At 54.3% G+C, this 56801-nt stretch carries 57 protein-coding genes (1 of these 57 running past the window's edge); 35 read left to right on the top strand and 22 right to left on the bottom strand.

Annotated elements, in window-relative coordinates; genetic code table 11:
- The 3 genes in view from IEW12_RS00285 to IEW12_RS00275 are tightly spaced (at most 9 nt apart) and all read right to left on the bottom strand, a layout consistent with a single transcriptional unit that may run on beyond the window.
- On the bottom strand, positions 1–632 hold the 5' end (the start) of the coding sequence (locus IEW12_RS00285; RefSeq protein ID WP_308789100.1) for an efflux transporter outer membrane subunit. 883 nt of this gene lie to the left of the window's left edge; the window shows 632 of its 1515 coding nt (coding positions 1–632); the start codon lies at positions 630–632; its stop codon lies off the left edge, out of view.
- Positions 632–2245 (bottom strand): DHA2 family efflux MFS transporter permease subunit, encoded by a 1614-nt coding sequence (locus IEW12_RS00280; RefSeq protein WP_188564012.1) that lies wholly within the window; start codon positions 2243–2245, stop codon positions 632–634. The genes IEW12_RS00285 and IEW12_RS00280 overlap by 1 nt, the downstream gene beginning before the upstream one ends.
- 9 nt (positions 2246–2254) lie before the next feature.
- The gene (locus tag IEW12_RS00275) at positions 2255–3469 is read right to left on the bottom strand and encodes an HlyD family secretion protein (protein WP_188564011.1); all 1215 of its coding nucleotides are present in this window, start codon (positions 3467–3469) and stop codon (positions 2255–2257) included.
- 157 nt (positions 3470–3626) lie between these two features.
- Between IEW12_RS00275 and IEW12_RS00270 the strand changes: the two genes are divergently transcribed.
- Both IEW12_RS00270 and IEW12_RS00265 read left to right on the top strand, forming a co-directional pair.
- A complete protein-coding gene (locus tag IEW12_RS00270; RefSeq protein ID WP_188564010.1) occupies positions 3627–4328 on the top strand; it encodes a TetR/AcrR family transcriptional regulator in 702 nt (233 codons plus the stop codon).
- Positions 4329–4438: 110 nt separating this feature from the next.
- Positions 4439–5305, top strand: a complete 867-nt coding sequence (locus IEW12_RS00265) for an NAD-dependent protein deacetylase (RefSeq protein WP_188564009.1) — start codon at positions 4439–4441, stop codon at positions 5303–5305.
- A gap of 97 nt (positions 5306–5402) precedes the next feature.
- On the opposite strand, the gene lpxO is transcribed toward IEW12_RS00265, so the two are convergent.
- Both lpxO and IEW12_RS00255 read right to left on the bottom strand, forming a co-directional pair.
- On the bottom strand, positions 5403–6302 hold the full coding sequence (gene lpxO / locus IEW12_RS00260) for a lipid A hydroxylase LpxO (protein ID WP_188564008.1): 900 nt from the start codon (positions 6300–6302) through the stop codon (positions 5403–5405).
- A 374-nt stretch (positions 6303–6676) separates the two neighbouring features.
- Positions 6677–7387, bottom strand: a complete 711-nt coding sequence (locus tag IEW12_RS00255) for an SDR family oxidoreductase (protein WP_188564007.1) — start codon at positions 7385–7387, stop codon at positions 6677–6679.
- Positions 7388–7521: 134 nt separating this feature from the next.
- Between IEW12_RS00255 and IEW12_RS00250 the strand changes: the two genes are divergently transcribed.
- Complete coding sequence (locus IEW12_RS00250; RefSeq protein ID WP_188564006.1) at positions 7522–8109, top strand: TetR/AcrR family transcriptional regulator; 588 nt, start codon at positions 7522–7524, stop codon at positions 8107–8109.
- Between the two features lie 26 nt (positions 8110–8135).
- Here IEW12_RS00250 and IEW12_RS00245 read toward each other — a convergent pair whose 3' ends face one another.
- Positions 8136–9131, bottom strand: coding sequence for a VirK/YbjX family protein (locus IEW12_RS00245; RefSeq protein WP_268237216.1), 996 nt, complete (start codon positions 9129–9131; stop codon positions 8136–8138).
- Positions 9132–9357: 226 nt separating this feature from the next.
- On the opposite strand from IEW12_RS00245, the gene IEW12_RS00240 reads away from it, so the two are divergent.
- Both IEW12_RS00240 and IEW12_RS00235 read left to right on the top strand, forming a co-directional pair.
- Positions 9358–11361: a bifunctional diguanylate cyclase/phosphodiesterase gene (locus IEW12_RS00240; protein ID WP_188564004.1), complete on the top strand. Its 2004-nt coding sequence runs from the start codon at positions 9358–9360 to the stop codon at positions 11359–11361.
- A 334-nt stretch (positions 11362–11695) separates the two neighbouring features.
- Entirely contained in the window at positions 11696–12136 is a 441-nt protein-coding gene (locus tag IEW12_RS00235; protein WP_188564003.1) for a carboxymuconolactone decarboxylase family protein, read from the top strand.
- A gap of 96 nt (positions 12137–12232) precedes the next feature.
- Here IEW12_RS00235 and IEW12_RS00230 read toward each other — a convergent pair whose 3' ends face one another.
- Positions 12233–12691, bottom strand: coding sequence for an RrF2 family transcriptional regulator (locus IEW12_RS00230; protein WP_188564002.1), 459 nt, complete (start codon positions 12689–12691; stop codon positions 12233–12235).
- Positions 12692–12851: 160 nt separating this feature from the next.
- Between IEW12_RS00230 and IEW12_RS00225 the strand changes: the two genes are divergently transcribed.
- The 9 genes from IEW12_RS00225 to IEW12_RS00185 are packed head-to-tail and all read left to right on the top strand — an operon-like array spanning position 12852 to position 19456.
- Entirely contained in the window at positions 12852–13991 is a 1140-nt protein-coding gene (locus IEW12_RS00225) for an NnrS family protein (RefSeq protein ID WP_229750832.1), read from the top strand.
- Between the two features lie 11 nt (positions 13992–14002).
- A complete protein-coding gene (locus IEW12_RS00220; protein ID WP_188564000.1) occupies positions 14003–14440 on the top strand; it encodes a DUF4149 domain-containing protein in 438 nt (145 codons plus the stop codon).
- Positions 14441–14442: 2 nt separating this feature from the next.
- Positions 14443–16107: a cbb3-type cytochrome c oxidase subunit I gene (locus IEW12_RS00215; protein ID WP_188563999.1), complete on the top strand. Its 1665-nt coding sequence runs from the start codon at positions 14443–14445 to the stop codon at positions 16105–16107.
- A 3-nt stretch (positions 16108–16110) separates the two neighbouring features.
- Positions 16111–16719, top strand: coding sequence for a cbb3-type cytochrome c oxidase subunit II (locus tag IEW12_RS00210; protein WP_188563998.1), 609 nt, complete (start codon positions 16111–16113; stop codon positions 16717–16719).
- A gap of 9 nt (positions 16720–16728) precedes the next feature.
- Positions 16729–17052: a ferredoxin FdxA gene (gene fdxA / locus IEW12_RS00205; RefSeq protein WP_188563997.1), complete on the top strand. Its 324-nt coding sequence runs from the start codon at positions 16729–16731 to the stop codon at positions 17050–17052.
- 23 nt (positions 17053–17075) lie between these two features.
- Positions 17076–17678: a c-type cytochrome gene (locus IEW12_RS00200; protein ID WP_188563996.1), complete on the top strand. Its 603-nt coding sequence runs from the start codon at positions 17076–17078 to the stop codon at positions 17676–17678.
- Positions 17650–18396, top strand: coding sequence for an SCO family protein (locus IEW12_RS00195; RefSeq protein ID WP_229750831.1), 747 nt, complete (start codon positions 17650–17652; stop codon positions 18394–18396). The genes IEW12_RS00200 and IEW12_RS00195 overlap by 29 nt, the downstream gene beginning before the upstream one ends.
- On the top strand, positions 18393–19031 hold the full coding sequence (locus IEW12_RS00190) for a hypothetical protein (RefSeq protein ID WP_188563995.1): 639 nt from the start codon (positions 18393–18395) through the stop codon (positions 19029–19031). The genes IEW12_RS00195 and IEW12_RS00190 overlap by 4 nt, the downstream gene beginning before the upstream one ends.
- An 11-nt stretch (positions 19032–19042) precedes the next feature.
- Positions 19043–19456: a group III truncated hemoglobin gene (locus IEW12_RS00185; protein ID WP_229750830.1), complete on the top strand. Its 414-nt coding sequence runs from the start codon at positions 19043–19045 to the stop codon at positions 19454–19456.
- 107 nt (positions 19457–19563) lie between these two features.
- On the opposite strand, the gene IEW12_RS00180 is transcribed toward IEW12_RS00185, so the two are convergent.
- A complete protein-coding gene (locus IEW12_RS00180; protein WP_188563994.1) occupies positions 19564–19824 on the bottom strand; it encodes a CCGSCS motif protein in 261 nt (86 codons plus the stop codon).
- Between the two features lie 179 nt (positions 19825–20003).
- On the opposite strand from IEW12_RS00180, the gene IEW12_RS00175 reads away from it, so the two are divergent.
- The gene (locus IEW12_RS00175) at positions 20004–20279 is read left to right on the top strand and encodes a TehB family protein (RefSeq protein WP_188563993.1); all 276 of its coding nucleotides are present in this window, start codon (positions 20004–20006) and stop codon (positions 20277–20279) included.
- A gap of 119 nt (positions 20280–20398) precedes the next feature.
- Here IEW12_RS00175 and tehA read toward each other — a convergent pair whose 3' ends face one another.
- From tehA to IEW12_RS00155, 4 genes are read right to left on the bottom strand one after another with little or no spacing between them, the layout of a single operon-like run.
- A complete protein-coding gene (gene tehA / locus IEW12_RS00170; RefSeq protein ID WP_188563992.1) occupies positions 20399–21337 on the bottom strand; it encodes a dicarboxylate transporter/tellurite-resistance protein TehA in 939 nt (312 codons plus the stop codon).
- Positions 21334–21540, bottom strand: coding sequence for a zf-HC2 domain-containing protein (locus IEW12_RS00165; RefSeq protein WP_188563991.1), 207 nt, complete (start codon positions 21538–21540; stop codon positions 21334–21336). The genes tehA and IEW12_RS00165 overlap by 4 nt, the downstream gene beginning before the upstream one ends.
- On the bottom strand, positions 21530–22192 hold the full coding sequence (locus tag IEW12_RS00160) for a sigma-70 family RNA polymerase sigma factor (RefSeq protein WP_188563990.1): 663 nt from the start codon (positions 22190–22192) through the stop codon (positions 21530–21532). The genes IEW12_RS00165 and IEW12_RS00160 overlap by 11 nt, the downstream gene beginning before the upstream one ends.
- On the bottom strand, positions 22161–23117 hold the full coding sequence (locus tag IEW12_RS00155) for a catalase (RefSeq protein WP_188563989.1): 957 nt from the start codon (positions 23115–23117) through the stop codon (positions 22161–22163). The genes IEW12_RS00160 and IEW12_RS00155 overlap by 32 nt, the downstream gene beginning before the upstream one ends.
- 420 nt (positions 23118–23537) lie before the next feature.
- Here IEW12_RS00155 and IEW12_RS00150 point away from each other — a divergent pair, with 420 nt between their 5' ends.
- The 8 genes from IEW12_RS00150 to IEW12_RS00115 all read left to right on the top strand — a co-directional run bounded on the left by IEW12_RS00150 (position 23538) and on the right by IEW12_RS00115 (position 33664).
- Positions 23538–23756, top strand: a complete 219-nt coding sequence (locus tag IEW12_RS00150) for a hypothetical protein (RefSeq protein ID WP_188563988.1) — start codon at positions 23538–23540, stop codon at positions 23754–23756.
- Positions 23757–24032: 276 nt separating this feature from the next.
- Positions 24033–24875 carry a ferritin-like domain-containing protein gene (locus IEW12_RS00145; RefSeq protein WP_188563987.1) on the top strand — a complete coding sequence of 281 codons (843 nt, stop codon included), beginning with the start codon at positions 24033–24035 and terminating at the stop codon, positions 24873–24875.
- Between the two features lie 193 nt (positions 24876–25068).
- The gene (locus IEW12_RS00140; RefSeq protein WP_188563986.1) at positions 25069–25395 is read left to right on the top strand and encodes a CzcE family metal-binding protein; all 327 of its coding nucleotides are present in this window, start codon (positions 25069–25071) and stop codon (positions 25393–25395) included.
- A gap of 230 nt (positions 25396–25625) precedes the next feature.
- A complete protein-coding gene (locus IEW12_RS00135) occupies positions 25626–26804 on the top strand; it encodes an efflux RND transporter periplasmic adaptor subunit (RefSeq protein WP_188563985.1) in 1179 nt (392 codons plus the stop codon).
- An 11-nt stretch (positions 26805–26815) separates the two neighbouring features.
- A complete protein-coding gene (locus IEW12_RS00130; protein ID WP_188563984.1) occupies positions 26816–29977 on the top strand; it encodes an efflux RND transporter permease subunit in 3162 nt (1053 codons plus the stop codon).
- Between the two features lies 1 nt (position 29978).
- Positions 29979–31481: an efflux transporter outer membrane subunit gene (locus IEW12_RS00125; protein ID WP_188563983.1), complete on the top strand. Its 1503-nt coding sequence runs from the start codon at positions 29979–29981 to the stop codon at positions 31479–31481.
- A gap of 118 nt (positions 31482–31599) precedes the next feature.
- Entirely contained in the window at positions 31600–32280 is a 681-nt protein-coding gene (locus IEW12_RS00120; RefSeq protein WP_188563982.1) for a winged helix-turn-helix domain-containing protein, read from the top strand.
- Positions 32273–33664, top strand: a complete 1392-nt coding sequence (locus IEW12_RS00115) for a sensor histidine kinase (RefSeq protein WP_188563981.1) — start codon at positions 32273–32275, stop codon at positions 33662–33664. Before IEW12_RS00120 ends, IEW12_RS00115 begins: the two co-directional genes overlap by 8 nt.
- A 48-nt stretch (positions 33665–33712) precedes the next feature.
- Here IEW12_RS00115 and IEW12_RS00110 read toward each other — a convergent pair whose 3' ends face one another.
- The 4 genes from IEW12_RS00110 to msrP form a co-directional block, all read right to left on the bottom strand.
- Positions 33713–34078 carry a copper resistance CopC family protein gene (locus IEW12_RS00110; RefSeq protein WP_188563980.1) on the bottom strand — a complete coding sequence of 122 codons (366 nt, stop codon included), beginning with the start codon at positions 34076–34078 and terminating at the stop codon, positions 33713–33715.
- Between the two features lie 56 nt (positions 34079–34134).
- Positions 34135–35520, bottom strand: a complete 1386-nt coding sequence (locus tag IEW12_RS00105) for a YncE family protein (RefSeq protein ID WP_188563979.1) — start codon at positions 35518–35520, stop codon at positions 34135–34137.
- A gap of 37 nt (positions 35521–35557) precedes the next feature.
- Complete coding sequence (locus IEW12_RS00100) at positions 35558–35914, bottom strand: DUF305 domain-containing protein (RefSeq protein WP_229751001.1); 357 nt, start codon at positions 35912–35914, stop codon at positions 35558–35560.
- A 296-nt stretch (positions 35915–36210) separates the two neighbouring features.
- Entirely contained in the window at positions 36211–37185 is a 975-nt protein-coding gene (gene msrP, locus IEW12_RS00095) for a protein-methionine-sulfoxide reductase catalytic subunit MsrP (protein ID WP_188563978.1), read from the bottom strand.
- A gap of 177 nt (positions 37186–37362) precedes the next feature.
- On the opposite strand from msrP, the gene IEW12_RS00090 reads away from it, so the two are divergent.
- The 10 genes from IEW12_RS00090 (at position 37363) to IEW12_RS00045 (ending at position 47449) form a co-directional block, all read left to right on the top strand.
- Complete coding sequence (locus IEW12_RS00090) at positions 37363–38034, top strand: heavy metal response regulator transcription factor (RefSeq protein WP_188563977.1); 672 nt, start codon at positions 37363–37365, stop codon at positions 38032–38034.
- A complete protein-coding gene (locus tag IEW12_RS00085; RefSeq protein WP_188563976.1) occupies positions 38031–39443 on the top strand; it encodes a heavy metal sensor histidine kinase in 1413 nt (470 codons plus the stop codon). Before IEW12_RS00090 ends, IEW12_RS00085 begins: the two co-directional genes overlap by 4 nt.
- A gap of 381 nt (positions 39444–39824) precedes the next feature.
- Complete coding sequence (locus IEW12_RS00080) at positions 39825–41036, top strand: acyl-CoA dehydrogenase family protein (RefSeq protein ID WP_188563975.1); 1212 nt, start codon at positions 39825–39827, stop codon at positions 41034–41036.
- A gap of 6 nt (positions 41037–41042) precedes the next feature.
- A complete protein-coding gene (locus IEW12_RS00075; RefSeq protein WP_188563974.1) occupies positions 41043–41852 on the top strand; it encodes a methionine ABC transporter ATP-binding protein in 810 nt (269 codons plus the stop codon).
- Entirely contained in the window at positions 41845–42507 is a 663-nt protein-coding gene (locus tag IEW12_RS00070; RefSeq protein WP_188563973.1) for a methionine ABC transporter permease, read from the top strand. Before IEW12_RS00075 ends, IEW12_RS00070 begins: the two co-directional genes overlap by 8 nt.
- A gap of 80 nt (positions 42508–42587) precedes the next feature.
- Positions 42588–43433, top strand: coding sequence for a MetQ/NlpA family ABC transporter substrate-binding protein (locus IEW12_RS00065; protein ID WP_188563972.1), 846 nt, complete (start codon positions 42588–42590; stop codon positions 43431–43433).
- 9 nt (positions 43434–43442) lie between these two features.
- Positions 43443–44828 carry an LLM class flavin-dependent oxidoreductase gene (locus IEW12_RS00060; RefSeq protein ID WP_188563971.1) on the top strand — a complete coding sequence of 462 codons (1386 nt, stop codon included), beginning with the start codon at positions 43443–43445 and terminating at the stop codon, positions 44826–44828.
- Positions 44829–44866: 38 nt separating this feature from the next.
- Positions 44867–45850: an aliphatic sulfonate ABC transporter substrate-binding protein gene (locus IEW12_RS00055; protein ID WP_188563970.1), complete on the top strand. Its 984-nt coding sequence runs from the start codon at positions 44867–44869 to the stop codon at positions 45848–45850.
- 31 nt (positions 45851–45881) lie between these two features.
- Positions 45882–46718, top strand: a complete 837-nt coding sequence (locus IEW12_RS00050; protein WP_188563969.1) for an ABC transporter permease — start codon at positions 45882–45884, stop codon at positions 46716–46718.
- Positions 46715–47449, top strand: coding sequence for an ABC transporter ATP-binding protein (locus tag IEW12_RS00045; protein WP_188563968.1), 735 nt, complete (start codon positions 46715–46717; stop codon positions 47447–47449). Before IEW12_RS00050 ends, IEW12_RS00045 begins: the two co-directional genes overlap by 4 nt.
- Positions 47450–47514: 65 nt before the next feature.
- Here IEW12_RS00045 and IEW12_RS00040 read toward each other — a convergent pair whose 3' ends face one another.
- From IEW12_RS00040 to IEW12_RS00025, 4 genes are all read right to left on the bottom strand, one after another.
- Positions 47515–48177 carry a hypothetical protein gene (locus IEW12_RS00040; protein WP_188563967.1) on the bottom strand — a complete coding sequence of 221 codons (663 nt, stop codon included), beginning with the start codon at positions 48175–48177 and terminating at the stop codon, positions 47515–47517.
- Positions 48178–48275: 98 nt separating this feature from the next.
- On the bottom strand, positions 48276–49064 hold the full coding sequence (locus tag IEW12_RS00035; RefSeq protein ID WP_188563966.1) for a MipA/OmpV family protein: 789 nt from the start codon (positions 49062–49064) through the stop codon (positions 48276–48278).
- Between the two features lie 213 nt (positions 49065–49277).
- Entirely contained in the window at positions 49278–50606 is a 1329-nt protein-coding gene (locus tag IEW12_RS00030) for an ATP-binding protein (protein ID WP_188563965.1), read from the bottom strand.
- 12 nt (positions 50607–50618) lie between these two features.
- Positions 50619–51305 (bottom strand): response regulator, encoded by a 687-nt coding sequence (locus tag IEW12_RS00025; protein WP_229750829.1) that lies wholly within the window; start codon positions 51303–51305, stop codon positions 50619–50621.
- A 332-nt stretch (positions 51306–51637) separates the two neighbouring features.
- Between IEW12_RS00025 and IEW12_RS00020 the strand changes: the two genes are divergently transcribed.
- Positions 51638–53143 carry a mannose-1-phosphate guanylyltransferase/mannose-6-phosphate isomerase gene (locus tag IEW12_RS00020; RefSeq protein WP_188563964.1) on the top strand — a complete coding sequence of 502 codons (1506 nt, stop codon included), beginning with the start codon at positions 51638–51640 and terminating at the stop codon, positions 53141–53143.
- A gap of 112 nt (positions 53144–53255) precedes the next feature.
- Here IEW12_RS00020 and IEW12_RS00015 read toward each other — a convergent pair whose 3' ends face one another.
- Together IEW12_RS00015 and IEW12_RS00010 are read right to left on the bottom strand one after the other, a co-directional pair.
- On the bottom strand, positions 53256–54401 hold the full coding sequence (locus IEW12_RS00015; protein WP_188563963.1) for a glycosyltransferase family 4 protein: 1146 nt from the start codon (positions 54399–54401) through the stop codon (positions 53256–53258).
- 318 nt (positions 54402–54719) lie between these two features.
- Positions 54720–55511, bottom strand: a complete 792-nt coding sequence (locus IEW12_RS00010) for a helix-turn-helix domain-containing protein (protein ID WP_188563962.1) — start codon at positions 55509–55511, stop codon at positions 54720–54722.
- A gap of 244 nt (positions 55512–55755) precedes the next feature.
- Here IEW12_RS00010 and IEW12_RS00005 point away from each other — a divergent pair, with 244 nt between their 5' ends.
- Positions 55756–56367 carry an outer membrane beta-barrel protein gene (locus tag IEW12_RS00005; RefSeq protein WP_188563961.1) on the top strand — a complete coding sequence of 204 codons (612 nt, stop codon included), beginning with the start codon at positions 55756–55758 and terminating at the stop codon, positions 56365–56367.
- Positions 56368–56801: the final 434 nt, after the last annotated feature.

Below are 56801 nucleotides of genomic sequence, written 5' to 3'. Positions count from 1 at the left end.
GTCGTTGCTACCTGCGAACTCAGCAGCAGCAATACACCGTCGCGGTCATAGCTGGCGGCCAGCGCTTGCGCATCGGCGGCTTCTACCGCACGGTGTAGTTTGCCCCACAAATCCAGTTCATAGGACAAACCAAGGCCCGTCTGGTACTGGTTGCCGCTAATCGCGCGGCCACCCATCATCAATGCCTGAGAGGTATTGGCCGACGTACGTGAATTGGAAACACCGGCATTGGCTGTAAGTTGCGGGGCGCGATTGGCGCGGGCGCTACCCAGTTGCGCCTCGGCCTGCAACAGGCGGGCTGCTGCTGCCTTCACATTATAGTTGTCGCTCAGCGCAGTTTCTTCCAGGCGATTGAGGCTGGGGTCACGGAAAATTTCCCACCAGTGTTGCGGCAGATGTGCGGCATCCGTAGCGAGCGATCCGGCAACAGATCCTGAGTGGCGGAAAGCAGCGGGCATTTGCGCCGCCGGCTCATGAAAATCCGGGCCCACAGCGGCGCAGCCGGCAGTAACGGCCATCACGGCAACCATCATGCCTGTCATTGCAAAACGTTTAAACATAGTAATAACCTCGGTATAAATTTGATTCAGGAAGGGTTTCATTGCCACGACTATCGTCAGCAAGTCATTCATCAATGCCCCCCTCCTCCGCCAACAGCCGTTACGCGGTCAAACATCCAGACCAGCGGCACACAGCCAATCAGCACTACACCCATGATCCAGAAACAGTCGTTGAAGGCCATTACCGATGCCTCGCGGGTAATCAGATTGTTGATCATTTGCGTAGCCTGCTGGGCTGCCATGGAAGGCTCGATGCCGCTGGAGACAAAACTCTGCGTCAATTGGTCCAGCCTTTCCTGAGTGGCAAGCGCATAGGAAGAAGCAGCTTCCCCTATGCGTGACCAGTGGAACTGCGTGCGTTGCGTCAGCATTGTGGCCAGCATCGCAATCCCTATCGAGCCGCCCAGGTTACGGGTCATGTTGAACAGGCTGGACGCTGAGCCGACATCGCGCGGTGCCACGCCCTGCATGACGAAGGTCTGCAAAGTCAGCATCAGGAAGGGCTGGCCTATCGCGCGTACAACCTGCGGCAATATCAATTGCGTATAGCCGACATTGGCATCCATATAGGCGTTGATCAGGCAAGAGATGCCGAACATCGTCAGGCCAAAAGAAGCCATGATGCGGTTATCCAGCCTGGTGCTTAGCCTGGCGACTATCGGCGTCACCAGCAATTGCGGCAGCCCCATCAGCATGATGACCTCGCCAATTTGCATAGGGCTATAACCGGCGATCTGCGCCAGATAGATAGGCAGCACAAATGTAGAGCCATACAAACCCATGCCCGTCACCAGCGCCATTACAGTAGAGATGCGGAAATTGCGTGTGGCAAACAGGCGCAGATTGACGAAGGTGCTAGGACGCAGCAACGCCGACAATACCCAGCCGAGCAGGCCCGCAATCGCAAGAGCGGCGCACACCAGGATATAGCTGGAGTCAAACCAGTCTTTGGAGTTGCCTTCCTCCAGCATCACCGTCAATCCGCCCAGACCTATTGCCATGCAAAAAATGCCGGTCCAGTCGGCTTCACGGAACAGCTTCAACTGCCCGCCTTCATCACGCAGGCCGTAAGCAATACCGGACAACATCAGCAAACCGGGAGCCATATTGACGTAGAAAATCGAGGGCCAGCCATAGATTTCGCTCAGATAACCGCCCACCGTCGGTCCCAGCGATGGCGCCAGCGTGGCAGTCAGGCCAAACAAGGCCATGCCTATCGTGCGCTTGGATACCGGCAACCGGGTCAGCACCAGCGTCATCGCCATCGGGATCAGCGCACCGCCGCTAAAACCCTGTATGACGCGGAAGGCGATCATGCTGTTCAGGCTCCACGCATTGCCGCACAAGGCAGACGCAGTCAGGAAAACAGCCGTAGTACCCAGCATGTAGCGGCGCAGGCCAAAGCCGCGGCTCAGCAAACCCGTCAAAGGAATCACGATAATTTCCGCTACCAGATAAGCGGTAGAAACCCAGGAGCCTTCCTCCTGCGTTGCAGACAAGCTACCGAGAATATCTTTCAGCGACGAATTGGTGATCTGGATATCCAGAATCGCCATGAATGCGCCGAGCATCCCTGCGCACATCGCAATCCAGTCACGGGTGCTCATTTCAGTCGGCGGCGCAGGAAAGGCGGCTGGCGCCGCTTTAGGCGGAACCGGCAGCGCTGCAGTAGATGTGGCGCTCATTTTTCGTTCCTAGCGTGCGGCAACTTGCGCGGTGTGGCCGGCATCGGCAGCAGAGGCTTGCTTCGCAGCCGGTTTGCCCTGCCCCAGTTCAACCTCTACGATGACTGACATGCCTGGCACCAGGTGATCGCTGTGCGCGTTGATGTCTTCCTGTGACAGCAGAATCTTGACCGGTACCCTTTGCACGATCTTGGTAAAGTTGCCGGTTGCATTGTCTGCCGGCAGCAACGCAAACTGCGCGCCGGAGGCAGGAGCGATGCTGTCTATCTGTCCATGCAATACCTGGCCGGGAATTGCATCAACGCTGATGTCGGCGACCTGGCCCGCATGCAAGCCGTGCAGTTGTGTTTCCTTGAAGTTGGCAGTCACCCAGACTTTTTCTTCCACGATTGCCAGCAATTGCTGGCCGGCCTGTATCCGCGCACCGACTTCCAGCGAACGCTTGCCGATCCGACCCGCCACGGGAGCCAGGATCTGGTTATACGCCAATTGTTGCTGCGCATCTTTCAGTTGGGTTTCTAATACCTTCACCTGGGCGCGCGCTACGTCACGCGCAGTGTTGGACGCTGCAGCCTGGGCCTTTGCTGCGGCAACCGAGCTATGCTTGGCAGCCACATCAGCCAGCGCACCGGACAGACCGGCATTGGTAGCATCCAGTTCCGCCTTGGATACGGCTTTCATCTGCGCGTTATACAACTGGGAATAACGTTCGGCATCCTGTTTTGCACGCAAGGCTTGCGCGTCAGACTGGGCCAGTTGGGCTGTCGCTGCACCTGTTTGTGCCTGGGCCTGTGCGAATTGTGCATCCGCCTGCAATACCTGTTGCTGGGTCGACGCGATTTGCGCCTGTATCTGCTCTATGCGCAGACGCTGGTCGGTAGGATCCAGCTCGGCAATCACCTGCCCTGCTTTCACCAACTGGTTATCGTCCACCAGCACCTTTGTCACCACGCCGGCCACCCTTGCCGATACCGGATGCACATGGCCGGTCAGGTAGGCATTGTCCGTTTCTACCAGATGCATGCTGCGCCACCAGATACGGCCACCCGCGCCCAATGCCAGCAAAACGATGGTCGCAGCAATGATCAGCACGCGGCGATTAGAGGCCGGTTTGGCCGGCTTAACTGCCGGAGGCGCAACTTGCGCCGCAATGGGGCTAACCGGTGCCAGTGCAGCATGTGCTTGCGCTGTTTGTGGCTCTTGAGAATTTTGTGAATTTGACATCAGGCACTCCTTGGATAATCTGGACTAATCGCAATTTAATGAAACGAATGATGTTCATTATTAATGAGGCGAACCCTAAAGTCAAGGAATGAAACGATTTCATTTCATTATTTTGCGCTATACTATGAAAATGCTATTCAAGCCGGAGCTTCAAGCCATGAGTGATGTAACAATAAAAAATGAAGAAGTTGAAAAACCAGCAACTACTACCAAGAAAGTTTCGAAAGCCAAACCCCGCAGCGCAGGCCGCCCTCGCCAGGATGACGTAGAAGAACGCGCACAGGAATTGCTGGACGCCGCGGTCAAGCTATTCCTGAAAAAGGGATATGGCGACGTCAGCCTGGAAGCGATCGCAAAAACGGCGCATGTGGCTGTGCGCACCATCTATGTGAAGTTTGGCGGCAAGGTAGGCCTGTTCCAGGCCGCCATCTGCGCCGAACGTGATCGCCTGTTTGGCGAAGTAGACCAGATGGAATTCGATATGCGCCCCATGCACGATGTGCTGATGGATTTTGGTAAACGCTTTGTGAATACTGCAATGAGCGAGCGCTCGGCGATGATACAGCGTATCGTCATCGCAGAATCAGGACGCAACCCTGATCTGGGCAGGATATTTTTTGAAGCAGGCCCGGCGCTGACCAGGGCAGCCCTGGGTCGCTATTTCGCCCGCCCAGACATACGCGCCAAGTTCCGCGACGATGCGCATCTTGAGGTAATCATCTCCCACTTCCTCAATAGCATTAGCGGCGACTACTGGGTACGCCTGATCAGCGGCAGCACCCGCGGCCTGACAGACGAAGAATCCCGGCAGCGCGTAGAACAGGGCATATCGCTGTTTTTAACAGGCATGCAAAAATAGGCATACGCAAGCCCTCCTCTATTGATGAGCCCAGCAGACTCGCATTTTGTCATGCACAATGTGCTCAATACAATGACAAAAGACTCAGGCATGCCTGCTCGCCATAACTCATGAATAACAGCATAAATGATGATCTCCATGCCGGCGCCAGCGTGGAAGATCTGGTCGCTTTCCTGCATCGTCATCCCAAAGTGCTGGCACTGACCGGTGCGGGTATCAGCACTGCATCGGGCATTCCAGATTACCGCGACAAGGATGGCGTGCGGCGCGGGAACGCCCCCATACAGGGGCCGGATTTCCGTAGCAAAGAGCCGGTACGTAAACGTTACTGGGCGCGTAGCATGGTGGGCTGGCCTGCCATGGCTAGAACGCTGCCGAATGCCGGCCACCACGCGATCGCGTCTATGGAAAAAGCCGGCTACCTGTCTGCGGTGCTGACACAAAACGTGGATGGCCTGCACCAGCAGGCCGGCAGCAGCAAGCTGATCGAGCTGCACGGCAATATCCACAGGGTGGTTTGTCTGAATTGCAGAACAGAATTTTCACGTGCCGGCATCCAGGTTCTGCTGGAGCAGGCCAACCCTGCACTGGCTCAAACCACGGCAAAAGCCCTGCCGGACGGCGATGCCCAACTGGAGCCGGATGCACTGGAAGACTTTCATATACCGGCATGCAGGCACTGCGGCGGCATGCTGCAACCGGACGTGGTCTTCTTTGGCGACAATGTGCCGCGCGCCTGGTCTGATGCAGCAAGGCAGGCACTGGCAGAAGCGGACGCCCTGCTCGTTATCGGCTCTTCGTTGATGGTATTTTCCGGCTACCGTTTCTGCCGCATGGCCGCAGAAGCCGGAAAGCCCATTGCCGCCATTAACCGCGGCATCACACGCGCAGACGATCTCCTGTCCTTAAAGCTGGAAGCGGCATCTGAAATCGCACTGCCGGAATTGCTACAGCAAATGTCGATACAAACATCTTGATTTCAACCTGACATGAGCTGCGTGCTCTCATCCTGCAGGCAGCAGATATGACAAGGGCCGGGGATCACCCGGCCCTTGTCATATCTGGAAATACAGATCACACGAAAATAATCAGCGCTGCCACTGCCAGTATCAAGCCAAACTTGGTCAGCTTGTATACGTTCTTGTTCCAGGCCTTGAAGCGGCGGCGGTATTGCCCCATCACGTGGGACACATAGAATATCTTGCTGACACCACCGGTCTGGTCGCCGGTTTCATTCGGCGATGCAGCCGCCGTCATCATCGTGCGGCCCAGCCAGCGGTTGATCGCTTGTGCCCAGCGGAAGCGCATCGGCCGCTCGATATCGCAAAACAGGATGATGCGGTCGCCGTCGCTGCCATTGATCGCCCAATGGATAAAGGTTTCGTCAAAGATCACGCCCTGGCCGTCGCGCCAGCTATAACGCTGGCCATCAACTTCGATAAAGCAACGGTCATCATTCGGCGTCGCCAGACCCAGGTGGTAGCGCAGCGAGCCGGCAAACGGGTCACGATGGGGATTGAGCTTGCCGCCCGGTGGCAACTCGGCAAACATCGCTGCCTTGACCGAAGGGATATTACGCAGCAAGGCATAGGTCTTTGGGCAAAAACGCTCGGCCGACGGATGGCTGGCGTTGTACCACTTCAGGTAAAAACGTTTCCACCCATTTTTGAAGAAAGAATTGAAACCGGCATCATCATGGTTTTCTGCTGCCTTGATCTTTTGCAGCTTCAACAGGTTTTCAGCTTCCTCGCGTATCACTTGCCAATTCTGTTGCAATGGCTCCAGATCCTTGAACTGACTCACATCAAAATAAGGCGTTGACGGCACCCGGGAAAACACGTGCATGAACAGGTTGATCGGCGCCATGAAGGACGAATGATCGAACAGTTGGCGCATGAAAGGCAGACGTACCTTGCCACGGAAGTGGATATGAAGAATTGACAAAAAGTAAAAGGTAACTACAGCCCATTTCATGGAGCGCCCCAGTATAAAAATTTTCTCGTCTTGCAGAGATTGCAGATAACGGCGCCAAGACGGGAAACTCCCGCAATACAATTGGCGCAAAGACGTGCATTGTAGCGCAGCCTTCAGCGATCGGCAGAACACCGAAGCGTAAAATGTTACCCTTCAGTCATGAGAAAGCAAGCCTCAATCGCTTTTCGTCCTTCCGCCAAGGTCCTCATAAGAATTATAGATACCGGCCACGCAAACAACATGGCAAAAAAGACAAGCAAAATAACTTGTAAAAGATAGGCTTTCAAAAAAACTAAGAGCGGCTGCAAATGCAGTCGCCCCTGGCTTAACTGTTAGCACGAATTACCGCGATAATTCGCGCGCAAGCAAAGAAATTATTTGGCAGCCTCACCCAGGTATATCGGGCGCGCGGCAGTCAATTGGCTCTTCACATGCTGGGCAACGCCATCGGCCAGCAACTCTTCGTCGCCGTTTTCAACCGCTTTCAAAATTGCTGCAGCGATGTCAGCCGGATCAGATTTTGGCGCATCTACTCCGCTAGTCATATCGGTATCTACATAACCAAAATGTACACCCAGCACTGTCGTTCCCTGCGCGCGCAAGTCATTGCGCAAACCATTGGTGATCGCCCATGCAGCAGCCTTGGATGCAGAATAGACGCCCGAATTGCCAACCACTGCCCAGCTCAATGCCGACAGGATATTAACCAGGCCGCCACCGCCATTGGCTTTCAGCACAGGAGCGAACGCGGCGCTCACAGCCAGCGTACCCAATGCATTGGTTTCAAACTGGGCACGGGCCGCCGCAGCAGCGCCGGCATCCAGCAAGGCCGCAGTCGGGGTTGAAATGCCTGCGTTGTTGATCACCAGATTGACATCGCCAGCGATCTTGGCAGCCGCTATTGCGTGGTCTGGATTAGTAACATCCAGCTGTATCGCGGTAACGCCTTCAATCTTGATGGACTCCGGATTACGCGCGGTGGCGTAAATCTTGCGCACGCCGGCCTTCTGGAATGCGTTGACGAGAGCTGCGCCTATGCCACGGTTAGCGCCGGTAATCAGTACGGTAGTGTCTTGAAGTTTCATGGTAAGTCCTTTAAATACAGTGTCGGGTTGAAAAACGCTTTGCAATTTCTGCCTGCGGATTTATTATATTACGACCTTAATATTAAAGTCATCATATAAAATGCAATCTAACGAAAATATTTTTTGGAAGCCTTATGCGTTACAAAGAAGACCATAAAGAACAGATACGTCAAAAGATACTGGAATCGGCAGCGGTGCGCTTGCGCTCCAAAGGCATTGCGGCCTCTGGCGTAGTGGGATTGATGGCGGACGTGGGATTGACCCAGGGCGGCTTTTACTCGCACTTCAAGTCCAAGGACGCGCTGGTCAGGGAATCGCTGCAAAGTGGCATGCAGCATCTCTACGATACGATATCCGAGATCATGGAGACTTCCAACGGCAAGCCGCTGGAAGCCTTTCTGGATAGCTATTTGTCTCAAGCCCACAGGGATATGCCAGGCAAGGGCTGCGTGGCGTCTGCGCTGTCGGGAGAAATACGGGAAGCATCTGAGGAAATCCGGAATATGTTTACCCAGGAAGTCGCCGGAATGACCACCCTGCTCTCTCAAGCCTTGCCGGAAAGCTGGCGGGAAGAAGAAAGGCAGACTTATGCTGAAATGATCTATGCCACGCTGGTAGGGGCAATGAGCCTGGCCCGCGCGGTCAATGACAAAGCGACATCAGATCGCCTGCTTATCAATGCGAAAAAGCAGATATTGGAGATGGTGAAGAGCAAATCTTAATAGACTTGCTCTTTATGAAATAGATCTCAGGCAGCTTTTGCGTAAATGCCTGTACCCGGCATTGCCGCAGGAATCTGCTGGCGCATGGTTTCCAGCAAGGCTGAGCGCCGACGGTATTCGTTACGTTTCTTTGAAGGCCGTTCTTCGATCGGTTTTTCTTCTACGAAACTGGGGATATCGAAATTACCCTGCGCATTTTCCTTGCCACCCGCCAGTAACCAGAGCTGGTTGTACTCGGCATTGATATTCTTCTTGGACCGGTATCTCCACGAACGGTAGATATGGTTCTCTTTACTGATGCATTCAATTTTGCTGCAATGAATCTGATTGGCGATGCTCCTCAGCGCCTCTATCAGCAACAGGCGGGGCTGGATGCCGTGCAAGGCATGCGTTGCATCACGCACCATCTCCCTGCAGTCTCCTACTTTGGATTGTATGCCGCCTACCTTGATCTGGATCTCGTGACCGGAGCGCACCAGGCTAAAAGTCAGCCACTGGAATGCGATGTTGTTCATGCTTAACTCTAGCGTGACGCCGCCTTCACGCTTAAAGGTTTCGCTGCGAAATAGTTTTATTTCAAAACTTTCGTCTGACTTGCCTTCGAAACGGCATACGGAAACACCTTGTCCGGCCATCACATCGGCAGTCTGCTGAGCGCCAAAGGTCGTATGAAACAGTTCAAAATGCCCTTTCATCAGGGCAGCTCTATTGAATGCGGTGATATTCCTGTCAAAAAAAGGCCGGTGCACAGCCTCTACCAGACTAGGCTCCTTCTTCGCAATATCATTCAGATAACTATCTTTGAGGAAGCGAAACCAGCATGCGCTTGATTGCAGATTCATCAGGGTCCGCAATACAAACCGGCTACGGCGGTCATAACTGACCGCGTTACAAGGGAATGCAGTGCGATAAGCCCAGCCGAAATCAGAGGCGAAGCGGCTGATGCCAAAAGAAGCGTCCCTCAGACGACCAAATGGATTCAGGTATGTAGCCAGCGGATTTTTTTGCTCAAGAGTATTCACTTCACTCACCAGTCAAATGTAACCAAATATGACCGATTGTATCGTACTGTTTCAAACTTTATACAAAAGAAATCTGTTAAACATCGTCAACATTTCAAATATGAACAATTTTTTGTTGCAAAAAAAGAAATTATTGCTATATTTAAGCAAAATGTAAGATTGTCTAGATATGCCCGGCGGCGCTGATTATACTTAAGGCGTTATTCCGCACACTGGAGCCGTATTCATGGCGTACCTTGCTGATACCCCTAAAAATAAACTGGCCGACATTGTGTCGAATGTTGTTTCGGATATCACACAAGATATTGCGCCTGATGTCATTCCGGCCGCTCCCGAGGCCGAAAGACCCGAGGAACAAGGTTGCATCAATCGTGCGCTGCGAACTCTGAGCGCGGTCAATCGTGCCTTGCTGCGGGCCACCTCGGAGCCTGAATTTCTCAAGGAAATGTGCCAGGTCATCGTCGAACATGGCGGCTACCGGCAGGCATGTGTCGGCTATGCCCGGCACGACGAGAACAAGAGCATATGCTGGATGGAATGTGTAGGCGTCGACAAGGCCTTGCTGAATGCGATGCACTCAAGCTGGGCCGATTCAGAATTGGGCCGTACCGGCAGCGGTGCAGCAATCCATAGCGGCAAGCCCAGCATAGGCAGAAATATCCTCACCGACCCTTCCTACTCCGGTCCAAACTTTGCCGCCTTTCGCCAAGAAGCGATAGACAAGGATTTTGCATCCTTGAGCGCTTTTCCCCTCAGCAGCGATGGAGAGGTGTTTGGCGTGCTTGCGCTGGCAGCATCGGAACCTGATGCATTTAACCAGAACGAAGTGCGCCTGCTGAACGAGCTTGCCGCCGACCTCGCCTACGGCATCACCAACCTGCGCGTACGCAGCAAGCACAGAGAAGCAGAAGCCACCATAGCGCGGCTGGCCTATTACGACAGCCTCACCGGACTGCCCAACCGCACCTTCCTGCTGGAACTATTGGATGCAGCAATACAAGTTGCCAAGCAACTGCGCCAGCCTCTGGCCTTGCTGCATCTGGAAGTTGGCCGCTTTCATGAAATCAATAAAGTCCTGGGTTACCGCTCCGGGGAAGAGTTACTGCAGGAAATTGCCCGCCGGCTGACCAATACCGTCAAGGAAAATGAGACCCTGACCCGGGTAGGCGAGGCTGAATTCGCCCTGGTGCTGCCGACCGGCGGGGCCGATTATGCGATCCAGACAGCGCAAAGACTGGCAACGATGCTGCATCTTCCGGTCAATGTATCCGGCCTCAGCGTGGACGCCAGCGTCACCATCGGCATTGCGCTGTTCCCCGACAACGCCACGACACCCGAGACCCTGCTACGCCGCTCAAATGCAGCGATGCGCAGCGCAAAGCTGATCTGGGGCGGCTATGCAATGTATACCGGAGGACAGGAAGAAAGGCATACACGGCAGCTTTCCCTGATGGGCGACCTGCGACGCGCCATACAGCAAAATGAGCTGCAATTGTATTGCCAGCCCAAGCTAACCATGTCCTCACGCAAAGTATGCGGTGCCGAAGCCCTGGTGCGCTGGAAACACCCCGTCTACGGCATGATCCCCACCACTGAATTTATCAAACTGGCAGAACATGCAGGCCTGATCACGCCTATCACCAATTGGGTACTGGAAGCGGCATTCAAGCAAAGCCTTGCCTGGCATGAGGATGGAATAGAGTGTGCGTTATCCGTCAATCTGTCCGCCCACGACCTGAGGGATCCGGAACTGATCAGCCGCATACGCGAGCTATTCTCAAGATTCCCCATTCCGCCGAAAACAATGCAGTTTGAGCTGACTGAAAGCGCACTGATGGAAGATCCGGCCAGCGCGCTGGAAACATTGAGCCAGCTAAAATCTCTGGGCTGCAAATTGTTTATCGATGATTTCGGAACCGGTTATTCCAGCCTGAGCTATCTGCAAAAACTACCGGTGGACTCGGTCAAGATTGACCAGTCCTTTGTCATTCCCATGGCAGAAAGCAATGATTCATCAGTGATTGTCCATTCCACCATAGAGCTGGGACATAACCTGGGGCTGGAGGTCGTGGCAGAAGGCGTCGAAAGTAAGTCCGCATGGAATCTTCTGGCACGCCAGGGGTGCGACGTCGCCCAGGGATACCTGATCAGCGCGCCTTTCCCAATTGGCCAGTTCAAAACCTGGGAAACCAGTTGGACCCACAGCCTGGCAAAAATGGGCGGTAACTAAATGGGCGGCAACTAGACGCCCTTATCCAGGCTAAGCGATACCTGGCCTGGATATTTTTTGCTGAGAAATAAATACAACAAAAATTGCAGCCGTGCTCTCGCATTCTGTGTTTGTGCGACCATTCCACTCATCCCAAATTTGCCAGTAATGGTTTGCCAGCACTGCTTGCAGCTTTGCAGTGGACACCTTCCATCAGCGAATTTATCCGGGATTGGCCTCCCGAAATCCTTGCTCGCGGTTATATCATTTCTTCATGCCTTCTGACTTGCAGCATCGATACAGCGGATGCCGGGGCAACAAACCAATTTCTCAACGACCAACGACGGAGAATCTCATGAACCAACGTACCGATTTTTATAAAGCCTCCCCCGACGCATTGAAAGCAATGATTGCGCTGGATGGCGCCAGCAGCAAACTGGGCCTGGAAACCTCGCTGCTGGATTTGATCAAGCTGCGCGCATCGCAAATCAATGGCTGCGCATTTTGTGTGGACCTGCACAGCACCGACTTGCGCAAGGCAGGCGAAAGCGAACGCAAGGTATATGCGGTGTCCGTCTGGCGCGAAGCCCCATTCTTTACTGAACGCGAGCGCGCCGCGCTGGCCTGGACAGAGGCCATCACATTGATATCGCAAACCCATGCTCCGGATGCCGACTATGAAGCCCTGCGCTCACAGTTCACCGAAGCCGAGCAAGTCAACCTGACCGTAGCGATCGCGACGATCAATAGCTGGAATCGCCTGGCGATAGGTTTCCGCAAATCGCCGGCAAAATAGAAGCAAACAGGCAACTCGCGCCGATACAAAAGCGAAGTATGAAAAGGAAACAACCGGACTGTCGTTTCCCGGGCAATCACCAGGCAGCTGGGAGGACTAACGTTGAAAACGAATTTTTACAGCGCCGGCTGGATCTTTCTTTCCTCGCCCACCGCTTTTTTGTACCAGTTGTTCCAGGGTCACTTTGTCCAGCACTGCAAGGTAGGCACTGGTCGCATCCGACAATACGCCCTTCAGCATACAGGCAGGGCTATAAATACAGGTATCGTTTTCTTCATCAAAACATTCCGCCATAAAAAAATCGGATTCGCTGCTGCGCACCACTTCACCGATATTGATATCGGCCGGTTCTTTATTAAGCCTGAAGCCGCCATTACGCCCCCTCACGGTTTCTATCACCCCGGTCAAACCCAGTTGATGGACGACCTTGGTCAGGTGATTTTGCGAAATATGATGTAGTTCAGCGATATCGTGCACCGTCGCCAGCTTGTCCCTATGAATAGCAAGGTACATCAGCGTGCGCAGAGTGTAATCGGTAAATGCAGTGAGTCTCATGGATGCCCATTTCAATTAAAGCTGTATTTAAAATATTGATTTTATAGATATCTTAATGTAGTATTTATTATATAGGTTATTTAATTCCAGGTCCGCAATGAGAAATTCCCGCCTGCTACACATCAACGAGCCCGAAACCGGTAAATTTCAATTTGGGAACATGCCTCTTTTTCGCCTGGGATTTCGTCCGTTCTACCTGCTCGCCGCCTTATTTGCCGCCATCAGCATCCCTTTATGGCTGGTCAGCTATACAGGCCACCTGCCCTACGTGCAATCGCTTGATCTGAACTGGCATATGCACGAGATGGTATTCGGCTTTGCCCTGGCGGTGATTATCGGTTTTTTGATGACGGCGGTGCGCAACTGGACCGGCCTGTGGACACTCCGAGGCTGGCCACTCGCGGGCCTTGCTTTGCTGTGGCTGGCGGGCAGGCTGGCGATGATCTGCTTGCCGGCGCCGGCAGCGGCCGTCATAGACCTCGCCTTCATCCCCTTAGCGGCCTGGCCCTTGTATGCGGTCATCAAAAAATCCGGCAATACGCGCAACATGCCGCTACTTGGATTGCTGGCCTTGTTGTTTCTTGCCAACGTTTTTTTTCATGCGTCCAGGCTTGAATATCTGCCCTTGTCACCTTTCGCCAGCATCCAGGCCGCCATCCTGTTGATCGTCATACTTGAAACAGTCATGGCGGGCCGTGTCATTCCGGGCTTTGCAGCCAATGCCATACCGGGTGTCGCACCTCGCACCTCCCCTCTCCTCAACAAATTGGCGTTGATCCTGCTCGTGCTGGCAGCCCTGGGCTGGGTGTTGCAACTGCCTGCATCCGTCGCAGCCGTTTTTTCTTTTTCTGCCACAATAGCCCAGGCATTGCGCTTGTGGAGATGGAGGTCGTGGAAAACCGGCAGGCATCCATTGCTGTGGATACTGCACCTGTCCTATGGCTGGATCGTGATCGGCCTCTTTCTTTTGGGCATGGCTGAGCTTGGATTCATCGCTGCCAGTACCGCGTTTCACGCACTGGCTGTCGGTTCAATGTCAGGCCTCATCCTCGGCATGATCACGCGCACCGCCCTGGGCCATACCGGACGATTATTAAAAGTTGACTACCGAGAAATTACTATGTATTTACTTCTTCAAGTCGGCATCCTGGCCCGAATCTGTGCGAATATCCGATTTGCCCAGAATAGGAACATGGCCCTGTTCCTGGCAATGATCTGCTGGTCATCGGCCTTCCTGCTTTACCTTGCTGTATATGTTCCTTATTTGTGTCATGCCCGGCTTGATGGCCGGGAAGGTTAAAGGAGAAACATATGTACCTCAATGCAGCCAGCTATCTGGGCAGTATCCTGTGGGCAGGCGTCGTCATCGGCATTTCCTTCGTCGCACAGCCGGCCAAATTCAAAACCCCGCAATTGACGCGCACTGCCGCCTTGGCGACCGGTAGGCAAATCTTCCGCAGCATGCACGCAGTAGAAGCAGCGCTCGCGACGATCTGCATCCTGCTGTCCGTATTCACCGCCAACCAGGGCATCCAGAGACTGATGCCATTGTATGCGGCAACGCTGATACTGCTGGCCCAGGTATTCATCCTGATGCCTCCTTTATCGCGCCGGGTTGACCTGTTACTGTCGGGCCAGGAATTACAAGGCAGCTCGCACCATCTTCTGTTTGCAGTGCTGGAAGTTATCAAGCTGGTTTTGCTGCTCACTTTTTCCCTCTCTTTATTCACCCTCACCTACCACGGCTGATCATGGATACCGTCACCATACTTCTGTCCTCGTTTATATTGTCGATTACCGGTTTGTTTGTCTTCATCTGGTCTTTGCGTAAGCGCCTGTTCGACAACAATGTCGCGGCAGCAACCGTCATTTTTTCCGAGGGAGAAATAGGCCAGGTTGAAGAACCTTCGGCCAGCCCCAAACAAATGGAAGGCTTGCAAAAATCTTCCGGACCGGATGAGCGACAGCCGCTGGACGCTGCACAGAAGGCCCACCTGCAGGAAGAGTTACTGGAGCGCCTGCAGGCCGACCGCTCTACCGCCTTCGTCTCTTTTGTGTTCCTGAGTTGCGCGGTGGTGTGGCTGATTGTCGCATCCCTGGCCGGACTGACCAGCTCCATCAAGCTGCATGAGCCGGACTGGCTGACGCAGCAAGCCTGGATGACCTTCGGTCGCCTGCGCACGATACATTTGAATGCGGTCGCCTACGGGTGGGCGCCAATGGCGGCGCTGGGAACCGCCATCTGGATGCTGCCGCGCCTGCTCAAGACGGAATTAATAGGCGGCAGGTTCGCTGTACTGGGTGCGATGATCTGGAACGCAGGCCTGATCGCCGGTCTCGGCTGCATTGCGGTGGGTCTGAATGACGGGCTGGAATGGCTGGAAATTCCCTGGCAGGTAGACATCCTGATTGTCATCGGCGGCTCCCTGGTGGGCCTGCCCCTGGTATTTACCTTGCAGAACAGGCGCGTGGATCATCTGTATGTGTCCATCTGGTACATGGGTGCGGCGTTGTTCTGGTTCCCTATCCTGTTCTTGATCGGCAATGTTCCCGGCCTGCATATCGGCGTAGAGCAAGCCACCATGAACTGGTGGTTCGGCCACAACGTACTTGGTCTGTTCTATACACCGATGGCCCTGGCTTCCGTCTACTATTTCCTGCCCAAAATCATAGGCCGCCCGGTGCAGTCATATAACCTGTCACTGCTGGGCTTCTGGACGCTGGCATTCTTTTATGGCCAGGTAGGCGGCCATCACCTGATAGGCGGGCCGGTTCCCGGCTGGCTGGTCACACTGTCCATCGTACAAAGCATGATGATGCTGGTGCCGGTCATTTCCTTCTCGGTCAACCAGCATCTGACAATGCGCGGAAAATTCGCAACACTGATCTACTCTCCAACGCTGCGCTTCATTGTGCTGGGCGGCATGATGTACACCCTCAGCTCCATTCAAGGTTCTTTCGAAGCCTTGCGTGCCGTGAACACGGTGACCCACTTCACCCACTTTACCGTTGCCCACGCCCATCTGGGTCTGTATGGCTTCTTTACGATGGTAATGTTCGGCGCGATCTATTTCGTCATGCCACGCGTCATGTCCTGGGAATGGCCTTATCCCAAGCTGATTGCCGCCCATTTCTGGCTGGTTGTCCTCGGCTTTTCCATCTATTTCATTGGCCTGACCACCGGCGGCTGGCTGCAAGGCATGGCAATGCTGGATGCCTCCAAGCCTTTCATGGATTCGGTGAGCGTCACCATCCCTTACCTGAAGAGCCGTTCGGTAGGCGGCGCAATCATGACGCTGGGCCATCTGGTCTTTGCCTATCACTTTGTCGCGATGGCCTTGCGTTACGGCCCGCGCCGTACCGGAGCCGCCCTGCTACACACAAAACCTGCAGCCAGCGTACTGGTTGGAGCATAACAAATGGAAAATGAAATCAAACTACTGACCGGCGCCATGGTCACCCTGGCTCTGGCGACATCCACACTGGTTGTCGTTCCCTATCTGCAACTGAGCCATGTAAAACCCGCTGCCGGCTTGAAACCCTACACATCGGCCCAATTGCGTGGACGCGAGCAGTACATCAGGAACGGTTGCGTATACTGCCACTCGCAGCAGCCGCGCGACAAGGCGCAGGCACCCGATGACAAGCGTGGCTGGGGCCGCGCCTCGGTCGCTGCCGATTACTATTACGACAGCCCGCACCTGCTGGGCACCATGCGTACCGGCCCGGATCTGTTCAATATCGGCGCGCGCCAGCCGAGTGCCGACTGGCACCTCGGCCATTTGTATCAACCGCGCGCCTATACGCCGGGCAGCATCATGCCCTCTTACCCCTATCTGTTCGAAATCAAGAAAGAAGCAGAAACCGGTGACCGAGTGGTGAACCTGCCGCCCGGCTACGCGCCACCAGGAAAAATCGTGGTCGCCACACCGGAAGCATTGGATCTGGTGCAGTACCTGCAAGGCCTGGACCACACTTATCCGGTATTTGATGCTCCGGCAACAAAATCCGCAACGTCAGGAAAATAGTGTGCTGCGATGACTCATGTTGTAACCGAAAGCTGCATCCGCTGCAAATACACTGATTGCGTCGATGTCTGTCCAGTGGATGCATTTTGCGAAGGCCCAAACATGCTGGCCATTGCGCCGGACATTTGTATCGATTGCGCGCTGTGCGTCGCAGAGTGTCCGGTACTCGCCATCTTTGAAGAAAGCGATGTGCCGGCGGCACAGCTTGCATTTACGCCGCTGAACGCCGAGCTGGCGACAAAATGGCCCGTGATCTCCCGTACCAAGCTGCCGCCGGCAGACGCAGACGAATGGGCAAAAGTAGAACACAAGCTACATTTCCTGGAACGCTAGAACATAACGATTTGGAGTAAAAAATGATACAGGACCTGAGGAAAGACGGGGCGCAGCGCAGGGAAAATCCCGACCCGCATGAAAAAAACCGCCCCGTCCCCCGCATCATACTGGCGATGGTTTCGCTACTGCTGATCTGGGCAGTCAGCTATATCTTCATGTCGCATCCGAATGACGATGCATCCCTGGGGGACTCACGCACCATGGCCACGCTGGAAGGCAAGCCCGGTGCCAAAGCGGGTGGCGCAGTGGATGGCGCACAGATCTACGCGGCACAATGTATTGCCTGCCACCAGGCCACCGGCGCCGGCCTGCCTGGAGTATTTCCACCGCTGGCCGGTTCCGAGTGGGTGCTTGCAAAAGAAAGCCTGCCCCCTAGCATAGTGTTGCACGGGATTACTGGAAAACTGACGGTGAAAGGCACTGCCTATGATGGCTCCATGCCCTCCTTCAAGGATAAGCTCAGCGATGCGGAAATCGCTGCAGTGCTGAGTTATGTACGCTCCAATTTCGGCAATAGTGCGGCCAAGATCACGCCTGAAACAGTGAAGACCGTCAGGGATGGCAGCAAGGATCGCGCACAGCCATGGAATGGCGATGATGAGCTCGCAAAACTCAAGGAATAATTCACTGCAGCAAACCAGGCCGGACACGAAGCCCGATGCGGGCTTCCTGTCGGCGCCGACTTTGGCAGCGCTGCTGTTGATTTTTGTATTGGGGACGGCAGCCATTTATCATGCGACCGACAGTTTTCGTGTCGTCAGCACGGAAGATGGCCGCCGCCTGGCTATTGCAGAACATCCCAGGCAAATCCCAGAGGCTGCGGTCAGCTACGCAAATGGCCAGCAATTGCAGTTATCGCAAGCCTTGCACAGCGACAGCAGGGTCGCCATCGTGACCTTTATCTACACCCGCTGCAACACAATATGTTCGATCCTGGGGACAGAATTGCAGCAGATGCAGGGCCATCTGCAACAACGCGGCCTGCAGCAGCAATTGCGTCTGCTGAGCATCAGCTTTGACGATAGCGACGGGCCGGCAGAACTCAGCGCGTACGCAAAACGCATGCAGGCAAACCCAAAAGAATGGCAGTTCATGCGCGTCAACAATGCCGTCCAGCGCCAGGCGCTGCTGGACAGTTTCGGCATCGTCGTCGTTCCGGCGCCGCTGGGAGAGTTTCAGCACAATGCAGCCTTTCATGTCGTCACTCCAGATGGCAAGCTGGCTCGCATCTTTGACTATGATGAGCCGGATGCCGCGCTGGAATATGCCGCCGCGCTTTCTCAGCAACAAACGCCGCTGGCACAAAAGCAGCACACTACGGCACACCAGGCAGCACTATGAAATTCGCCAGATTCTTGCCCATACGCGGCACAACATTCCCTCTCATAACAGCCTGCCTGTTGCTGGCTGGCCTGCTGATCAGCCGGGAATGGCTGGAACGTTCCATGTTGCGGCATATGCTGGTTCAGTTGCCGCTGCTGGCACTATGCGGATATCTGTTTGCGGCAGCATTCAGGCGGTCGGCGATGCCGCAGCGCCCTTTTGCAAGCACTGTCCTGCGCCGCCTGCTCGCTTGCGACCAGAATGGCGTAAGCGGCCTGTTTGCCCTGCTCTTCATCAGTGCTTACTGGATGATTCCAAAAGCCTTGGAGGAATGCCTGCGCTTGCCAATGGCGGAATTATTGAAATTTTCTTCCTTGATCTTGCTGGGCACAATACTGCGCGGCTCTCTCTCACGCTCCAACTGGATTATCCAGATTTTTTTCCTTGGGAATTTTTGCTCGATGATGGCCATCGCCGGAATGCTTTATCAGGATGCCCCACAAAGGCTGTGCAATGCCTATCTGCTGGATGACCAATCCTATACGGGAATCGGGCTGGTAAGCGCCTCACTGGTAATTGCGGCCTGCTGGTGCCTGGCCCAGCTACCGGCCAATTCGGACAAAGCATCATCTCGGCTTTCCGCCTCATCTTAAATTTATTGTCTATGTCACTTCACGAACAGCAACAACAGAAACATCACACTTCCTATCAGGAGCTGAATCGCAATTCGGTTGCCATGCTGGTGCATCAATTCTATGACACTGTCCGCGAGGACCCTGACCTGCAACCCGTTTTCGAAAAAGCCATCGGTGGCAACTGGGGACCTCATCTAGAACGCATGGTGGACTTCTGGTCCACCGTCATGCTGGGGACCCGCGATTTTCAGGGAAACGTTTACGGCAAACACATGTTGTTTGGCGGTGTAGAACCTGAGCACTTCCGCCGCTGGCTGCAATTGTTTGAAGCGGCAGCGTACCGCCTGTTTGAAAAAGAAATCGCCGACGAGTTCAGCGTTGTTGCCCACAGGATCGCCAACAGCCTTCAGTTCGGCTTCTTCGGCAAAGTGGTGGTCGCCTGATCCAGACCCAGACTCTGGCACCGGTCAGGCGGCTGGTATAGCCGCCGCCAGTGCAGGCAGCATAGTTTATGCCGCCCTGTGTCTTTTGATACTAGCTGCCGCCAATATCACCCTCCACATGAGCCGCAGCAAACGCCGTTCTGTCCATGCTTGGGTTTTGCCTTCTGGCTGGCATATCCCGCGTGGGACAGGATTGTCTGCAACTGCTGGAGGGTAACTGTAGTTTCATCGAACAGGATGCTGCATTCCTGTTTTGGTTCAACGACCAGCACATCGCGCACACCGCTGGTTTGTTTGAGCAAGCTTTCTATCGCCAGCGTATAGTTGCTATGGCCTGCCGCGTCGAGTTTCAATGTTTCGGTTTGCATCGCTTTCCTCTCAGGATTAAAGAAATTTTTAATATATATTTAAAATACACATTAAATTGAATTGTGCCATAATATGCATATTAAATCCAAGTTAAATACGCGAAAGCCTGGCTCCGGCCTTTTATGAACGGATTTAAACCAAGCCTGACTGGCAGACTTTTCCTTAATGAAAGAGCAAGATGAAAACCTTACCTGACACTGTTAAGCACTATAAAAGCACACCGGAATTCAATGAAACCAGCATCCCCGCAGGCCTGCTGCGCAGGCATACGACTGCGGATGCGGTATGGGGGCATATCCATATACTGGAAGGCCAGCTCCTGTATCGCATACTGGAGCCGGTAGAAGAAGTAATTATCTTGTCACCAGAACGCTTTGGCGTCGTGGAGCCCCAGGTTCCGCACGAAGTGGAAGTTATCGGACCAGTACGTTTTTGCGTTGACTTTTTGCGGTAACAGCTTATGAGTCCAGCAGGAGCCGCTACCGGCTCCCCGGACGAGGCGATGAAGAATGCGTAGCTGCCCGAGGCTGGCATCTACTTGCCTCAGACCATAAGGTATTTCAATAAGTTATTTCATCTGGACCGCAGCCACTGCCAGGCAGTAAAGCTAGTACGCAGAAATAATGTACCAATGACCAGGTTGGCGCCGGCAAAAATGGGGATAGCAAGTATTTTTGCAGCATCGACACCAGACAAGGCAAGCTTTAAAGCACATACCGTCGTCGAAGCAATACCGAAAGTATACGACCAGTATGAATTCGAAAAAGGCTGCATACCCAGCCAGGCTTGCAACCTCATGCCGACCAGCAGTTGGAACAAGCCGTAACCCCACAACATCAGCAACCAATGGTCCGTGGAACCCGGGGCCAGCAACAGCCAGGCCGTCGCGCAAACTACAGGCGGTGCAAACTGGATACCCAGCAGTGCTCGCTGTCCCACCGGCAAAGCTTCACCATGCCACAAGCGCTGAATGATCAGCGACTCTATCGCCACCCAGGAAAACACGCCGGCACCAAGGAATAGCCAGCCGAAATCAGCATGGCCCAGGGCGCCCAGCGCACCCGCGCTGGTGAAGTTGCCGGCGACACTGGGAAGATAAAGGCTGGGGACAGTATCGAGGGGATTGCGGCCGCCCTGCCACAGGGTTCCGGTATGCCATATAGAAAACAGCAGATGCCAGCTTAACCCCAGTGCTGCAAGTACCCAGGCGAACCTTAGCGAATAAGGCAGCACCGCCAGAACGATCAACAGTGTAGAGACACCTATCAGGGCTGCTGCCCCGCCCTGCACCGGATGCAGAAATTCCTGGATGACCTGCTGTGGCTTGCGGCAAGCCTGCACGATGTACGCCACCAGCAGCCCCGCCCAGACAATAAAGGCCAGCAGCAGCACGGCCTCACCTATGACCGGGGAAACACCCCATAAGCGAGCCGCCAGGCGCCATCCCTGCCCCAGGCCGCACAGTCCCAGCACCATGCTGAAGAGAGAAGCAGAAAGATAGGCCTGCTTCACAGGACAGGCTTATCTGCACCCAGCATTTCGCCAAGTTGGGCAAACAGGCTGTCGAACTGCTTGTAGGCAACCGCACAGTAAGGACAATGCGCAACATGCTGCTGCAGTTGGGCCGCAGCCTCCTCGGTGATAGGACTATCCCGCTGTTCCGAGACCAGCATGGTCGCGTCTTCGCAACTTATTTCAGTATTCTCATTCATCATATTCTCCCCATCCACGTACCGTGCAATCTCTCAGGCGCATGCGCGCGCGATATAGCAGCACGCGCAAGTTCCCCTGAGTGATCGACGATGTGGATGCAATATCATCCAGTTCCATGCCCAGATATTCGCGCATCAGGAACAGCCTTGCGCTTGCTTCCGGTAATTTATTCATGCAAAGCTCAACCAGGTCCAGCAGTTGCGACTGTATCAGCGCAGCCTGCGGGCAGGCGTTGGACACGAAGGTTTCCGGGTCCCAGCTACCGTCTTCGGTAAAGAAACCATCGAAGGGCAGGTTTTCTTCCGCCGAGTACAGTTGGCTGTAGCGGGCCATATCGAGCTGGCGGCTGCGGATCTGATCGATGATCTTGTAGCGTAGGATACCCATCAGCCAGCTCCGCAGCGTTGCCTTGCCGGCGAAGGATTTCCAGCCACTGATCGCAGCGATCAAGGTCTCCTGCACCACATCCTCGGCTTCGGCCTGGGAATATAGCTGCAACCTGGCAATTCTCAGCAAAAATTGGCGATGCTGTGCAACTGCGTCGACGACGTATTCTTTCGATGCAGTATCGGGAGCTTTTTCAGTCTTGTTCTCATCCATCGAGTGCGCCACCATGGTCGATTTATCGGGACCTTCTCGCCAGTGAAACGGCATAGGCTGCAGCCCGCGCCTTCAGGATAGGGTCATCGGAAGCCTGTATGCCCTCCGGCAATTGCAAAGGCAGGAAAACAACGGCGTCATCGCCACCGTCTGCCAATACTGCGGTCACACGCAAAGTACCCAGCACACGCCGCTCGCTTACTTGCCATACCTGGCTTGGGTCGGTCAGCGAATCGCCTTCGGCGGGCAACTGCGCATAAATGATGAACTCGGCAGGAGATTCTGCAATTCTAGCCTTCAATTCATCCTCCAGAAATGCATCCGGCAAATTTTTCTCCTGATCCTCGCTCAGGTACTGAGTCCCTGCAACAGCTTCCACTTGTACCCTGGCCCAGCTGACAAGGCCCTGCTTGTTACGAAAACCAAACGCATTATTGGAAAAATACGAAGTCGTTGCATAAGAGGCTGGAGCAGCATGCGCCGCCAGCAAGCCAGGCTGGATTTTCCCCTCGGGGAAGCGGAGATTGTGCGCAGCGATCTTTTCGGGGTCCGGTTTCTTGGTCTCGGGATCCGCGACCCTGGCCTGCAGGAAGCTGACAAAGGACTCCGGCGTAGCAGCAAAAAAGGCCGGCTCGGAGATCAACACCAGATCATAGGTCTCTTCATCTTGCTGCAGCCGGATGGACAATCCGCGTACAGTCCGGCTCTTGTCGGATATGCCGGGATTTCCACCGCCTATGGAAAAACGGATGCGGGCAGCAAGGCTAGCTTGCGAAAACAGCTTGTTGCTGACGAAGTCGCCAATCTGCGGATCAGGAATGAACTCAGCTATTGCCTGAAACCCCTTGGCATGCGACGCCCTCGCCTTCGCATGTGTGCCAAAGACGCCATTCAAGGCGTCAATCATCTGTACAGGGCCTGGCAATGCTGCCTTGCTTACTTGCGTATCGGCAGAAGCTGCCGCATTAGTCTCAATCATGATGAATCTCCAGAAAGTGAAATCGATATAGAACGATGTAAAGCTTGGTTCTTGCCGATAAGTCCCGATTCATCCTGGTTTGTTACAGACTTTTTTATATTTTTTTGAGGGTAGCCGCGCGACGCAAGTCGCCACAATCAGTCTCGATTATTCCATTTCAATAATTTCTAATTATTTTTGCAACTTTTTAAGCAAACCCATGTCAAATCGCCATCTTATCAAGCTGATATTTATGAACGATGGATAAATATGTCTGTGGCAACGATTAAAAGCCGCTCCTTCCGGGTATTTTAATTTTTTGACATATATTAAAATCATCATCTTATTAGCCTGACAAGACATTCACAGAATGCTAATATATTAAACGCATCAATTTAAAAACTATTTTTCTTGGTATCTCACATTTTCAAGGACGTTTTAATGAGCACAAAGATTTTATGCATGCTGGCAATTCCCCTTGTGATTTCGGCCTGTGCAGGTCCGGCAACCAACGCTGGCGAAGACAATATGCAGGAAGAACGCACATATGTTACCGGCAGCAATTTGCCACAGCGCAGCACATCCAATGTCAAAAGAATGAGTAAAGAAGAGCTGGAAGAAATGCGGCGCAATGCCACCATGCCACAGCAAAACAAATAATATCTTCACTTAGCCTATCCCTGCCCATTTCGCGCAATGTATCGGTTGCGCGAAATATCCGCATTAGTTTTATGATGTTCATTGTGCTGCTCCTTTGTGCTGTTCGTTAAGCGCTGAAGCACGCCCTGAATGTGAATTGCCGAACATACAATTTTGGCAATTTCACAAACACTCCTTAGCACCTTGCCTGTTTTAGCCACCCCGGTTAAAACGCTGTTCTATTTTTTGGGACAAGGCGATTTGCAAAGTGATTCAGACAATGAGGACTCAAGACTTATGCCGCATACCGTCAAAGATGAAGCCGGGCACGCTACGCTAAGGTGGAACTACAGGGACATTGATTTCGCATCTATCGACAAATCCGCAATCCACGATGACGATTTAATGTTTTATATGCTCGCGTCAGCATCCCTGGTTGAAATCATGGCGGAGCTGTATACCGATAATCTGATAGAAAAATTTCGCGGCAATGCCGAGCTGGTGGAGTGGCTTAAATCACACTGGCAACATGAAGAGGTCCAGCATGGCTACGCGCTGAAAGCCTATGTCAGGCATGTATGGCCGGAATTTGACTGGCATACCGCCAATGCGCGATTCCGCGAAGAATATGTGGCGCTATGCACGGCAGAACAGCTTGAGGATGATCCTGCGCTGGAACTGATCGCGCGCTGTGTGGTAGAGACCGGCACCACCACGATGTACCACGCTGTCCATGACTATGTGCGGGAACCCGTCCTGCGCAAACTGTTCGCCGATATCAAGACGGATGAAGCAAATCATTACGCGCGTTTCCGCCAGTTCTATGAGATATACAGCAAGTCCTCGCCGAAAAGTCCATGGTCTGTAACCAGCACAATCTGGCGGCGCATGACAGAAATACGCGGTGAAGACAGTTATATCGCGTTCAAGCATGTTTTCAGCGTCCGCAATCCGGCCATGCCGTTCCAGGAACAAAACTGGCGCGATTTTAGCCGTATGGTGAAAAACAAGGCACGCAGGCATTACCCGTATCCTGTCGCAGTAAAAATGCTGGTAAAGCTCATTCCCGTGCCCTTGGCCGTCAGGCACATGATAGGCTGGCCCCTGCTAGGCATGGCGCGCCTGGTAGCACGCAAATAGCCTCCCGCCTCTGCGGTTTATACTGCCTCTACTGCATTCATCTGTCCGGACCATATGCTTTGAACGGACGGATTACTCCCTACATTAACAATCGTTAATGAACCGCCAATCCAGGCTTCACTGACAAAAGCGCAAAGTACTCCTGCAGCCCCTACCACGAGGACTGAAATATCTATTGATTAAGGAGTACGACATGAACTTGAAATCCCTCATTCGCGGCATTATCGGTCTGGCCTTTATCGCAACGGCCGTTTCATCGCTGGCAGCAACCGGCTCTGATTTACTGGGAGAACCCGCTCCTGCTGACAAGGCTACACGCACTATTTCCATTGACGCAAACACCAGATATGTCAACGTGGAAGGCGGCGAAACCATCAGATTTGAGATCAACGGCAAAGCAATTGCCTGGGTGTTTGACGGATCAGTAAGCTCTTTTGATCTCGAAAGGGTCATGCCGAATGGTCTTTTGGACCACAAGGTAATGGCATACGTCTCCCCCAATCCCCTGTATTCCAATTAATACCAGCGCTACCGGTGCTTATAAAAACTTTGCGCCGGTAGCTCATGTAATCAACCTCACCTCACCAATCCGTGCACCGGGAATGACGCAAGCATCCATCAACGAGATGCGCTGCAAACCAACTTGGACAAATGGGCTCGCCGCTTATGTTTACCTATCTAAAAAATTTATTGCCGCTACCAAAAGCATATGCACAATCACATGCGCGATCAAATGCACGACTATATGCAATGAGCGCTCTGGCGGCAGTCGTACTGGCAGGATGCGACTCCAGGGGGCAAGAGGCTCCCAAGGCGCAAATACCTGAAGTGACGGTCCTTACAGCTCGCCATGCCAGCGTTCCCGTCGTCCAGGATCTTCCCGGCCGCACATCTGCCTATCTGGTGGCGCAGGTACGCGCCCGCGTGGACGGCATAGTTCAAAAGCGAAGCTTCCAGGAAGGTGCGGAGGTCAAGGCAAATCAGCAGCTCTATCAGATTGATCCAGCCCCCTATCGGGCGGCCCTGGCCAGCGCAGAAGCAGCGCAATTAAAGGCGCAGGCAAACCTCAGCACGACAAGTGCTCAGGCAGATCGCTATAAATTGCTTGTTGCTGGCAATGCAGTAAGCAAGCAGGCTTTCGATAATGCAATCGCCGCGCAACAGGAAGCGCTTGCAGATGTAGCTGCGGCAGCGGCAGCGGTCACTTCGGCAAAGATCAATCTGGGATACACCAGCGTGACATCACCGATCACCGGCCGCAGCGGCATTTCGCAAGTAACCCAGGGCGGCTACGTACAGGGAAGCAGCGCGACACTACTGACCACGATACAGCAACTTGACCCCATCTATGTAGACCTGAGCCAGCCCAGCATTGCAGGCTTGCAATTGCGCCGCGATGTCGCTGACGGCCAGCTCAAACTGGATGGCGCGGATAAAGTAAAACTGTGGCTGACACTGGAAGACGGTACACGCTACCCGCTGCCTGGCACGCTGCAAACCAGCACGACCACGGTTGACCCGAGCACGGGCTCATTGACGGTGCGGGCGGTCTTTCCCAACCCCCAGTACGTGCTGTTGCCGGGAATGTTTGTGCACGCCAGAATGGAACAGGGCATCAATGATGCAGCCTTTCTGATTCCAATCTCAGCCGTTACGCACAATGCCAAGGGAGAAGCCACCGTATTGGTAGTCAACACGGAGCAAAAACTGGCCGAACGGGTGATCCAGGCATCAGGCACCGTCGGGAATAACTGGGTGGTAAACAGCGGCATTCAGGAAGGAGAACGCATCGTCCTGGCAGGAGCGCAAAGAATCCAGCCGGGAACCCTGGTGCGCTCTGTACCGTCACAAAACATCGCCACGGCTGCACCAACCGAAGGCAAGAAACTGCCTCCTCCGGAAATTGCCATGAACGCTGAAACCAAATAAGGGCATGGAAAATGTCAAAATTCTTTATTGATCGCCCCATATTTGCGATTGTCATTTCTATCCTCATCATGCTGGCAGGCGGTATATCCATCTTCGCGCTGCCTGTCGAACAATTTCCCCCGGTTGCGCCGCCGACAGTGCAAATCAGCACCTCCTATCCGGGAGCCTCCGCAGTCACCGTGCAAAATACTGTTGTCCAGGTGATAGAGCAGCAAATGAGCGGGATCGATAATTTACTATACATGTCGTCCACCAGCGACGACACCGGGGTGTCCACCACGACCCTCACTTTTGCATCAGGCACCGATCCCAATATTGCACAAGTGCAGGTACAAAACAAATTGCAGCTTGCCGTGCCCTTGCTGCCGGCCCAAGTACAGCAAACCGGCGTAAGGGTAACGAAGTCGACCAATTCATTCCTGATGGTCATCGGTCTGGTATCGACCGATCACAGCATGAATAAATTCGATATCGCAAATTACTTCGTTTCCAACGTCCAGGACCCCATCAGCAGGATCAACGGTGTCGGCAACATGAATGTATTCGGTACGCAGTATGCAATGCGCATCTGGCTGGACCTGGCCAAGATGAACAGCTTTTCACTGGTACCCCAGGACATCACAGCCGCGCTGCAAAACCAGAACGTACAGATATCCGGCGGTCAGCTAGGCGGCGCCCCTTCTGTACAAAATCAGCAATTGAACGCAACGATCACCGAATCTACCCTGCTACGTACGCCGGAAGATTTTGGCAACATATTGCTCAAGGTGGCCCAAGACGGTTCCCAGATACGCTTGCGCGATGTCGCGCGTATCAATCTCGGCCCGGAGAACTATAACGTTGACAATAAATACAATGGCCAGGCCGCACTCGGTGTAGGTGTACAACTTGCGCCGGGAGGTAACGCGCTGGCCACCGCGAATGCCATCCGGGCCCGCATCCAGGAACTGCAACCCTACTTCCCGCATGGCCTGAAGGTCGTTTATCCGAATGACGTCACTCCTTTTGTGAAAATTTCCATTGAAGAAGTGATCAAGACGCTGCTGGAAGGTATCGTCCTCGTCTTCCTGGTGATGTATCTGTTCCTGCAGAATTTCCGCGCCACGCTGATTCCATCCATCACCGTACCGGTTGTCCTGCTGGGCACCTTCGGTGTCATGGCAGCGCTTGGCTTCACAATCAATACGCTGTCGATGTTTGGGTTGGTTCTGGCCATAGGCCTGCTGGTGGACGACGCCATCGTGGTAGTGGAAAATGTGGAAAGGATCATGCAGGAGGAAGGCCTTGATCCGCTGGCGGCAACACGCAAGGCGATGTCACAGATCAGCAGCGCCTTGATCGGGGTCGCCATGGTCTTGTGTGCCGTGTTCGTACCGGTGGCATTTTCCAGCGGTACCGTAGGCGGTATCTATCGCCAGTTCTCATTAACGATCGTCGCTTCCATGCTGCTGTCTGTGTTTGTGGCGCTTTCGCTCACACCGGCCTTGTGCTCCAAACTGCTCAAGCCCTCTGCCGGCCATGAAACGAAGAAAGGATTTTTCGGCTGGTTCAATCGCAGCTTTGATCTCAGGCGGGACCAATACGTTAGCGGCGTAAGCCATATCGCCGCACGATCGGGGCGCTGGCTGATCATCTACCTGGCCATCATTGCCGCTGTCGTCGTGATGTTTATCCGGCTTCCCTCCTCTTTTCTGCCGAACGAAGATCAGGGCTATATGTATGTGCAAGTGCAAGCGCCAGTAGGCACAACCCAGGAATACACAGGGAAGATACTGGACAAAGTAAGCGATTATCTGCTGAAAGACGAAGCGTCGACAGTTGACGCAACTTTCATCATCAATGGCTTCAACAATGCCGGCCGCGGCCAAAACCAGGGGCAATTGTTTGTGCACTTGAAGGATTGGAGCGAGCGCCCGGGAAGCAAACTAAGTGCCAAAGCCCTGAGTGAACGCATAGCCAAACACTTCTCCTCCGACAAGGAGGCGATCATCACCCCCATTAGCCCGCCGCCTATCCAGGGCCTGGGGACCGCCGCCGGCTTCGATTTCGAGCTTGAAGACAGGGCCGGACTGGGCCATGATGCTCTCGCGAAAGCGAGGGACCAGCTGCTGGAGCTGGCAAAACACGATCCGGATCTCGCTCAAGTACGCTTTAGCGGGCAAAAAGACAACCCCACGTTCAAGGTCAATATAGACAGGGAAAAGGCCGCTGCCCTCGGCATCAATGCCAGCGACGTTGACCAGACTTTCTCGATTTCCTGGGGCGCGCGCTATGTCAATAATTTCCTGGATACAGATGGCCGCATCAAGAAAGTCTATGTCCAGGCAGATGCGCCTTATCGCATGAACCCAGAGGACCTGAGCCAGCTCTTCGTCAGGAACAGTGCCGGCAGCATGACGCCATTCTCTGCTTTTTCAAGCACAAACTGGACTTACGGACCGCCCCAGCTGCAACGCTATAACGGCGTGGAAGCCATGGAAATCCAGGGCCAGGCCGCATCAGGCCGCAGTTCGGGGCAGGCAATGCTGGCCATGGAAAGGCTGGCAAAACAACTGCCATCGGGAATCGGCTTTGAATGGACCGGCATCTCGCTGCAACAACAGCAATCCAGTTCACAGGCTCCTTTGCTGTATGGCCTGTCTATCCTGGTGGTATTTCTCAGTCTCGCTGCGCTTTATGAGAGCTGGTCGATTCCGGTTTCAGTCATCATGGTTGTGCCTCTGGGCGTGCTGGGTGCACTGGGAGCCACTTCCTTGCTTGGATTGTCCAACGACGTCTATTTCCAGGTCGGACTGCTGACGACCATCGGCCTGTCGGCAAAGAATGCGATTCTGGTCATTGAGTTCGCCAAGGAGCGCCATGCCGAAGGCTTACCCGCGTTGCAAGCGGCCATTGAAGCAGCGCATATGCGCTTGAGGCCCATCATCATGACTTCCATGGCATTCATATTGGGCGTACTGCCACTCGCACTGGCAAACGGCGCCGGTTCGGCCAGCCAGAATGCGATTGGCACGGGCGTCATAGGCGGGATGTTAACGGCGACCTTTATCGCCACCTTCCTGATCCCGATGTTTTATGTGGTTGTCGCAAACAAGCTGGGGCAAAAGGAGCGAGCATCCCCCGCCCCGGCAATCCAAGCACCCTCGGCAACCCAGCACGCTACAGGAGCATAAAATGCGCTTACGCACACCTATTTCCCTGGCGATCTTCGCTTTGTTTCTATCCGGCTGCGCGCTGCAACCTACCTACCAGCGTCCTGATTCGCCGGTAGCGACATCCTACCCGCAAGGTGCAACCTATCCCGCAAAGGCCGGCTCCGGCCCGGTGAGTCCCGCCGCGGCCGGTATCGCATGGCGTGATAATTTCAGAGATCCGCGCTTGCAGCGCCTGGTTGAACTGGCGCTGCAAAACAACCGCGACCTGCGCGTTGCGATACTCAATATAGAAAAAGTGAAAGCCCAGTATCAAATCCAGCGGGCCAGCTTGTTCCCCCAGGTGAATATTGCCTCAAGCGGCGGCGGCAAGAATCCCGGAGCCACGGGCGCGGCCGGCGGTAACGCAGGCACATCCCACAGCTATGCCGCCGATCTTTCAGTTTCCTGGGAAGCAGATTTCTTCGGCCATCTGCATAATTTATCGGACGCCGCCTTTGAACAATACATCGCCAGCTCGTATGCCCGCAAAGCGACAGAAATCCTGCTGGTCTCCCAGGTCGTGGACCAGTACCTTGCCGTCCTTGCCTACGGCGAGCAGCGCGATGTGACGCAACAACTGCTGCAGACAGCACAGGCTTCGTACAAACTGGCCAAGCTGCAATTTGATGTCGGCACCTTGTCCGAGCTGGATTTGAGACTATCCCAGACCGCTGTGGAGCAAGCCCAGGCCAATTATGCTGCGCAGACCCGCCTGCAAGCCCAGGCGGGGAACGCCCTGGTCCTGCTGGTGGGCCAGCCCCTGCCTGCGGATCTTCCCGCTCCGGCAAAGCTGCGGGACCAGTCCATCCTGGCTGATATTCCTCCAGGTTTGCCGTCGGACCTGCTGGAAAACCGCCCAGACATCCTGCAGGCAGAAGCCATCCTTCGCTCTGAAAATGCCAACATCGGTGCCGCGCGCGCAGCTTTCTTCCCGCAGATAGCACTGACCGGTTCGCTCGGCACAGCCAGCTCCTCACTGGGTGGCCTGTTTGCGGCGGGCTCGGGCGCATGGTCTTTTCTTCCCGCGCTGTTGGCGCCAATCTTCGACGCGGGAGCGAACCGGGCCAACCTGGACGTGGCCAAGGTGCAAAAAGACATAGGCATAGCCCAATACCAGAAGGCTGTGCAAACGGCCTTCCGCGAAGTGTCTGACGGATTGGCAGCCCGAGCTACCTATGATGAACAATTGGCGGCGCAGCAACGCTATACCAATGCGCAAGCCCGGCGCCTGGAACTCGAAAATATGCTGTATGCGGCGGGAAGCGATAGTTATCTGAATGTCCTGCTGGCTCAAAACGACCTGTACAACGCGCAGCAGTCGCTGATCACAACGCAGTTGAATCGACTGACCAGCCTGGCCGACCTTTACCGTTCACTGGGCGGCGGATGGAAGGCAGATGCCGCTCCGGTCAGGCAAAATACAACGGGATCGACGGTGGCAACCGAGGGAATGTTAGAGATGCCTTCACGCACAGGAAGTTAGCCTCCATATCAGGCACATACAGCACGGCACTGCCGGGATTATTGCAACAAGATCGAGCCGGGTTTAGTATCTTGTTTCATGGCTCCCGGAATATCAACATTCTCGAACCGGATACAACATGAAGCTGCTGATCATCGAAGACAACGAACGGGTTGCCCTATTCCTCAAGAAAGGTTTGAGTGAGGCAGGACATACAACCGATCATGCCGATAACGGCAGGGACGGCATGTTTCTGGCCGCCAGCGAACCCTATGATGCGATCATCATGGATCGCATGCTACCGGGTGGCATAGATGGCCTGGCGATTATTGAAACCTTGCGAAGGACAGGAAACAAGACGCCCATCCTGATACTAAGCGCGCTGTCCGGCGTTGACGACAGAATACGTGGACTGAAAAGCGGTGGCGACGATTACCTGGTAAAACCTTTTGCCTTTGGTGAATTGCTGGCCCGGCTCGATGCCCTGTTGCGCCGCTCGCAGGAGACCCACGCTGAGACCATGCTGTCTCTGGACGATCTCGCCATGGACCTGCTATCCCACAAGGTGACGCGTGGCGGCAAGGTCGTTACATTGCAGCCGCGTGAATTCAAACTCCTTGAATACCTGATGCGGCACGCAAATCAGGTAGTAACGAGGACCATGCTGCTGGAAAATGTATGGGACTATCACTTCGATCCTCAAACCAATGTCATCGACGTGCATGTCAGCAAGTTGCGCCAGAAAATTGATGCCGGCAATAGCCGTCCATTATTGAAGACCATACGCAATGCCGGCTACATGCTGACCGCAGATGCTTAAGTCGCTAAAATTTTCCGGGCTGACTGTCGCCTTGGTGTATGTGGCAGTCAGCCTTGTCGTGCTTGCGGCATTTGCCACCCCGCTCTGGCTCGCATGGCGCGAAACCATCGAGGATGGAAGGGTAAAATTTCTTAAAGCCGATACGCAGCGCCTGATAGCAGTATTCAACAAGGGTGGCCTGGCGGCGTTGGCGCCAGCGATTGAGATAGAAGTTGGAACGAGCGCTGACGGTGCCGAGAAAATCATATTGCTTGCCGACGCAGCGTTCAGACCGCTTGCCGGAAATCTGCCGGCCTGGCCGAAAGAACTGTCCACCGCAACCGGCACATACAAGTTGTCGATCACAATCGGCAAGCAGCCTTTGCGCGTGGCCTTATTAAGCACAGCCCTACCGGGTGGCTACCATTTGCTGGTTGCCAATGACATTGCCAAGTACCGCAGACTGGAAAATTTTTTCCTATACGGGCTGCTGGGTGCGGCTGGCATCGTGCTGGCGCTGGGCACAGCCGGGGGATTTTATATACGTCGCATGCTGCTTTCCCAGGTAAAGGATATAAACCGGGCCACCTCTGCCATCATGCTTGGAAACTTCTCGCATCGCCTTCCCGCCCATGGTGGAGAAAGCGAATTGAATATTTTGGTAGAAACACAAAACCGCATGCTGGACCAGATAGAACATCTGGTGGAGGGCATCAGAAATGTGTCGAATGCCATCGCGCACGACCTGCGCACTCCTTTGGCAGAATTGCGCTCGCGGTTGGAGGAGCTATCGTTAACCCGGCCGGAGCCGGAGCTTACCTTTACCGAAATAGAGTGTGCGACCGCCGATGTAGACAGGGTAATTAGTATCTTTAATGCGCTGTTGCGGCTGGCCGAGATCGATTCCGGGATACGCCGCTCAGGTTTCATCAAGATAGACGCCCGCACGATAGCCGCTGAAGCTGTGGAGTTTTATCAGCCCGTAGCAGAAATCAGGGAAGTCGATTTTTCCTTTTTATGCGCAGAATCACTCCCGCTGTGGGGCGACCCCTTGCTGATTGCGCAGGCGATAGGAAACCTGATCGACAATGCACTCAAGTACGTTCCTGAAAAAGGTAGTATCACTGTAAATGCCACGCGAGGCGCCGGTGGCGGCGTTGAAATAGTTGTCGCCGATAACGGGCCGGGTATTCCGGCAGAGGAAAGACCCAAGGTGCTTGAACGCTTCTATCGTGGCGACACCAGCCGCGGCACGCCTGGTGCCGGGCTGGGACTGAGCCTGGTCGCAGCAGTCGCCAAGCTACATGGGGGTGACCTGCTACTTGCCGACAACTCTCCTGGATTACGAGCAACGCTGGTCTTGAGCACGCCGGAGGGAGAAGTTAGTTCACCGCAAGTCATCTAAGGCAAGCAGTGCAAACTTCCTCTCCAGAGTCAGCCCAGATGCAAGCTGTCACTTGACGATGAATTTATAGCTGCCTTTTGCCGTGTGCCCATCGTGGCTGCCGGCGCTCCATTGCACGGTGTAGCCGCCCACAGGAAGCGCCGGCAAGGCCAGCGACATAGCTAGGTTGTCAGGAGCAACGAGCACAGCCCTACCGGTAGCAACAACTTCGTTACGCTCATTGCTAACGACGATATTACTTTCGGGTTCCAGAGCCTTGTCGTACACAATCCTGATCTCAGCCGGGGCGCTCACTGCCGCATCCGCCGCCGGGCTTAAACTGACAGGATGGGCATGCGCCCAAGCCGCAGCAATGCACAGATAGAAGCCAAGGCCTGCCAAGGCCCGAGCCACAAAAAATTTCATTGTATTCATCTTTCCTCCTGTTTATTGCTGAAACCGGATCCGGATTCAGCAATATTGGCTATCAATCAATTATCAATCAGCACTGCCTTGCTGGCATCGGCCGGTGCAGCACCTTCCATCACAATCAGGCGGCTGGCAGCCGCAAGCGCATCTGGCTTCGCCAGCTCACGCTCAGGTCCTATCATGGTACCGTTGGCAACGCCTTTAGCATCTGTTTTAAAAATTCCCACCGCTGATTTGTGCCCACTCAGGTAAACACTGTACTCCGTTTCTGGTTTTAGCTTGAACAGCGAGACTTCAAAAGAATCAACCACTCCGAGATTCCGCGAAACCGCAAACCCTTTAGCTTCACCGACAACCGGTTTGAGGCGGATATTGATAGGGTCATTATTTACTCGAGCTACGAGATTGGAAGCACCGTCACCGCCCTCCACAACATGGGACAGGTAAACCAGTGCTTGCGGAGCCTGGCCACCTGGCATATGCGCAATGATCTTGTTGCTTGCCGGATCCAGCACCTCCACGCCATCGCCATTCTCCAGGCCGATATAGACGCGGCTATTGTCATCCGATGTCCATATGCCATGCGGCAAAGCGCCTGTAGGTATGGTCGCGAGCAGTTTTGCATCCTTGTCGGTAGTAAATACTTTGACCACATTTTCACCACCCACGGTAACATAGCTTAAGACCTTGCCGTTCACCTTGGCAAAAGCCAGATGGTTTGTGATGAAACCGGTATCAATTACGCCGGTAACTTCCAGCGTCTTGGTGCTGATGCGTGTAACCTTGCCGACATCCTTATGCGTCATCCATATTTCGCTATAGTCCGGTGTAAATTGCAGGAAAGGCGAAAACGGGCTGACAACACTGATCTTCTTGATGATCTCATGGCTTTTCACGTCAATGATATCGACCGTTGGTGTAAAGCTGGAAACAGCAAAAGCCAGTTTTCCGTCAGGGTGAAACTGCACCATACCGGGACCGAGATCAGTTTGAATACGGCGGGTCTCCTTGTATGTCACCGGGTCAATCACCGAGATATAGTCTTCACCGCGCACAACTACCCATACCTCCTTGCCATCCGCGGTAAAAAATCCTTCATGGGGAGAGCGGCCCACATAGGTGATGCCCTTGACTTTGTTGGTAGCTGTATCGACAAAGCTTACCGAATTGGAGCCGTTGGAAATTACCAGCAGTGTCTTATGATCGGGAGAAAAGCCGAGGCCGTGGACATTGATCTGGCCCTTGTATAGAGGAGAAAGCACGTCAGGCCGCTGATTACCCAATTTGATCTGGCCGACGAGTGTATTGGTGGAAGGGTTAAACACCGAAACGGTATTCGTATTCTGATCCGCCGTATAAACCCTGTCCTGCGTCGATGGCAATGCCCAGACGGAATTGGCAAACAGCGCGCTCATGGCAATAGCGAGGATAGTGGAATTTTTCTTCATGATAGGTCTCTATGGAGGTGAAATTGTTCAGGAAATTTTATTTTTTTGCGGCGCTATCAGGGTGATGCTCCAGCCAGGCCTGCATGACGCGGATTTCGTTTTGCTGTTCTGCGATGATGCCCAAAGCCAGATTCCTCAGCTCCGGGTCCTTGGTATAAAGAAGCAAGGCCTTCGCCATATCCACCGCCCCCTGGTGGTGCGGTATCATCATCGTGACGAAGTCATGCTCGCTCTGGCCATTCATCGGCGCCCGTTTCATTCCATCGTCCATCACGGCCATTGCATCATCCATCAAGGCTGCAAATGACTTGGCGGTGCTGGCGACGAACACGGGCGGTGCGGCTGCATCAGCCTGCTGCGGGTCAGAGGCGGTACCGTGATGGTGGTGATGCATTTCCTGATCCGCGGAAGCTTTTGCCTGAGGCGAATCCGGCTCACAGGCATATGCAAGCGGGAGTCCGAAACACATGCCGGCAGCAAGCAGTAGTACAGCAGTTGCGGTACCTGCAGCACGGCTCAATTTTTTTCTGTAGCGTTGCATGTCAAATTTCCTTCTAAAAATTAGGCGGCAGCCAAGTGAGTTTTTGGTATCAATCCATATCGATAGTGTAGCCAGCGCATGCGCTTGGACGAGTGACAATCGCATGACAAATTTGTCATTTAGGGCAAGCCTGAAAAGCCCTCAACGGCTCAGAAAAACTTCTTCAAATCCATTCCGCCGTACAGGGATGCAACATCGTTATAGCCGTTGAACATCAAGGTTTTGCGCTTCTTCGTGAAGAAACCGTCCTCGCCTATACGCCGCTCGCTAGCCTGGGACCAACGGGGGTGATCGACATTCGGATTCACGTTGGCATAGAATCCGTATTCATTTGCGGCAATCCCGTTCCAGCTTGTGCGGGGAGCCTCTTTCAGGAAACGTATCTTTACGATTGATTTAGCCGATTTAAATCCATACTTCCAGGGCACGATAATCCTTACTGGCGCGCCGCTCTGATTGGGTAAGGTTTCACCGTACATGCCCAGCGTCAGCAATGTCAGCGGATGATTGGCCTCGTCAATGCGCAGGCCTTCGGTATAGGGCCAATCCAGCACGCGGTCAGACAGGCCAGGCATCTGCTTTTTATCGGCGAGACTGACGAACTCTATGTATTTGGCATTGCCTGTAGGTTCGACCTTCCTGATCAGCGCAGATAGCGAATAACCCACCCAGGGAATGACCATGGACCAGCCCTCAACGCAACGGAACCTATAGATGCGCTCCTCCAGCGGAGCGAGCTTCAACAGGCTCTCCAGATCCAGCATCATCGGCCGCTTCACCTCCCCTTCAATCGAAATAGTCCAGGGATTGATCTTCAGCAAACCAGCATTGCGCGCAGGCTCGGATTTATCGGTACCGAATTCATAGAAATTGTTATACGTCGTCGCATCCTTGTACGCAGTCGCCTTGTCCACGATGACATAGGCATCATTGTGTTTAGCGGCCAATTTGCGTGCGCCCGTAGTCTGCGACCATGCGCTGCCTGAAGCTATCAGCCCACTGGCGGCGATTGCTCCAGTTGCCATCTCTTTAAGAAAAGTCCGGCGCGATTCGAAGATGCGTTGCGGCGTTATTTCAGATGAAGCGGGAATATCAATCTGGTCTGGTTGCAGTCTGATTAACATGGATAACTCCTTGGATGAATTGGCAAGAGCATTAAGAAAGATCTCTATGTCCGATGATTCATCTTACTTATCTGCTGGTGAAACTTTGATGGCATCCGAATGACAAAATTGTCATTAATCCATAAAAGCAAGATGCTAGAATCAAAATCATTAGCCACATTTCCGGGAAGAAACGGCATGGCCATCCTTGTCATAGAAGACGATTTGAAAACCGGTGATTACCTGAAAAAAGGATTGCGCGAGTCCGGCTACTCGGTAGATCTGGCGCGGAATGGCACCGACGGCCTGCATATGGCATTGGAAAACGACTACGATCTCGTTATCCTGGACGTGATGATGCCGGGCAAGGACGGCTGGACCGTGATGAGCTCCCTGCGTAGCAAAAGAGACCTTCCTGTCATCTTCCTGACTGCCAAAGACCACGTGGATGACCGCATACGCGGGCTGCAGCTCGGTGCGGATGATTATCTCGTCAAGCCTTTTTCATTTACCGAGCTGGTATTGCGCGTGCGTACGCTGCTACGACGCGGCGTCACCCGAGAATCCGACCTGTTCCAGGTCGCCGATCTGCAACTCGACCCCGTTCGTCACAAAGTTACGCGGCAAGGCACGAACATCGTGCTGACCAATAAGGAGTTCATGCTGCTGCACCTGCTGATCAAGCGCAAGGGCGAGGCTTTGTCACGCGCTGTTATCGCCTCCGAGGTGTGGGATATGAACTTTGACAGCGATACCAATGTCGTCGATGTCGCCGTCAAGCGCCTGCGCGCAAAAATAGATGCGCCCTTTGAGCAAAAACTGATTCACACCGTGCGCAGCATCGGCTACATGTTTTCGGATGAACCATGAATATCTGGAAATCACTGGGCCTGACACACAGAGTGACAATATTATTTGCACTGCTGGTCTTCCTGATTACGAGCAGCCTGGGCGCCTATTTATATTCCTCTGCCAGGCAGGCTTTGGAAATGCGGGCAGACTATACGCTGATAGGACGTGTTGAGCATTTCCGCAATTTGTTCCACGACTTGTATAACATCCGCCAGATGGAAGAGCGGCCTGCTCTGTTTGAAAGCATGCTGGGCAATGAGCAGGACGTGCGAATCTTTCGGCGTCAGGGTGAAACTCCGTTCATACAGGTGAATCCCGGCGACCTGCAAGCCCCCTCAATGGTTCCGGTGGCGACAGGAATCCCGCTGAAGCTGGACTCCCTGCATGAAGGCGAACGCTCCGATGGCGTTCGCGTGCGTTGGGTGTCCGCACTGGCAGAGGTCGGCAATCATAACGACACCGTAGAGATCACCGCGGCCTATGTGATGAACCAGGAATCAAAAGTATTGTCTGGTTATCTGTTGCGCGTCATAGGAGCTGTCACGCTGACGGTAGGTTTAACCATCGTATTGAGCTTTATGCTCTTGAAACACGGACTGAAAACCCTCTCGGTCATCGGCGACCGTGCAGGAGAGATCACGCCTGAAAATCTATCTGCTCGCTTGAGCGTAGAAGACGCGCCAGCAGAGTTACGCAAACTCGCCCATGCCTTCAATGCGATGCTGGACCGACTGGAGGCCGGCTTTGAACACCTTTCGCAATTTTCGGCCGACCTGGCCCATGAAATAAGGACGCCGGTCAATATCCTGATGGGACAAACCCAGGTAACGCTAGGCCAGTTAAGGCCGGCGGAAGAGTATGAGCAGGTATTGGAATCCAACCTGGAAGAACTGACCCGCCTGTCCCGCATCATAGAAAATATTCTTTTCCTGGCAAACATGGATCACGCAACTACCGTCGTTGATCGCGTTGATTTTTCAGTTGAGGAAGAGCTTGGCAGGGTCAGGGATTACTTCGAAGGCATTGCCGAGGAGCGTAATATGCGCTTTCAGCTCGAAGCAAGCGGCACCGTCAATGCCAATCTGACCATGTGGCGACGAGCAGTCAATAATCTGGCGATCAATGCCGTCCGTTACGGAAAACCCGATACAAGCATCTCGCTACATGCCAGGACAGATGACAGCGGCACGACGATCACCGTCAAGAACCAGTGCGACGCAATATCGCAAGACCATCTGGACAGCATGTTCAACCGCTTCTACCGTGGAGATAAATCACGCAGCGAATTTACCGAGTCCAATGGCCTCGGGCTTGCCATCGTAAAGGCAATCATGACTTTGCATGGAGGCAGCGTAACTGCGCTCTACTCTTCTCAAGATGGAGAGATCAGGTTTGCCCTGCATTTCCCGGTATTGAAGACCATCTAATAAAATTAAGCAGTTCCGGCAAAAAAGTAAATCTACACAAATGCAAGCTAGGTCGCGAAAACTCCAAGGGCGATGCTTTGCCTGCCGCCTATGCATCATGGCACGTCAAAAATTATATTAAATGAAATTTTCATGTAGGACGTCAGAAAAGGGTTGGCACAGCCGGTGTATGCGCTCCTGCCTCCACGGAAAGTCACGTAACAAACTCACTGAATCGATCAGCTTTCGCCTTACCGACCGCCGCCGCACTAAGCCCCGACTTAACCTGCTACCGCTGAGATAGTAAATTTCCGCATAAGCAAAGCTGGATTTCTTCGTGTACGAGCAGGTATGGGCGATGCAATACTAAGTCATCGCAACCACACTCGTGTCAGGTCTGTCATGTCGCCCGCACTTATACTATCCCCTCAGCAAGATCAAAACGAAGTCGCTGAAAACGATCCCCTCTATATTGCCAGCACGCTTGCCGCACGCCTGGCAGAGACGGCAGTCGCGCGCGACCAGCAAGGAGGACACGCAGCCCAGGAACGCGAGTGGATACGCGAATCCGGTTTGCTGACCCTGTCTGTTCCCACTGAATTTGGCGGCCAGGGGGCGGATTGGCCTACGGTCTATCAGGTCATCCGCATCCTGGCGCAGGCGGACAGTGCATTGGCCCATGTATTCGGCTTCCATCATCTGCAACTGGCTGGCATACAGCTATATGGCAATGCGCAGCAGCAGCGCCAGCTATTGCAGAAAACAGTTGAAGAACGCCTGTTCTGGGGTAATGCACTCAACCCTTTGGACAGGCGCACCCTCGCCACCGCCAATGAAGACGGTTTTCTCATTGACGGCATTAAAAGCTTTTCTTCCGGATCGGTGGGTTCGGACTGGCTGACTATTTCTGCCTGGGATGAAACATCCCAAAGCGCGCTGATCGGCGTATTACCAACAGCAGCAGACGGTATCAGCGTCAAAGCCGATTGGGATTCCTTCGGCCAGCGCCAGACGGACAGTGGCAATGTGCACTTTAGTAAGGTGCAGCTTCCAGCTGATCTGGTCTTGCAAGCGCCATCTCAGGTGGCAACACCGCAGGCAACCCTGCGCTCTCAGGTGGCACAACTGATCATGGCAAACCTTTACCTTGGCATAGGCCTCGGTGCCTTTGATGCTGCGACCGGCTATACCCGCAAACAATCCCGCCCCTGGTTTGCTTCCGGCGTGGATAAGGCAAGCACCGATCCATTTATACAGCATCGCTACGGCGAGCTCTGGCTGCTACTGCGCCCCGCCACAGTGCTGGCCGACCACGCCGCCGGCGAACTGGAAAAGGCGTTCCGCAAGGGAGCATTGGTTACCGCGCGCGACCGCGGAGAACTGGCTATCGCCGTGGCAGAGGCTAAGTGCCTGGCACATCGCGCGGGCATAGAAGTAAGCAGCCAGATGTTTGAGCTGACAGGAGCAAGCTCTACTTCGGCGCGCTACGGCTTTGACCGCTTCTGGCGCAATGTCCGTGTCCATACCTTGCACGACCCTATTGATTACAAGCTGCGCGATCTGGGCCGCTACGTGCTGGAAGGCACGCTGCCAGAGCCAACAGCATACTCCTGATACAAAATGCCAAACACCTCCTTACAACTTGGGCCAGTGATCCAGGTCAAAGCAGTCAGCAAATCCTTTTTTCCATCACGTGGCAAGCCATTCCATGCCATCAAATCGGTATCGCTGGACATACAGCAAGGCGATATCTTTGGGCTGATAGGTAAAAGCGGGGCCGGCAAGTCCACCCTGCTACGTCTGATCAACCTGCTGGAAAAACCCGATAGCGGTGCTGTGACCGTGGCCGGGCGCGAGCTTACCAGCCTGGGCAAGCGGGAGTTACGGGACGCGCGGCAAAATATAGGCATGATTTTCCAGCAATTCAACCTGCTGCAAAATGCCAGCGTGTTCGACAACGTCGCTTTCCCGCTAAAAATACACGGGAGCGTGCCTGCCGCAGAAATCGCTACGCGCGTCAATGAATGCCTGAAGCTGGTGGATCTTTCAGACAAGTTGGACAGCTATCCGGCGCAATTATCCGGAGGGCAAAAACAAAGAGTTGCGATTGCCCGCGCACTGGCAAGCCGCCCCGCAGTACTGCTATGCGATGAGCCTACTTCCGCCCTTGATGCGGAAACCACCCGTTCTCTGCTGGATACCTTGCGTGACATCAATCGCCGCCTGGGTGTCACTATCGTCATCGTCAGTCATGAATTATCCGTGTTGAACGCCATCTGCAATCACGTGGCGGTGATTGAAGACGGAGTCATCGCGGAGCAGTTTGCGCTGCACGAAACCAATACGGTACGCAAAACTGCTCTGGGGCGCGAGTTGGTTCATCACGGCAAGCAGGCATCCCTGCCACATAAGGAGCTCGCGTATGCTTGATAATATCCTCAATCTGCTACCGGAAATGTGGACGGCGTTCGGTCAAACCCTGACCATGCTGGCGATAGGACTATCCTCTGCCGTGCTGATCGGCGGCCCTCTGGGAGTTTTGCTGTTTCTGGTGGCGGACGGCCAGTCGCTACAAAACCGGCCCCTGGCATTCATATTGGGCTGGTTCGTCAATATGGTGCGTTCTTTCCCTTTCATTATCCTGCTGGTGGCCTTGGTGCCTTTTACCCGGTTCATAGCCGGCACTTCGATAGGCCCGCTTGCTGCGGCAGTGCCGCTATCCTTTGCCGCTATCCCCTACTTCGCCCGGCTGGTGGAGCAAAATTTGCGTGAAGTGCCGCGCGGCGTCATTGAGGCAGCACATGCAATGGGCGCGTCCGAATTCCAGATCATCGTCCGTGTCTTGCTGGTGGAAGCCAGGTCCGGCCTGGTATTGGCACTCACTGTTTTATCAATCAGCTTCCTGTCGTATTCCGCCGTAGCTGGCGTGGTCGGTGGCGGCGGCATCGGCGATCTGGCCATCCGTTACGGTTATTACCGCTTCCAGACCGACGTCATGATAGCCACCGTGGCAATTCTGATCGCATTGGTACAGGTAATTCAGTTCACCGGTACCGGCATCGCAAAACTCATAGATAAGCGGTAAAAACGGTAACAAAAAATCAGCGCCAAATCAGCCCCAAAGCAACGCCATATAAATATCACTCAACCAGGAGAGCATAGATCATGATCAGATATCCACGCCCCAGTAGCGTACGCCGCGCCCTAATCGCCAGCGCACTAAGCCTCGCTTTTATCTCAACGGCCTCCTTTGCCAATGACCCCAAGGAACTGGTTATCGGCACCAGCGCCGGCCCTTATGCGGATCAGGTCAAGCTAGGCATCAAGCCCATCCTGGAAAAACAGGGCTACAAGGTAAAAGTCGTCGAATTCAATGACTACATACAGCCGAATTTTGCACTGGCCGAAGGTGCGTTAAATGCGAATGCCTTCCAGCACATCATCTACCTGACCAAATTCGCAGCAGACAACAAGCTGGCATTAAGCGAACTGATCAAGGTGCCGACTGCCCCAATCGCCATCTACAGCAAAAAACACAAGTCGCTGACGGAAGTGAAGGAAGGTACGACCGTAGCGCTGCCCAATGATCCCACCAACCAGGCGCGCGCACTGGTCTTGCTGGAACAACTGGGCTGGATCAAGCTGCGAGCCAACTATGACCCGATACGCGTATCGGATAAAGATGTGGCCGACAATATCAAGAAAATCAAACTGATCCCGCTGGAAGCAGCACAGTTGCCGCGCTCCTTGCAGGATACCGATTACTCCTTCGTCAACGGCAATTTTGCACTGGCGTCCGGCCTGAAACTGACCGAAGCCCTGGCGGTAGAAAAAACCTCGGAAACCTACCAGAACCTGGTCGCTATCCGCACCGCAGACAAAGGCAAACAATGGGTGAAAGATCTGGAAGCGGCCTATCGTTCCAGGGAATTCCTAGATGTCACCAATAAGTATTTCTCCGGTTTTGCCAAGCCTGACTATCAGCAAACCTTGCAAAGCGCGAACAAATAATTCTGCATCATGGGCAAACAAATACGTTTCAACGCTTTCCAGATGAACACCGTGGGCCACCAGTCTCCCGGCATGTGGGCACACCCGCGGGACCATAGTCATCGCTATACCGATCCCGACCATTGGACGGAATTGGCGCGGCTGCTGGAGGCTGGCCGCTTTGATGCGCTGTTCCTGGCGGATGTACTGGGTGTATATGACGTTTATCAGGGCAGCGCTGACGCGGCTTTGACACATGCGGTACAGGTACCACTCAACGACCCGCTAGCGCTAGTGCCTTTGATGGCGTCGGCGACTACACATCTGGGTTTTGGCGTCACCTGCGCCCTCACCTATGAGCATCCCTACACTTTCGCGCGCCGCATCTCCACGCTGGATCATCTCAGCCGAGGCCGCATAGGCTGGAATATCGTCACCGGCTATCTGGATAGCGCAGCCCGTAATCTTGGGCTGGACCGGCAACTGGGCCATGACGAGCGCTACGATCTGGCGGATGAATATCTGGATGTGGTCTACAAATTGTGGGAAAAAAGCTGGGAAGACGATGCCGTCATCAATGACAAGCAACATGGCGTGTATACCGATCCGGCCAAAGTACATCCTATCAATCACCATGGACGCTACTACCAGGTGCCCGGCTTTCATTTATGCGAGCCGTCGCCGCAGCGTACCCCTTTGCTGTACCAGGCCGGCACCTCACCGCGTGGTACGGCTTTTGCCGCACGCCACGCCGAATGCACCTTTGTCAGCGGTCCCAGCAAGAAAGTCGTCCGCCGTTATGTGGAAGACACCCGGGCAGCCGCCCATGCAACGGGGCGCGATGCCGACCGTCTGCTGATTTACGCGCAGGCGCTGATCATCACGGGGAAAACGGCAACCGAAGCGCAAGCAAAATATGAAGACTACCGCAGCTACATCAATATCGATGCGGCACTCGCGCTGCTATCAGGCTGGACGGGGGTCGATTTCTCGCGTTTCCCTCTGGACGCGACGATTGATTACATAGAGTCGGATGCCGGGCGCTCCGCGCTAGCTTCCTTCAGTGCCGCAGACCCGACGCGCAAATGGACGGTAAGGGAAGCCGCGGAATACATCAGCCTCGGCGGGCGCGGCCCTGTCATCGTGGGCGATGCGGCTCAGGTGGCTGACCAGTTGCAGGCCTGGATGGAAGAAACCGGTATCGACGGCTTTAACCTGGCTTTCGCCATCGCGCATGAAACCATGCGCGATGTGGTCGACTTCATCGTACCGGAACTACAGCGGCGTAGCTGCTACCGCACCGAATACAGCGGCGGCACGCTACGCCATCAATTGTTTGGCGCAGGCCCTTACCTGCATCCGCAGCATGCCGGGCGGCAGGTAAAGATCGATCCACCGCTGCAAACGGCAGCATAAAACTCATTCACTTAATTCACTCGCTTTAGAAAGACATCATGCAACGCAGAACACTGCTCCAACTTGCTGCCGGCAGCGCCGCAGCCACCGTTTTTCCAGGACTGGTACAGGCCGCATCGCCGCTAAAAGAGCTGAGGCTGGATTATGCCTATTACTCTCCTACCAGCCTGGTGCTGCGCAGATTCGGCTGGCTGGAGGAAGATTTCAAGGCGGATGGCACCAGCATCAAGTGGGTGTTGAGCGCAGGCAGCAACCGCGCGCTGGAGTACTTGAATGCCAACAGCATAGACATAGGTTCCAGCGCGGGACTTGCCGCTTTGCTGGCAAAAGCAAACGGCACGCCGATCAAGACGCCGTATATTTTTTCGCGTCCGGAATGGACCGCACTGGTCGTCCGCAAGGACTCAGGCATACGCAGCCTGGCGGACCTGAAAGGAAAAAAGATTGCGGCAACCAAAGGCACCGACCCCTATCTGTTCCTGCTGCGCTCCCTGAAGGTGGCTGGCCTGAAGCGCAGTGATATTGAACATATCAGCCTGCAGCACGCCGACGGCAGGATCGCCCTTGAGCAAGGCAAGGTCGATGCCTGGGCCGGCCTGGACCCGCATATGGCGGCCAGCGAACTGGAATCAGGATCGCGCCTGATCTACCGCAACGTGGCATTCAACACCTATGGCTTTCTGAATGCGCGTGAAGATTTTCTGGCAGCCCATCCTGCAGAAACAGCGCGAGTCATCCGCGCTTACGAGCGTGCCCGCCTTTGGATCATCGCCAACCCTGCCGATGCTGCCAGGATATTGTCTGAAGAGGCCAAGGTCAGCCTGCCGGTCGCGCTGCTGCAGATCAAGCTGCGCAGCGATTTCAGCAACCCGCTGCCATCCAGCGAGCATGTGAAGGCATTACAGTTGGCGGCGCCCATCCTGCAGGATGAAGCACTGGTCAAGGCGGGCACCGACTTGAATCGCGTGATCCTGGATCTGGTAGACACTCGGTTTTCCCAACCGCTGATTACCCGCACTTGATACGAATGAGACAGGGCCCAGAAAGCACACAATGAACACCAGATCGGTCAAGCTGGACATATCAGCGATAAATCGGCAACCGGAAAGCAAAAGACGCATCCCAGCGGCGCTGCTTGGTGCGCTGCTGCCATTCACCGCCTTGCTTGTCGCGGAGATAGGCGTTCGCTCCGGCCTGATTCCGGCAAACCTGCTGCCTGCACCCACCGAGATTCTGAATACCATCTCCTACCTCGCTCAGCATGGGCTGGCCGGTCACATGGCAGCGAGTACCTTACGGGTTATCGCTGGTTTTCTGGCGGGCAGCCTACTCGCTGTTGTCATAGGGTCGCTAGTGGGTTTAAGCAAACGCATGGAGCTAATACTCGACCCCAGCTTCCAGGCATTGCGCGCGATCCCATCCCTGGCCTGGGTTCCCCTGTTACTGCTATGGCTGGGCATAGATGAAGCGCCCAAACTGGTGCTGATCGCCATCGGTGCTTTTTTCCCGGTCTATATGGGCACTGTCTCCGGCATACGCGGTGTAGACCGCAAACTGATCGAAGTTGCACAGTTGTATCGCCTGCGCCGCCCCGCCCTGGCTTACCGGGTTTTGCTTCCGGCAGCACTGCCATCGCTTTTGACCGGGCTGCGCAATGGACTCAGCCTGGCGTGGATGTTCATGGTCGCGGCAGAGTTGATCGCTGCCAGCAAAGGACTTGGCTACCTGCTTTCAGACGGACGTGAAACCAGCCGTGCCGATATCGTACTGGCAGCTATCGTGTTGCTGGCAGTGCTAGGAAAAATCAGCGACAGGCTAATGATCAAACTGGAGAGTCGCCTTTTGTCGTGGCGCGATAGCTTTGCCAATTCTGTACAGGATTTGCCATGAGCTCCCTGCTGGACATCAGCATCCATGAAAAAAACTACGGCGAGCGTGAGGTTTTGCGCAACGTGCAGTTGCAGCTTGGACAGGGTGAAATCGTCAGCCTGATTGGCGCCAGCGGGTGTGGGAAAAGCAGCTTGCTCTCCATCGTCGCCGGCCTCGACAAACTTTTCCGTGGCAGTGTCCGGCTTGACGGCACCACGCTGAAAGGAGTGAGCCGGGATATAGGATTCATTTTTCAGGAGCCTCGTCTATTCCCGTGGCTGACGGTTGCGGAGAATATCGCCTTCGATCTCGGACGCTCCGAACGCAAGCATCCTCTGGTAGCGAGCTTGCTGGAAGAAGTCGGCCTGGATGGGTATGCCGATGCGTTGCCGAAACAACTCTCCGGGGGCCAGGCACAACGGGTTGCCATCGCGCGCGGCCTGTTCACTCGCCCGCGTGTGCTGCTGCTGGATGAACCTTTTTCCGCTGTTGACGCTTTTACCCGCATGAAATTGCAGGATTTGCTGGCTCAGATCGCACACCAGCATGGTCTAAGCGTGCTGCTGGTTACCCATGACATTGACGAAGCGGTCTATCTGAGCGACCGTATCGTCATGCTGGGTTCGGCACCACAATCCCTGCATGCCGAGTTTAGCGTCCCGCTTGCCAGGCCAAGGCAGCGCACGGATTCTGATACTGCAGCTTTGAAATCAAGGATACTGGACAAGCTGCATGCAGCGCAGGTTTACTAGGATGACTGGGACGCCTGATGTGGAACACGCTGTCATCGGGCATGACAGCAAAGTAATTGGCATGCCTAGTCGAACAAGGCGGCAATCGCAATCGGCGCATTTTGAATAATGATCTGGCCACGCTCAGGCCAATCGGCAAAGCGATAGCTCACCGTCTTGAATGTCGCAGCATCATCTGAAAAAGCTGGTCCGTCCCTTACAGGCAAAGGTGTCAATTTACCATTCGACCTGAAGCTGACCGCAACATCGCCGGCATTCTTCGCATACGAGAATTTCACGCCTGTGCATTTTTTGCCGGAGGAAGAAACCTCTCCCGTATACCGCAGATAGTTTAAAGCCTGCTCACAGGCCGTTTGCAGATCGCCGGTCTCATATATGCCATCGGCACGGACAATGATGGAAATGCGGGTCTGGAAGCTGAACAGATTCGTCTTGCGATTCAGGCTCAGTTCCGCATTTTCATCGTAAGCGGTTTTCAATAGCGGAATCGCAACCCGGCCCACACCGTCGATAGGCAGATTGAGGCGCACCGTTTTCCCATTCAGCACCAGATGCAAGTCATCCAGCGATGCCCTCCTGTCCAGGGGCGTGATTTGATAGTTATTCTGGATAAACTGCTTGGGCTTGCCATACTTTTCAAAACGTATCATCAACCGGTAAACATCCCGGTAACTGATCCAGTCACCTTCCTGCTTTTCAGACGCGATCAAGCTCTGTCTTTTTTGCATTTCATTGTCATTGGACTGCGCAGCACTACCCCCTGCTGCCAGCAACATGAAAACAAAAATAAAAAAGGGCTTATGGGTCATGAAATTGATCGTATGGATTAGAAACGATAAGCCAGACCGGTATACACAGTCATATAACTTCGTCTGTTATTCAGCGGGTTATCCGCAACACTTCCCGTTAATCGATAAATCGACGCTTGCGACGTCACCAGCCAGGTGGAGCTTAATTCCCAGTTCCAGTTCACCCCGGCATGCACATCCTTGATGCCCGACCGCGTGGAAAAATCGGTTTTTGCTGCTGCGGGCGCGGGAGAAGCGACCAGCGCTTTCATCGGGTCAAACTCAAAACGCGTTTGCGTGTAGGCCTGGTTGGCCCAGGTCAAGCCAAGCGACAATGCCACGCCATGATGCTGTGCGACCTGCATATACTTTCTGGCTTCCAGGTTGAGCACCATGCGCCGGCGCTCATTTTCAGTGCCCACCAAGAGTTTGGAGCTGAGCCTGAAGGAGTCGGTCAAGTAATAATTGAAGAAGCCGCCTACACCCAGCGATGAGTCGATATCCTTTGCACCCTCCAGCTTTTTCTGATGCGAGGCATCGCAGCCGCGGTCATATTCAAGTAGCGGGCCGTACTCTATCCCCGGCTCGTTGCTAAGATGCATGCCCAGGCTCTCATTGCGCAGAAAGATGCCATTGCTCCATTGAACCTGGATATTCGGCTTCAATCTGGTCTCGCGCTCGTCAGTACCGTCACACAAAGGCGCAGAACCTACCCCCAATCCCACATACATGTCCCGGCTCCCGTCCGGCATCATATTTGCGGCAGGCGTCTGTGCGATGGCCGGTCCGCAAAAGCTGAAGATCAATGCAAAAGAGAGTTTTTTCATTCGGATTACTCGGGAGAGTTACTGCAGTGTGAATAGTGGAGACGGATTATATAGTCGATAGCGGGTCATTATTGTTTTAAAGGAACTTCATCTTAAATGCCTCGCTACCGAATGTCCGCCTCAAAGTGTCTTTAAATTGTCTCGAATTTGTACATGTCATCAAAATATGCATCCGCTGGCATCACATGGAAACCGCTGGATGGGAGCATGCAATTACAGTCCTGACGGAAGGCGCATGACAAATCTGGCGCCACCCAGCGAAGACTCTGCCACGTGGATATTCCCGCCATGCAGCAATGCCGCTTTCTGCGCGATCGCCAGACCCAGGCCGAAGCCTCCGGTTGCCCTGTCGCGGCTTCGGTCCAGTCTGTAGAAAGGGTCGAAAATACGCTCACGCTCTTCCACGGGAATGCCCGGCCCATCGTCCTCGACTATCACCTCTACCGCGCCATCCGCCAGGCGATGCGCAGACAAAACAAGCTGATGGCTGGCATACTTTGCCGCGTTCATCATCAGGTTGGTGACGGCACGTGAAATCAGGCGCGGATCGCCCGCCATGAGGCCTATTCCCGCGCCGATATCGGTCTTTAGCAGCTTTCCGGATAAAGCATGGTCCATGATCCCTACACAATCATGCAAGGCCTCGGCCAGAGAGAATTGGGTGTGCCTGTTCTCCTGCTGCTGATCCAGCCTGGTCAGGCTCAGCAACTCCTTGACCAGCATATTCAATTCAATCAAATCGGCTTCCATGGCTTGCATGCGAGCTTCCGCGGCACTGCCGTCGGCTGTTTTCTTTACGTCCTGGCGCAATAATTCAAGGCCGAATTCCAGGCGAGCTACCGGAGTGCGCAATTCATGCGAGACAGAATGCATCAAGTTTTTTTGCGCCTCCAGCAGGCTCTCTATACGCGCCGCCATCTGGTTCATGCGCTCAGCCAGTGGATAGATGCTGGAAGTTTTCTTCGTCGTCGCTCTGGCCGACAAATTACCTTCACCGAAATCACGCGCCACCTTTGATAGCGACTGCAAGCCACGCCAATGCAGACTGGACCATACGGCTACCGGAATCAGCAAGAACAGGGCAACGATGACATAACGCACTAGCTCCACTTTAACCGCCAGGCCAACATCGATGGGAAGGTCTTCCGCATGGATCACCTCTTCTTCGCTGCCTATGTATTTGTCGCCAGCCAGATCCACCCGCCGGAAGAAAGATTTGTCCGCCGCATCAAGAACTACCTCACCGCGCATCAGCGAAGCTTCTTTTTTCGCCGGCAGCAAAGGCAAGGCGGCTTTCAGCGGGATCAGTTCAAACTTGACCCTGGAGATTTCCCTCACCTTGTTCAATCTCTGCAGCCACTCATCCGCCGGTGCCTTGTCGACATATTGCTCCAGCAAGAAAATCTGGCCGGATGCCTGCTTCAGGGCTATTTCTTCAAACGGATCGCCGAACAGATTGCTGATCACGAAATAGATGACAAAGCTGGCGACAGTGACCGCGAGCATGACCAGCAGGGAAAACCGGACAAAGATACGATTCACGGCCGTTCCTGGCTATTCCCAGGCGGATGGGCTGAACAAATACCCTTCCCCCCATACGGTCTTGATCTTGTCGGCATTGGCATCATCAAACTTGCGGCGCAGTCTGGAGATACTGTTATCGATGCTGCGATCCAGGCCATCGAACTCGATGCCCCGCATCTGTATCAGGATATCGTTGCGGGACAAGACCTGGCCCGCAGCTTCGGCCAATACAAGCAGCAACTTATATTCCGTGCTGTTCAGCGGGACGGGCTGATCTCGCCATACGACGGTGCGGTTTCCCTTGGATAGCTGAAAAGCACCGAAGGTCAGGTTTTCCGTATCCGTCCGCACTTCATCTTGCGACCTGCGCAGCAAGGCGCGCAAACGCGCCAGCAATACCCTTGGCTGCACCGGTTTATTGACATAGTCATCCGCCCCTTGCTCCAGGCCGGACACTTCATCAAACGCATCTTCGCGCGCCGTCAAAATGAGGATGGGCACATTGCTGACCTCACGCAACTGGCGGCATACCACCATACCGTCCAGGCCAGGCAGCATCAGATCCAGGACGACGATATCGGGCGGCTGAGACCGGAAATGGTCCAGCGCAATATCGCCGCGAGTCACTATATCGACGGAAAATTCGTAAGCACCCAGATATTCAGCAACCAGCGACGCCAACTTGGCATCATCCTCCACCAGCATTACACGAAACATGACTTTCCTCCCAAGCCAGCATTGTATAAGAGCTTGCCCCTGAATAGGTGCCAGCCGCTGTCCGCGTACATTTGAATACATTTTCAGTACACTTTTTATACATTCAAGCGGTGCCCCACCGCCTGGGATCGGGGGCGTACAAATTTACGACAAATTAGGGACATTCCGAAGCGGATTAATATAGACAGAAAAGCTATTCTGCGCTGGCTCCAGCATATTGAATGATCAAAATTGAAACCCGGGCGATTACTATCGCCCACGAATGAATTTCGCGGCCCAGCTTCGCAGCCAAACTTTTTATGCAGACCGATGCACCTCAAGGAAAGATAACAATGCTACTCCAACCAGTGATTTTATCCGGCGGTTCCGGCACGCGCTTATGGCCCTTGTCGCGGGAAAAGCACCCGAAGCAACTCCTGGCCCTGGTCGGTGAAGACACCATGCTGCAGGCCACCGCCGGCCGCATGCGCCAGTTTGGCGGCGATTTGCCGGTCGCCCCCGACATGATCGTCGTCTGCAATGAGGAATACCGCTTCATCACCGCCGAGCAACTGCGTGCAGTCGGCTTTGCCAATTCCACGCTATTGCTGGAACCGGCCGGCAGGAATACCGCACCGGCATTGACGCTGGCGGCGCTGTCGGCCACCGACCATCAGCAGGATGCGGTGCTGCTGGTGATGCCGGCAGACCATGTGATCGCCAATACCGAGGGCTTCCATCAAGCCATCCAGCACGGCTTGCCGCAGGCGCTGGACGGGGCCATGGTGACCTTCGGCGTGGTGCCGGACCGGCCCGAAACCGGTTATGGCTATATCCATGTCGGCGAGACCTTATCAGGCTCGCCGGTACGGGCTTTGCAGGCCTTTGTCGAGAAACCGGCGCTGGAAACGGCGCAGCAGTATCTGGCCGGTGGGGCCCATTTGTGGAATAGCGGCATCTTCATGATGCGGGCCAGTACCTGGCTGGCGGCCATAGGCCATTTCAACCCGGCCATGCTGGCAGCGTGCCAGCAGTCGCTGCAGCAAGCCAAGGTCGATTGCGACTTTGTGCGGGTGGACAAAACCGCCTTCCTGGCCTGCCCTTCCGATTCCATCGACTATGCGGTGATGGAAAAGCTGCCCAAGGCGCCGGAACTGGGCATTAGCGGCTGTGTCGTACCGTTTGATGCCGGCTGGTCGGATGTCGGGGCCTGGGATGCCGTGTGGCAGGTATCGGACAAGGACGGCGATGGCAATGCGGTACAGGGTGACGTGATGATGGAAGATTCGCGCAATTGCCTGGTGGTATCGGATAGCCGGCTGGTCGCCTGCCTGGGGCTGGAAGACGTGATCGTGGTGGAGACGCCGGATGCAGTGCTGGTGACGACCAAGCGCAATACGCAGGATATCAAGCGCATCGTCAGCCGTCTGCGCGAGGGCAACTATGCGCAGGCGGAGAATCATCGCAAGGTGTACCGCCCCTGGGGTCATTATGATTCGGTCGACAGCGGCGAGCATTTCCAGGTCAAGCGCATTGTGGTAAAACCGGGCGCACAACTATCGATGCAAATGCATAGATACAGGGCAGAACATTGGATAGTCGTAAAAGGCACGGCAATTGTCACCAGGGGAGAACAATTGCTGACCCTGCGTGCCAACCAATCGGTATATATTCCACTGGGTGTCAAACACAGGCTGGAAAATCGCGGCGAAACCGATCTGGAATTGATCGAAGTCCAATCCGGCTCCTATCTGGGTGAGGATGACATCGTACGTTTTGACGATATCTATGGCCGTGTAGCGCATGAACATGAACTGACTCGCGATCTCACACACGCAAAAACCGCCGCAGCATCCTGATTTCATTTCACTAAGCTTGAATGACAAAAGCCGGGTCCAGGGTTAAAACTCTGGACCCGGCTTTCGCTTATATTTTGCTTTCAGGCCAAACTGATGCCCCAAACTGATGTCCTTATACCGAACTCAGTTGCGCCATCCTGCCGGCAGAATTCTCCATCACCCGCTGGTACAGACCCACATAGCCACGCGCCATCTGCTCGGACGTAAACAGCGCCTGGTAGCGTTCATACGCGCGCCTGCCCATCTCTTCTGCCCTTTGCGGGTGGTTCCACAGGAACTGCATCGCATTTCTCAGTGCACCCGGGTCATTCGGCGGTACCACCAGGCCGGTCTGGTCGGCCAGGTTGATATAGGTGGTGCCAGTGCCGATTTCGCTGGAGATCATCGGCTTGCCGAACATCGCGCCTTCCAGCAGGGAAATACCAAAGGCTTCGGAGCGCAGGTGGGAGGGGAACACCATGGCGTAGCACAGCGTCAGCAAGGCGACCTTGTCTTCTTCGGGTAATGCGCCAAGGAAATGGACATTGTTCAGGCCGAGTGCGCGGGCTTGTTGCTTCAATTCGGCTTCCACCGGGCCATCGCCGACGATGACGACCGGCATCGAGGTATTGGCAGCGGCTTCCAGCAGGATATGCAGGCCTTTGTAGTAGCGCAGCATGCCGACGAATAGGAAGAAGCGCTGGCCCAGTTGCTGGCGCCATTTGTTCAACGTATCCAGTGCGGGCTGCGGGTAGATGCTTTTGTCGAGGCCGTAGGTGATGATCTCGGTCTTGTCCTTGTAGCGTTCCAGGATAGGGCTGGTGGCCAAGTAGTTGGGCGAGGTGGCGACAATGCGGTCGACGTCGTTCAGGAACCAGTATTTGAGCGGCTGGTAGAACTTCAGCAGCAGCTTCTGGCGCACGATGTCGGAGTGGTAGGTGACGACGGTCGGTTTCTTGATCCTGCCCAGCAAATGGGCCAGGTCCATGAAGGGCCAGGGGAAATGGTAGTGGATGACATCGGCTTCGCGGGCCAACTCGACAAAACGAGAGAGTGCCGACCAGGAAAAGCCGGTGGAGGCGATTTCAAAGTTGAGGCGGGCGCGGTGTACCTTGTGGCCTTCGAATTCCAGTTCGGGATGCTCTTTGCTGCGGGTCAGCGTCAGGACTTCGTTGGTGACGCCCAGGCGGGTGGTGCTGACGGCCATCTGGCGTATCAACTGTTCGACGCCGCCGAAGGTGTCTGGATGGTAGGTGCGATAAAAGTGCAGAATCTTCATGCGTGAATTCCTCGGGCTGGAGCAAGAATGTGATTGGCTAAAAAGACCACTCTAATCATTAGCGGTCATTTCAATCACTTCTATCGACTGTTCGCTCAAGCTATTCGCCAAATAAAACAGACCTGAAACGTGGGCTTTCGTGCTGCTTCGTGCTGTAACCAACTTCGATAAAGCTAGCTCATATTAAATTTGCCACGTGTTTAAATCTGCCTGGAAGTGTCGCTGAATTGTCATGAAATTGTACGAGCCGCGTGCGCAAGTTTTTATACAGCAAAAGGAGGGATTCACGCGATCTGCGTCGACTCCCTCTTATTCTCTTCAGGCACGATGAATATGCGAGTCGGTAACTGTCGCCTGCTTTTTGCCGCCAGCCCCCTCATTGCGTCTAAGTGCTGTCAGTGCAGAAAACTCCCAGGAACGGAAACCCAGCATCAGCGTAAAGCCATCGCGCTCTTCAGCGGGCAGTCTGCGGTCCTCCTGGTGCAAGCGGGCCAGGTCCGCCGCGAGCTGCTGTATCTTTTGTACGATCTCCCTGGCACTTTGCATTGATAGCCTGGCCGGCACGCACAGCAGGCTCTCCCCTTCCCCATCAAAACGTCCATCAAAATAATCGCTGACGACAAATTCCCTGAAAAATTGCTGCACCGGCCCATCTGGCCGCCAATGAAAAGTATTGGAAACCTTCAGACGATAGCGATTCATCGGTTTCAGCTCAATCAGGCCCAGGCGATCCAGCTCTACCAGGCTGAGTATGCATTCAGGCTCCGTCAGCGTATAGGTCTCGATGATCTGCTCCATGGTCCAGTATCCAAGGCAACAGATAGCAACCAGTAGCAATTTGGGGCTGGCCATCAGGGATTTTTCTTGCGCCAAAGTTAGCGTATCGGAATGCGGGGTCACGTCGGCGGCCTGGCGCAACACATCCTCCATCGCAATGCCTGCCGATTTGCAGATCAAGGCCAGGCGGGACAGCGACATATCCTTTTGCCCAAACATGCGCTTCACACTGGATTCGCTCATCTCGATACGGTCAGCCAGCATTTTGTAAGTGACGCCCGCGCGGCGCAACTCGGTGCGCAGCACTTTCAGAACCAATTCGGGTGAACTCATTTCATCTCCGCATTTTCACCAGCCAATAAAAGTACCGTAATTCAGTACCGATCAGATCAACAGACGCATCTTCGCATAAAAATCTCGTACTTAATGGAGAAATTTGCAACACTTCGCGCGAAGATAAATTATTGTCGGCAAGACTCACTGACGCCTCTGGCCAAAAGCTTCGCCAAGCAGTCGGCCACTGTAAATCTCCCAAGATCTCCAGCAAAAATTGAAAACATTGTCCCTTGGAAGTCTCATGCTCAACTCACATCCGGCGATAGGCGCAGCTTTGGCCTGCGTGGCCTGTGCCACCGCGATTTGTGCCGCGACCAATGCCAGCGCAACGGAAATATATATGGGTGCGGGCGTCGCATCACCAGGAAGCCAAGCAGTGAGTTGCAGCAATCCTACCGTGTGCAGAAATCCAGGCAACGTCAGCGTTAAACTTAGCGCCGGCTACCTGTCACAGTTCTCAGCCACCGATAGCATCCAAATCGCGCAAGGCATGGAGTTGATGGCATACAGTGTCGGGCACAACAAGCTTGTAAAGTACGATATAGCGAGCACAAAGGCAGGCAGCATGAAAAACACAGGCCTGGCCGCGTCTTACCTGGTCCAGGCAGGAATGGGGCAAGCTGCGTTGACGGGCAAGATCGGGCTGGCCTACTCGCAAGGCAAGCTCAGCACAGACGCAGGAAAGTCCAGCACCAAGAATGCCCTAGTGCCGGTTGTCGGTTTGGGTATCCGCTATTCACTGACCGGCCATTGGAGCTTGAATGCCGACTGGGATCGCTTGCCGGCAAAATATGACGATGGTCAAAAAAACAGAGTCAAGCTGTTCTCTATTGGTCTCAGTTATCGATTTTAGATGATGCGGCGCGCGTCAATATAGAGAAATAGCTGCGTGGCAGCAGCAAAAGACGATTAGAAAGCCGGAGCTATAAGGGAAGCGAAGCTTATAAGAGCGACGCAGTAAAGCCGCTCGCANGTCCTGTTCGGGATGGGAAGGGGTGGTACCAACTCGCTATGGTCATCAGGCATAACTTGTTGATTCATTGTGGTGCCGTTGTTCTGGCGGTCACAACAAATCCAATTCGGAAGAAGCTCGTAGAGTGTGCGTCGGAGGGTTAGTCTTCGCACTAATCAAGTTTTTTGGAGTACCGACAGACCATCGATACTCCGTGCTCATGGTGGGGCACACCACAAGACTTAGGCGGTTGTGATTGTTTGCGAACAACGGGCAAACACACAAGCTTACTTGTCGTAGCCTATCACCTGTTAAGGTTATAGGGACAAGCCGCA

The organism is Parundibacterium terreum, assembly GCF_014636315.1.
GTDB classification, from domain to species: Bacteria; Pseudomonadota; Gammaproteobacteria; order Burkholderiales; family Burkholderiaceae_D; genus Undibacterium; species Undibacterium terreum.
Note: the sequence above shows the minus strand (reverse complement) of the source record. Positions and strands in the feature narration are given on the sequence as shown.

Excerpts from the sequence above, each read along its gene's own strand:
- IEW12_RS00275 (WP_188564011.1), bottom strand. The coding sequence starts at position 3,469 with ATGTCAAATTCACAAAATTCTCAAGAGCCACAAACAGCGCAAGCACAT.
- IEW12_RS00180 (WP_188563994.1), bottom strand. The coding sequence starts at position 19,824 with ATGCAAACCGAAACATTGAAACTCGACGCGGCAGGCCATAGCAACTAT.
- IEW12_RS00235 (WP_188564003.1), top strand. The coding sequence starts at position 11,696 with ATGAACCAACGTACCGATTTTTATAAAGCCTCCCCCGACGCATTGAAA.
- IEW12_RS00080 (WP_188563975.1), top strand. The coding sequence starts at position 39,825 with ATGTCGCCCGCACTTATACTATCCCCTCAGCAAGATCAAAACGAAGTC.
- IEW12_RS00155 (WP_188563989.1), bottom strand. The coding sequence starts at position 23,117 with ATGATTGAGACTAATGCGGCAGCTTCTGCCGATACGCAAGTAAGCAAG.
- IEW12_RS00005 (WP_188563961.1), top strand. The coding sequence starts at position 55,756 with ATGCTCAACTCACATCCGGCGATAGGCGCAGCTTTGGCCTGCGTGGCC.
- IEW12_RS00215 (WP_188563999.1), top strand. The coding sequence starts at position 14,443 with ATGGATACCGTCACCATACTTCTGTCCTCGTTTATATTGTCGATTACC.
- IEW12_RS00025 (WP_229750829.1), bottom strand. The coding sequence starts at position 51,305 with ATGTTTCGTGTAATGCTGGTGGAGGATGATGCCAAGTTGGCGTCGCTG.
- IEW12_RS00160 (WP_188563990.1), bottom strand. The coding sequence starts at position 22,192 with ATGCCGTTTCACTGGCGAGAAGGTCCCGATAAATCGACCATGGTGGCG.
- IEW12_RS00060 (WP_188563971.1), top strand. The coding sequence starts at position 43,443 with ATGGGCAAACAAATACGTTTCAACGCTTTCCAGATGAACACCGTGGGC.
- IEW12_RS00075 (WP_188563974.1), top strand. The coding sequence starts at position 41,043 with ATGCCAAACACCTCCTTACAACTTGGGCCAGTGATCCAGGTCAAAGCA.
- IEW12_RS00110 (WP_188563980.1), bottom strand. The coding sequence starts at position 34,078 with ATGAATACAATGAAATTTTTTGTGGCTCGGGCCTTGGCAGGCCTTGGC.
- IEW12_RS00185 (WP_229750830.1), top strand. The coding sequence starts at position 19,043 with ATGTCACTTCACGAACAGCAACAACAGAAACATCACACTTCCTATCAG.
- IEW12_RS00165 (WP_188563991.1), bottom strand. The coding sequence starts at position 21,540 with ATGATGAATGAGAATACTGAAATAAGTTGCGAAGACGCGACCATGCTG.
- IEW12_RS00135 (WP_188563985.1), top strand. The coding sequence starts at position 25,626 with ATGAGCGCTCTGGCGGCAGTCGTACTGGCAGGATGCGACTCCAGGGGG.
- IEW12_RS00210 (WP_188563998.1), top strand. The coding sequence starts at position 16,111 with ATGGAAAATGAAATCAAACTACTGACCGGCGCCATGGTCACCCTGGCT.
- IEW12_RS00280 (WP_188564012.1), bottom strand. The coding sequence starts at position 2,245 with ATGAGCGCCACATCTACTGCAGCGCTGCCGGTTCCGCCTAAAGCGGCG.
- IEW12_RS00145 (WP_188563987.1), top strand. The coding sequence starts at position 24,033 with ATGCCGCATACCGTCAAAGATGAAGCCGGGCACGCTACGCTAAGGTGG.
- IEW12_RS00040 (WP_188563967.1), bottom strand. The coding sequence starts at position 48,177 with ATGCAAAAAAGACAGAGCTTGATCGCGTCTGAAAAGCAGGAAGGTGAC.
- IEW12_RS00010 (WP_188563962.1), bottom strand. The coding sequence starts at position 55,511 with ATGAGTTCACCCGAATTGGTTCTGAAAGTGCTGCGCACCGAGTTGCGC.
- msrP (WP_188563978.1), bottom strand. The coding sequence starts at position 37,185 with ATGTTAATCAGACTGCAACCAGACCAGATTGATATTCCCGCTTCATCT.
- IEW12_RS00105 (WP_188563979.1), bottom strand. The coding sequence starts at position 35,520 with ATGAAGAAAAATTCCACTATCCTCGCTATTGCCATGAGCGCGCTGTTT.
- IEW12_RS00250 (WP_188564006.1), top strand. The coding sequence starts at position 7,522 with ATGCGTTACAAAGAAGACCATAAAGAACAGATACGTCAAAAGATACTG.
- IEW12_RS00200 (WP_188563996.1), top strand. The coding sequence starts at position 17,076 with ATGATACAGGACCTGAGGAAAGACGGGGCGCAGCGCAGGGAAAATCCC.
- IEW12_RS00070 (WP_188563973.1), top strand. The coding sequence starts at position 41,845 with ATGCTTGATAATATCCTCAATCTGCTACCGGAAATGTGGACGGCGTTC.
- IEW12_RS00045 (WP_188563968.1), top strand. The coding sequence starts at position 46,715 with ATGAGCTCCCTGCTGGACATCAGCATCCATGAAAAAAACTACGGCGAG.
- IEW12_RS00050 (WP_188563969.1), top strand. The coding sequence starts at position 45,882 with ATGAACACCAGATCGGTCAAGCTGGACATATCAGCGATAAATCGGCAA.
- IEW12_RS00265 (WP_188564009.1), top strand. The coding sequence starts at position 4,439 with ATGAATAACAGCATAAATGATGATCTCCATGCCGGCGCCAGCGTGGAA.
- fdxA (WP_188563997.1), top strand. The coding sequence starts at position 16,729 with ATGACTCATGTTGTAACCGAAAGCTGCATCCGCTGCAAATACACTGAT.
- IEW12_RS00090 (WP_188563977.1), top strand. The coding sequence starts at position 37,363 with ATGGCCATCCTTGTCATAGAAGACGATTTGAAAACCGGTGATTACCTG.
- IEW12_RS00140 (WP_188563986.1), top strand. The coding sequence starts at position 25,069 with ATGAACTTGAAATCCCTCATTCGCGGCATTATCGGTCTGGCCTTTATC.
- IEW12_RS00100 (WP_229751001.1), bottom strand. The coding sequence starts at position 35,914 with ATGCATCACCACCATCACGGTACCGCCTCTGACCCGCAGCAGGCTGAT.
- IEW12_RS00255 (WP_188564007.1), bottom strand. The coding sequence starts at position 7,387 with ATGAAACTTCAAGACACTACCGTACTGATTACCGGCGCTAACCGTGGC.
- IEW12_RS00020 (WP_188563964.1), top strand. The coding sequence starts at position 51,638 with ATGCTACTCCAACCAGTGATTTTATCCGGCGGTTCCGGCACGCGCTTA.
- IEW12_RS00085 (WP_188563976.1), top strand. The coding sequence starts at position 38,031 with ATGAATATCTGGAAATCACTGGGCCTGACACACAGAGTGACAATATTA.
- IEW12_RS00175 (WP_188563993.1), top strand. The coding sequence starts at position 20,004 with ATGAAAACCTTACCTGACACTGTTAAGCACTATAAAAGCACACCGGAA.
- IEW12_RS00220 (WP_188564000.1), top strand. The coding sequence starts at position 14,003 with ATGTACCTCAATGCAGCCAGCTATCTGGGCAGTATCCTGTGGGCAGGC.
- IEW12_RS00130 (WP_188563984.1), top strand. The coding sequence starts at position 26,816 with ATGTCAAAATTCTTTATTGATCGCCCCATATTTGCGATTGTCATTTCT.
- IEW12_RS00035 (WP_188563966.1), bottom strand. The coding sequence starts at position 49,064 with ATGAAAAAACTCTCTTTTGCATTGATCTTCAGCTTTTGCGGACCGGCC.
- IEW12_RS00015 (WP_188563963.1), bottom strand. The coding sequence starts at position 54,401 with ATGAAGATTCTGCACTTTTATCGCACCTACCATCCAGACACCTTCGGC.
- IEW12_RS00065 (WP_188563972.1), top strand. The coding sequence starts at position 42,588 with ATGATCAGATATCCACGCCCCAGTAGCGTACGCCGCGCCCTAATCGCC.
- IEW12_RS00055 (WP_188563970.1), top strand. The coding sequence starts at position 44,867 with ATGCAACGCAGAACACTGCTCCAACTTGCTGCCGGCAGCGCCGCAGCC.
- IEW12_RS00225 (WP_229750832.1), top strand. The coding sequence starts at position 12,852 with ATGCCTCTTTTTCGCCTGGGATTTCGTCCGTTCTACCTGCTCGCCGCC.
- lpxO (WP_188564008.1), bottom strand. The coding sequence starts at position 6,302 with ATGAAATGGGCTGTAGTTACCTTTTACTTTTTGTCAATTCTTCATATC.
- IEW12_RS00125 (WP_188563983.1), top strand. The coding sequence starts at position 29,979 with ATGCGCTTACGCACACCTATTTCCCTGGCGATCTTCGCTTTGTTTCTA.
- IEW12_RS00190 (WP_188563995.1), top strand. The coding sequence starts at position 18,393 with ATGAAATTCGCCAGATTCTTGCCCATACGCGGCACAACATTCCCTCTC.
- IEW12_RS00230 (WP_188564002.1), bottom strand. The coding sequence starts at position 12,691 with ATGAGACTCACTGCATTTACCGATTACACTCTGCGCACGCTGATGTAC.
- IEW12_RS00270 (WP_188564010.1), top strand. The coding sequence starts at position 3,627 with ATGAGTGATGTAACAATAAAAAATGAAGAAGTTGAAAAACCAGCAACT.
- IEW12_RS00120 (WP_188563982.1), top strand. The coding sequence starts at position 31,600 with ATGAAGCTGCTGATCATCGAAGACAACGAACGGGTTGCCCTATTCCTC.
- IEW12_RS00195 (WP_229750831.1), top strand. The coding sequence starts at position 17,650 with ATGATGAGCTCGCAAAACTCAAGGAATAATTCACTGCAGCAAACCAGG.
- IEW12_RS00240 (WP_188564004.1), top strand. The coding sequence starts at position 9,358 with ATGGCGTACCTTGCTGATACCCCTAAAAATAAACTGGCCGACATTGTG.
- IEW12_RS00150 (WP_188563988.1), top strand. The coding sequence starts at position 23,538 with ATGAGCACAAAGATTTTATGCATGCTGGCAATTCCCCTTGTGATTTCG.
- IEW12_RS00115 (WP_188563981.1), top strand. The coding sequence starts at position 32,273 with ATGCTTAAGTCGCTAAAATTTTCCGGGCTGACTGTCGCCTTGGTGTAT.